Origin of the sequence: Halovivax limisalsi (genome assembly GCF_023093535.1) — an archaeon.
In the GTDB taxonomy this organism is placed as follows: domain Archaea; phylum Halobacteriota; class Halobacteria; order Halobacteriales; family Natrialbaceae; genus Halovivax; species Halovivax limisalsi.
Genome location: NZ_CP095757.1, coordinates 1,089,494 through 1,146,114, shown reverse-complemented (window position 1 = coordinate 1,146,114; position 56,621 = coordinate 1,089,494). Strand labels below are relative to the sequence as shown.

The 56,621-nt window shown below is 68.5% G+C and carries 52 protein-coding genes and 2 pseudogenes (2 of these 54 running past the window's edge); 18 read left to right on the top strand and 36 right to left on the bottom strand.

Going from position 1 to position 56,621, the window contains the following annotated elements:
* A protein-coding gene (locus MXA07_RS05040) for a DUF7978 family protein (protein ID WP_247730959.1) crosses the window boundary here: on the top strand, positions 1-236 show its 3' portion. It extends 457 nt beyond the left edge of the window; only the last 236 of its 693 coding nucleotides appear in the window; its start codon lies beyond the left edge, outside the window; it ends in the stop codon at positions 234-236.
* 187 nt (positions 237-423) lie between these two features.
* On the top strand, positions 424-1,128 hold the full coding sequence (locus tag MXA07_RS05035) for a DUF7978 family protein (RefSeq protein ID WP_247730958.1): 705 nt from the start codon (positions 424-426) through the stop codon (positions 1,126-1,128).
* A 68-nt stretch (positions 1,129-1,196) separates the two neighbouring features.
* Here MXA07_RS05035 and MXA07_RS05030 read toward each other — a convergent pair whose 3' ends face one another.
* The gene (locus MXA07_RS05030) at positions 1,197-1,622 is read right to left on the bottom strand and encodes a hypothetical protein (protein WP_247730957.1); all 426 of its coding nucleotides are present in this window, start codon (positions 1,620-1,622) and stop codon (positions 1,197-1,199) included.
* Between the two features lie 484 nt (positions 1,623-2,106).
* Entirely contained in the window at positions 2,107-2,754 is a 648-nt protein-coding gene (serB, locus tag MXA07_RS05025; protein ID WP_247730956.1) for a phosphoserine phosphatase SerB, read from the bottom strand.
* Between the two features lie 192 nt (positions 2,755-2,946).
* On the opposite strand from serB, the gene MXA07_RS05020 reads away from it, so the two are divergent.
* Together MXA07_RS05020 and serA are read left to right on the top strand one after the other, a co-directional pair.
* Positions 2,947-3,840, top strand: a complete 894-nt coding sequence (locus MXA07_RS05020) for a DMT family transporter (protein ID WP_247730955.1) — start codon at positions 2,947-2,949, stop codon at positions 3,838-3,840.
* A 166-nt stretch (positions 3,841-4,006) separates the two neighbouring features.
* Positions 4,007-5,587, top strand: coding sequence for a phosphoglycerate dehydrogenase (gene serA / locus MXA07_RS05015; RefSeq protein WP_247730954.1), 1,581 nt, complete (start codon positions 4,007-4,009; stop codon positions 5,585-5,587).
* 12 nt (positions 5,588-5,599) lie between these two features.
* On the opposite strand, the gene MXA07_RS05010 is transcribed toward serA, so the two are convergent.
* From MXA07_RS05010 to MXA07_RS04945, 14 genes are all read right to left on the bottom strand, one after another.
* Positions 5,600-5,923: a hypothetical protein gene (locus MXA07_RS05010; RefSeq protein ID WP_247730953.1), complete on the bottom strand. Its 324-nt coding sequence runs from the start codon at positions 5,921-5,923 to the stop codon at positions 5,600-5,602.
* Positions 5,924-6,046: 123 nt separating this feature from the next.
* Positions 6,047-6,892 carry a hypothetical protein gene (locus tag MXA07_RS05005; RefSeq protein WP_247730952.1) on the bottom strand — a complete coding sequence of 282 codons (846 nt, stop codon included), beginning with the start codon at positions 6,890-6,892 and terminating at the stop codon, positions 6,047-6,049.
* A gap of 435 nt (positions 6,893-7,327) precedes the next feature.
* On the bottom strand, positions 7,328-8,434 hold the full coding sequence (locus MXA07_RS05000) for a mandelate racemase/muconate lactonizing enzyme family protein (RefSeq protein ID WP_247730951.1): 1,107 nt from the start codon (positions 8,432-8,434) through the stop codon (positions 7,328-7,330).
* Between the two features lie 133 nt (positions 8,435-8,567).
* The gene (gene thrC, locus MXA07_RS04995) at positions 8,568-9,833 is read right to left on the bottom strand and encodes a threonine synthase (protein ID WP_247730950.1); all 1,266 of its coding nucleotides are present in this window, start codon (positions 9,831-9,833) and stop codon (positions 8,568-8,570) included.
* A gap of 519 nt (positions 9,834-10,352) precedes the next feature.
* Positions 10,353-11,327 carry an ornithine carbamoyltransferase gene (argF, locus tag MXA07_RS04990; protein ID WP_247730949.1) on the bottom strand — a complete coding sequence of 325 codons (975 nt, stop codon included), beginning with the start codon at positions 11,325-11,327 and terminating at the stop codon, positions 10,353-10,355.
* The gene (locus MXA07_RS04985; RefSeq protein WP_247730948.1) at positions 11,324-12,688 is read right to left on the bottom strand and encodes a [LysW]-lysine hydrolase; all 1,365 of its coding nucleotides are present in this window, start codon (positions 12,686-12,688) and stop codon (positions 11,324-11,326) included. The genes argF and MXA07_RS04985 overlap by 4 nt, the downstream gene beginning before the upstream one ends.
* Before the next feature lie 25 nt (positions 12,689-12,713).
* Positions 12,714-13,871: an aspartate aminotransferase family protein gene (locus MXA07_RS04980; protein ID WP_247730947.1), complete on the bottom strand. Its 1,158-nt coding sequence runs from the start codon at positions 13,869-13,871 to the stop codon at positions 12,714-12,716.
* Entirely contained in the window at positions 13,868-14,887 is a 1,020-nt protein-coding gene (locus MXA07_RS04975; RefSeq protein WP_247730946.1) for an acetylglutamate/acetylaminoadipate kinase, read from the bottom strand. Before MXA07_RS04975 ends, MXA07_RS04980 begins: the two co-directional genes overlap by 4 nt.
* A complete protein-coding gene (argC, locus tag MXA07_RS04970; RefSeq protein WP_247730945.1) occupies positions 14,884-16,053 on the bottom strand; it encodes an N-acetyl-gamma-glutamyl-phosphate reductase in 1,170 nt (389 codons plus the stop codon). The genes MXA07_RS04975 and argC overlap by 4 nt, the downstream gene beginning before the upstream one ends.
* Positions 16,053-16,964 carry a lysine biosynthesis protein LysX gene (gene lysX, locus MXA07_RS04965; RefSeq protein ID WP_247730944.1) on the bottom strand — a complete coding sequence of 304 codons (912 nt, stop codon included), beginning with the start codon at positions 16,962-16,964 and terminating at the stop codon, positions 16,053-16,055. The genes argC and lysX overlap by 1 nt, the downstream gene beginning before the upstream one ends.
* Positions 16,961-17,125 carry a lysine biosynthesis protein LysW gene (lysW, locus tag MXA07_RS04960; protein ID WP_247730943.1) on the bottom strand — a complete coding sequence of 55 codons (165 nt, stop codon included), beginning with the start codon at positions 17,123-17,125 and terminating at the stop codon, positions 16,961-16,963. Before lysW ends, lysX begins: the two co-directional genes overlap by 4 nt.
* Positions 17,126-17,346: 221 nt before the next feature.
* Positions 17,347-18,837 (bottom strand): argininosuccinate lyase, encoded by a 1,491-nt coding sequence (gene argH, locus MXA07_RS04955; RefSeq protein ID WP_247730942.1) that lies wholly within the window; start codon positions 18,835-18,837, stop codon positions 17,347-17,349.
* A gap of 2 nt (positions 18,838-18,839) precedes the next feature.
* Positions 18,840-20,144: an argininosuccinate synthase gene (locus tag MXA07_RS04950; protein ID WP_247730941.1), complete on the bottom strand. Its 1,305-nt coding sequence runs from the start codon at positions 20,142-20,144 to the stop codon at positions 18,840-18,842.
* Between the two features lie 362 nt (positions 20,145-20,506).
* Complete coding sequence (locus MXA07_RS04945; RefSeq protein WP_247730940.1) at positions 20,507-21,715, bottom strand: helix-turn-helix transcriptional regulator; 1,209 nt, start codon at positions 21,713-21,715, stop codon at positions 20,507-20,509.
* 246 nt (positions 21,716-21,961) lie between these two features.
* Here MXA07_RS04945 and MXA07_RS04940 point away from each other — a divergent pair, with 246 nt between their 5' ends.
* Together MXA07_RS04940 and MXA07_RS04935 are read left to right on the top strand one after the other, a co-directional pair.
* On the top strand, positions 21,962-22,147 hold the full coding sequence (locus MXA07_RS04940) for a DUF7554 family protein (protein WP_247730939.1): 186 nt from the start codon (positions 21,962-21,964) through the stop codon (positions 22,145-22,147).
* A gap of 76 nt (positions 22,148-22,223) precedes the next feature.
* Positions 22,224-22,724, top strand: a complete 501-nt coding sequence (locus MXA07_RS04935; RefSeq protein ID WP_247730938.1) for a 2'-5' RNA ligase family protein — start codon at positions 22,224-22,226, stop codon at positions 22,722-22,724.
* Positions 22,725-22,789: 65 nt separating this feature from the next.
* Here MXA07_RS04935 and MXA07_RS04930 read toward each other — a convergent pair whose 3' ends face one another.
* Positions 22,790-24,967 carry an ATP-dependent DNA helicase gene (locus MXA07_RS04930; RefSeq protein ID WP_247730937.1) on the bottom strand — a complete coding sequence of 726 codons (2,178 nt, stop codon included), beginning with the start codon at positions 24,965-24,967 and terminating at the stop codon, positions 22,790-22,792.
* A 75-nt stretch (positions 24,968-25,042) separates the two neighbouring features.
* Positions 25,043-25,990 (bottom strand): cation diffusion facilitator family transporter, encoded by a 948-nt coding sequence (locus tag MXA07_RS04925; RefSeq protein ID WP_247730936.1) that lies wholly within the window; start codon positions 25,988-25,990, stop codon positions 25,043-25,045.
* Positions 25,991-26,153: 163 nt separating this feature from the next.
* Between MXA07_RS04925 and MXA07_RS04920 the strand changes: the two genes are divergently transcribed.
* On the top strand, positions 26,154-26,663 hold the full coding sequence (locus MXA07_RS04920) for a metallophosphoesterase (protein ID WP_247730935.1): 510 nt from the start codon (positions 26,154-26,156) through the stop codon (positions 26,661-26,663).
* 614 nt (positions 26,664-27,277) lie between these two features.
* Positions 27,278-27,406 (top strand): DUF7859 family protein, encoded by a 129-nt coding sequence (locus MXA07_RS18145; protein WP_282102537.1) that lies wholly within the window; start codon positions 27,278-27,280, stop codon positions 27,404-27,406.
* A 144-nt stretch (positions 27,407-27,550) separates the two neighbouring features.
* On the opposite strand, the gene MXA07_RS04915 is transcribed toward MXA07_RS18145, so the two are convergent.
* The 3 genes from MXA07_RS04915 to MXA07_RS04905 form a co-directional block, all read right to left on the bottom strand.
* Complete coding sequence (locus MXA07_RS04915; protein ID WP_247730934.1) at positions 27,551-28,570, bottom strand: threonine aldolase family protein; 1,020 nt, start codon at positions 28,568-28,570, stop codon at positions 27,551-27,553.
* 108 nt (positions 28,571-28,678) lie between these two features.
* Positions 28,679-30,901: a sensor histidine kinase gene (locus MXA07_RS04910; protein WP_247730933.1), complete on the bottom strand. Its 2,223-nt coding sequence runs from the start codon at positions 30,899-30,901 to the stop codon at positions 28,679-28,681.
* Positions 30,902-30,992: 91 nt separating this feature from the next.
* The gene (locus tag MXA07_RS04905) at positions 30,993-33,113 is read right to left on the bottom strand and encodes a hypothetical protein (RefSeq protein WP_247730932.1); all 2,121 of its coding nucleotides are present in this window, start codon (positions 33,111-33,113) and stop codon (positions 30,993-30,995) included.
* 147 nt (positions 33,114-33,260) lie between these two features.
* Here MXA07_RS04905 and MXA07_RS04900 point away from each other — a divergent pair, with 147 nt between their 5' ends.
* Entirely contained in the window at positions 33,261-34,352 is a 1,092-nt protein-coding gene (locus MXA07_RS04900; RefSeq protein WP_247730931.1) for an aminopeptidase, read from the top strand.
* Positions 34,353-34,710: 358 nt separating this feature from the next.
* On the opposite strand, the gene MXA07_RS04895 is transcribed toward MXA07_RS04900, so the two are convergent.
* From MXA07_RS04895 to MXA07_RS18270, 7 genes and pseudogenes are all read right to left on the bottom strand, one after another.
* The gene (locus MXA07_RS04895) at positions 34,711-34,887 is read right to left on the bottom strand and encodes a hypothetical protein (protein ID WP_247730930.1); all 177 of its coding nucleotides are present in this window, start codon (positions 34,885-34,887) and stop codon (positions 34,711-34,713) included.
* A gap of 122 nt (positions 34,888-35,009) precedes the next feature.
* A complete protein-coding gene (locus tag MXA07_RS04890; RefSeq protein WP_247730929.1) occupies positions 35,010-35,267 on the bottom strand; it encodes a hypothetical protein in 258 nt (85 codons plus the stop codon).
* Positions 35,268-35,354: 87 nt separating this feature from the next.
* Positions 35,355-37,544 (bottom strand): CapA family protein, encoded by a 2,190-nt coding sequence (locus MXA07_RS04885; RefSeq protein ID WP_247730928.1) that lies wholly within the window; start codon positions 37,542-37,544, stop codon positions 35,355-35,357.
* Between the two features lie 394 nt (positions 37,545-37,938).
* Positions 37,939-38,505 carry a hypothetical protein gene (locus tag MXA07_RS04880; RefSeq protein WP_247730927.1) on the bottom strand — a complete coding sequence of 189 codons (567 nt, stop codon included), beginning with the start codon at positions 38,503-38,505 and terminating at the stop codon, positions 37,939-37,941.
* A gap of 125 nt (positions 38,506-38,630) precedes the next feature.
* Positions 38,631-38,969 carry a hypothetical protein gene (locus tag MXA07_RS04875; protein ID WP_247731708.1) on the bottom strand — a complete coding sequence of 113 codons (339 nt, stop codon included), beginning with the start codon at positions 38,967-38,969 and terminating at the stop codon, positions 38,631-38,633.
* A 246-nt stretch (positions 38,970-39,215) separates the two neighbouring features.
* Positions 39,216-39,392 (bottom strand): hypothetical protein, encoded by a 177-nt coding sequence (locus MXA07_RS04870; protein ID WP_247730926.1) that lies wholly within the window; start codon positions 39,390-39,392, stop codon positions 39,216-39,218.
* A 194-nt stretch (positions 39,393-39,586) separates the two neighbouring features.
* A pseudogene (locus tag MXA07_RS18270) lies at positions 39,587-40,300 on the bottom strand (phosphotransferase family protein); the annotation flags it as partial.
* 602 nt (positions 40,301-40,902) lie between these two features.
* On the opposite strand from MXA07_RS18270, the gene MXA07_RS04860 reads away from it, so the two are divergent.
* The 5 genes from MXA07_RS04860 to MXA07_RS04840 all read left to right on the top strand — a co-directional run bounded on the left by MXA07_RS04860 (position 40,903) and on the right by MXA07_RS04840 (position 46,599).
* Positions 40,903-41,841 carry a DUF1102 domain-containing protein gene (locus MXA07_RS04860; protein WP_247730924.1) on the top strand — a complete coding sequence of 313 codons (939 nt, stop codon included), beginning with the start codon at positions 40,903-40,905 and terminating at the stop codon, positions 41,839-41,841.
* 138 nt (positions 41,842-41,979) lie between these two features.
* On the top strand, positions 41,980-42,408 hold the full coding sequence (locus MXA07_RS04855; protein WP_247730923.1) for a universal stress protein: 429 nt from the start codon (positions 41,980-41,982) through the stop codon (positions 42,406-42,408).
* Positions 42,409-42,686: 278 nt separating this feature from the next.
* Entirely contained in the window at positions 42,687-43,475 is a 789-nt protein-coding gene (locus MXA07_RS04850) for a CHRD domain-containing protein (protein WP_247730922.1), read from the top strand.
* An 85-nt stretch (positions 43,476-43,560) separates the two neighbouring features.
* Positions 43,561-45,699, top strand: coding sequence for a S9 family peptidase (locus tag MXA07_RS04845; protein ID WP_247730921.1), 2,139 nt, complete (start codon positions 43,561-43,563; stop codon positions 45,697-45,699).
* 126 nt (positions 45,700-45,825) lie between these two features.
* Positions 45,826-46,599, top strand: coding sequence for a class I SAM-dependent methyltransferase (locus MXA07_RS04840; RefSeq protein WP_247730920.1), 774 nt, complete (start codon positions 45,826-45,828; stop codon positions 46,597-46,599).
* Positions 46,600-46,672: 73 nt separating this feature from the next.
* Here MXA07_RS04840 and MXA07_RS04835 read toward each other — a convergent pair whose 3' ends face one another.
* The 4 genes from MXA07_RS04835 to MXA07_RS04820 form a co-directional block, all read right to left on the bottom strand.
* Positions 46,673-46,843 carry a hypothetical protein gene (locus tag MXA07_RS04835; protein ID WP_247730919.1) on the bottom strand — a complete coding sequence of 57 codons (171 nt, stop codon included), beginning with the start codon at positions 46,841-46,843 and terminating at the stop codon, positions 46,673-46,675.
* Between the two features lie 113 nt (positions 46,844-46,956).
* Positions 46,957-48,108 (bottom strand): NAD(P)/FAD-dependent oxidoreductase, encoded by a 1,152-nt coding sequence (locus MXA07_RS04830; RefSeq protein ID WP_247730918.1) that lies wholly within the window; start codon positions 48,106-48,108, stop codon positions 46,957-46,959.
* A gap of 188 nt (positions 48,109-48,296) precedes the next feature.
* Positions 48,297-48,650 (bottom strand): DUF7344 domain-containing protein, encoded by a 354-nt coding sequence (locus MXA07_RS04825; protein WP_247730917.1) that lies wholly within the window; start codon positions 48,648-48,650, stop codon positions 48,297-48,299.
* A 263-nt stretch (positions 48,651-48,913) separates the two neighbouring features.
* Positions 48,914-49,204: a hypothetical protein gene (locus MXA07_RS04820; RefSeq protein WP_247730916.1), complete on the bottom strand. Its 291-nt coding sequence runs from the start codon at positions 49,202-49,204 to the stop codon at positions 48,914-48,916.
* Positions 49,205-49,342: 138 nt separating this feature from the next.
* Here MXA07_RS04820 and MXA07_RS04815 point away from each other — a divergent pair, with 138 nt between their 5' ends.
* Complete coding sequence (locus MXA07_RS04815) at positions 49,343-49,660, top strand: hypothetical protein (protein WP_247730915.1); 318 nt, start codon at positions 49,343-49,345, stop codon at positions 49,658-49,660.
* 76 nt (positions 49,661-49,736) lie between these two features.
* On the opposite strand, the pseudogene MXA07_RS18265 reads toward MXA07_RS04815, so the two are convergent.
* Positions 49,737-50,373, bottom strand: a pseudogene (locus MXA07_RS18265) (MFS transporter); the annotation flags it as partial.
* A 487-nt stretch (positions 50,374-50,860) separates the two neighbouring features.
* Here MXA07_RS18265 and MXA07_RS04810 point away from each other — a divergent pair.
* Positions 50,861-52,210 carry a ribonuclease J gene (locus MXA07_RS04810; RefSeq protein ID WP_247730914.1) on the top strand — a complete coding sequence of 450 codons (1,350 nt, stop codon included), beginning with the start codon at positions 50,861-50,863 and terminating at the stop codon, positions 52,208-52,210.
* Between the two features lie 189 nt (positions 52,211-52,399).
* On the opposite strand, the gene MXA07_RS04805 is transcribed toward MXA07_RS04810, so the two are convergent.
* From MXA07_RS04805 to MXA07_RS04795, 3 genes are all read right to left on the bottom strand, one after another.
* The gene (locus tag MXA07_RS04805; RefSeq protein WP_247730913.1) at positions 52,400-52,585 is read right to left on the bottom strand and encodes a DUF5786 family protein; all 186 of its coding nucleotides are present in this window, start codon (positions 52,583-52,585) and stop codon (positions 52,400-52,402) included.
* 167 nt (positions 52,586-52,752) lie between these two features.
* Entirely contained in the window at positions 52,753-53,394 is a 642-nt protein-coding gene (locus MXA07_RS04800; RefSeq protein WP_247730912.1) for a DUF7504 family protein, read from the bottom strand.
* Positions 53,395-54,453: 1,059 nt separating this feature from the next.
* Positions 54,454-55,488, bottom strand: a complete 1,035-nt coding sequence (locus tag MXA07_RS04795) for an NAD(P)/FAD-dependent oxidoreductase (protein WP_247730911.1) — start codon at positions 55,486-55,488, stop codon at positions 54,454-54,456.
* 119 nt (positions 55,489-55,607) lie between these two features.
* On the opposite strand from MXA07_RS04795, the gene MXA07_RS04790 reads away from it, so the two are divergent.
* Positions 55,608-56,117, top strand: coding sequence for a cupin domain-containing protein (locus tag MXA07_RS04790; protein ID WP_247730910.1), 510 nt, complete (start codon positions 55,608-55,610; stop codon positions 56,115-56,117).
* 434 nt (positions 56,118-56,551) lie between these two features.
* On the top strand, positions 56,552-56,621 hold the beginning of the coding sequence (locus MXA07_RS04785) for a hypothetical protein (protein WP_247730909.1). It continues 194 nt past the right edge of the window; only the first 70 of its 264 coding nucleotides appear in the window; it begins with the start codon at positions 56,552-56,554; its stop codon lies off the right edge, out of view.

Below are 56,621 nucleotides of genomic sequence, written 5' to 3'. Positions count from 1 at the left end.
TCGTCCCGGCCTACGCCGTGGGCGCTCCCGCCCTCTCGGTCTTCGCGACGTGGGAACCGCCAATGGACGGCGAAGAGAGGGTACCGGAGTTGCAGGAGATTACCATGAGCGCCGTCGACGCCGCCATGTTCGCCGGAATCCTGGTACCGACGGTATTGGCGCTGCTCGGCGGCTGTCTCTCCGTGGCGCGTCGAGCCTGGCTCCAACATCGCCAATCAGTGGCACCTCGCGAATAACCAGTTGTTCATCGGCAACGAATCGAGGTACGTACGTCGATTGCGACTCCGAAATGGCCTCGAGCGCCATCCAGTATCGGGTCACAGCAGTCGCTTCGGCGAGTACGTCGGACCCGATTCTCGCCGTGACCCCCTACACGACAGCCCGCCAGCAGATTTATTAGTGTCACATCAGTCGGAGATTGTAATGTCTCCAACGCCGAAATATCGTCACGGCGGAGCCATCTCTGCGGAGGAAGCCACCGAAACGTCGGCGAGCGATTCACTGTCGGATCGGGTTCCCGTCGTCGGTGGGCTGCTTGCAGGCGTCGTCTCGTTGCTGGCGTCGCTGCTCATCGCCGGCCTCACCATGGGAACGCTGCGACGGGTAGCCAGCGGGTGGGGGACCGTCGAACCGATGCCGGCAGTATGGACCGAAGCAGTGTGGCTGGTGCTGGTTAACTTGGGGGCCGAGCCGCACGTCGGCGGGGTGCCGGTTACTGAGTATAGTTCCGGGTCCGGTACGGTGCAATTTCAGGCTATCAGCCTGTCGGCCGAGCCCGTGTACACGGTCGTCGTGTTCGGCATCGTTGTCGGCGCTGGGTACGCCGTCGCCGAGTGCGTCCGAACCGACTCGCGAGTCGTCCGTGCGGCGGGGTCGCTGTTGATCGTCCCCGCCTACCTCGTGCTCGCACCGGTCCTGTCCCTGGTTTCGACCTGGCGCCTGCCGACCGGTGGTGAACAAACCCTGCCCGAAAGCGGGCAAACGGTCTCCATCAGCCTCGTCGATGCCACCGTCTACGCCGGGTTGCTGGTGCCAGCCACGCTCGCGCTCTTCGGAGGGTGTCTCTCGGTCGGATGCAGGGTCTTGCGAGAGCATCGACAGCCGGTACGATCGCCACCTCATGACTAGTCGACCGGCGATGCACTGCCATCGAACGGCGGAAATCCGGACGCACGAAGAGCGCGGGCAAGGGACGCTCAGTCGGCCGGCTGGACGGATTCGTCGTCGGGGGCGTGGTGGTCGACGGCGTGTCCAGCGTCCGTCGAGACGAGCACGGCGACGTACGGGCCGACGACCGGCAGCGTTTCGAGCCGCGTCGTCAATCGAGTCGCCAGGTCCCCGCCGACGATACGAAGGTGCTCCCGACGCGTCGGTTCGGGAGTCTCAGGGACGGGCGAGCGAGCGACCGCCACGAGCGACCACATCACGCCGGTGACGAACGCGCCGAGGGACGAGAACGTCATCCCGAGCGTGGCGAACGTGATCCCGTAGACGATCCCGATCGTCATCGAGGGGACGCTCGTCCCGAGGGGCACGCGAGCGCTCGCGTCCCTGAGTGTCGGAGCGAGAAATCCGATCGAAAGACTGCTACCGATCATGAAGACGAAGTCTTGCCACATCATCGAGTAAACCGAATCGACGGTGAGTAAATAAGGGCTTCCCTATCAAAAACCGTCGTTAGGGAGGATCTTCCCCGAGTGCAATCAGTAGTAATTCGTGACTCTGCGAGATTGTCTCAGACTCTCACGGTCGGGGGCACTGACCGCCGGTATCTCGGTCCGTCATGCTCGTCTCCCCCGATTCTCATTCGATCGGAATCGGCAACCGACTGAGAGAGTAGCGAAAATGCGCGTAACGGTCACTTACTCGAGACGATTGGTGCCCGCTACCGGCTCCCGATAGCGGATCGTCTTGCGAGACCGTCTCACGGTCAGTTAGCCCGCTATTACTCGTGCGTCGGGCCCGGACGCAATTCTGTTCGCTCCAGCCAAAGAGGGAACAAGCCCGATCTGTAACCCCAGGCGCTTTCTATAGGTGAAACCGCCGTTACAGTCGCCGAAGCAGCCGCGCACGCCCCGCTCGTTCAGTCACCCGCAGATCGGGCACTCAGTCGGCGTCGGGCAGGATTCCCCGCGCGACCAAGCGGTCCCGAAGTTCGGCCATCGTCGTGACCGAGCGGTCGCAGGCGGGCGCGACGGCGGGTTTCGGGTCGAATCCGATCGCCAGGCCGGCGACCTCGAGCATCGGCAGGTCGTTCGCTCCGTCGCCGACGGCGACCGTCTCGGCGAGCGGGAGCGAAATCGTCTCCGCGAGGGAGGCGAGGGCGTCGTCCTTCGTCCCCTCGATCAGCGGGCCCTCGACGTCGCCGGTCAGTTCGCCGTTCGCGCGAGGGAGGCGGTTCGCGACGACGTGATCGACCGCGACGGCTTCGCGCGCGAGCGCTTTCTCGACGCCGCGCTCGAAGCCGCCGGTGAGAATCGCCGTCGTGACGCCGGCGTCGGTGAGCGCCTCGATCACGCCGGCCGCCCCCGGGCGGAGTTCGACGCGATCGAACGCGGCGTCGGCCTCGGCAGTATCGAGGCCGGAGAGCAGGTCGGCCCGCTCGCGGAGGCTGGTCGCGTAGTCGATCTCGTCGTTCATCGCGCGCTCGGTGATGGCGGCCATCTCGTCGGCGACGCCGCGGCGCTCGCCGAGCAGGACCGTCATTTCCGAGTCCGAGAGGGTGCCGTCGAAGTCGAAGGCGACGAGTGTCATGCGGGCGAGTTCGGACGGCCGGGGTTTACCAGTTGGCCTTCGGGCGAATGCGGCGCCGAACCGACGGTCCGCGACGCGCCTCCAGACGGCGTTTCGACCGGCCGCGGTCGTCGATTCCGCCGCTACCCCAACGCCTTACCCACCCGAGTGCCCTGGACCCAGTATGTCGGAGTCGTCGCCGGCGGTGTCGTCGTGACCATCGGCCCGGAGGTGATCGCGCTGGCCGTGTTGCCGGCGCTGCTGTGGGGGTTCATCCCGATCCTCGACAAGCGAGGGATGGCCGGCGGCGGGGGTTCCCTGCAGGCGTCACTGATGGTCGTCATCGTCGACTCGACCATCTACTGGCTCGCCCTCCTGGCGCTGTCCGGTGGCTCCGCGTTCGACGGCCTCACGCCCGAGATTCTCGCCGTGTTCGTCGCCGCCGGCGTCGTGGGGTCCGGGTTCGGCCGGCTCACCATCTACGTCGGCGTCGACCGCGTCGGGGCGAGTCTCAACAGCGCCATCATCAGCTCGCGGCCGCTGTTCGCGACGCTCATCGCGCTCGTCTGGCTGGACGAACCGCTCGGCCCGGCGACCGCCGTCGGGGTCGTGATCCTGGTGGCCGGGCTCGCCGTGCTGGCTCGCTCGAAGGGCGGCGACCTGAGCGGCTGGCGCCCGATCGACCTCTGGTGGCCGATCGCCTCGGCCGCGCTCTTCGCGTTCGCCAACGTCGCGCGCCGGTTCGGGATGCTCGAGTCGCCGCTGTCGGTCCTGGAGGCGGTCACCCTCAACGAGACCGCGGGGCTGGTCGCGCTGGGTGGCTACGCGCTCGCGACGCGCGAGCGTTCGCTCCTCGAGAAACCCCGCGAGACGTACGTCTACTTCGCCGGCAGCGGGCTGGTGACGACGGTCGCGATGCTGTCGCTGATGGCCGCCCTCGGCCTGGCCGAGGGGCGCATCGCCGTCGTCGACTCGCTCGTCGCGACCGCACCCCTCTTTACGGTCGTCTTCGCGGCCGTCTTCCTGCGCCGAGTCGAGCGCGTGACGAAAGGCGTCGTCCTCGGCGCCGGACTGATCGTCGCCGGCGCGGTCATGATCACGACGTGAGCGGGTCGACCGGCCCGGAGGGGTGGCGTGACCGCCGACGCAGACGCGTGGACCGGTCAACTGCCTCGAATTCCGGATTCGTTCGGTCGCGAAATTGTCTCCCCGTCGGCACCGTCAATACTGCACACTTCGCAACTGTTTACCCGGCCGGCCGGCGAGGGAGGGTATGCAGGTTCTGGTCACCGACCCCATCGCAGACGCGGGACTCGACGTCCTCCGCGACGCCGGCTTCGAAGTCGAGACGGGTTACGAACTCGAAGGCGAGGCGCTGCTGGAGGCCGTCTCCGACGCCTCGGCCCTGATCGTCCGCTCGGGGACGGAGGTGACCCGCGAGGTGCTCGAGGCGGGCGAGGACCTCGTCATCGTCGGGCGAGCGGGCATCGGCGTGGACAACATCGACATCGACGCCGCCACCGACCAGGGCGTCATCGTCGCCAACGCGCCCGAGGGCAACGTCCGCGCGGCCGCCGAGCACACCGTCGCGATGACGTTCGCGACCGCGCGGTCGATCCCGCAGGCCCACGCCCGGCTCGCGGCCGGCGAGTGGGCCAAGAGCGAGTTCCTCGGGACGGAGCTCAACGGCCGCACGCTCGGGATCGTCGGCCTCGGCCGGGTCGGCCAGGAGGTCGCGAAGAAGCTCGACGCGCTCGGAATGGATATCGTCGCGTTCGACCCGTACATCTCGTCGGAGCGGGCCGAGCGTCTGGGCGCCGAACTCGTCGATCTCGACGAGTGCCTCGCTGCCGCCGACGTGCTGACGATCCACACCCCGCTCACCCCCGAGACGGAGGGGCTGATCGGCGCCGACGAGCTCGCGGCGCTCGACGGCGGCTACCTCGTCAACGTCGGCCGGGGCGGCATCGTCGACGAGGACGCCCTGGCCGCGGCGGTCGACGACGGAACGATCGCCGGCGCCGCGCTCGACGTCTTCGCGGAGGAACCCCTCTCCGCGGACTCGCCGCTGCTCGACGTCGAGGACGTCGTCCTCACCCCGCACCTGGGCGCATCGACCGCGGCCGCCCAGGAGAACGTCGCCACCTCGACGGCCGAGCAGGTCGTCGCCGCCCTCTCGGGCGAACCCGTCGCGAACGCGCTCAACGCGCCGTCGATCGACGAGACCGCGTTCGGCCGGCTGGAACCCTACGTCGACCTCGCGGAGACGGCGGGCAACATCGCGACGCAGTTACTCGACGGGCGGATCGAGCGCGTCGAGGTGACCTACGAGGGCGAGCTGGCCGAGGAGGACGTCGAGTTCCTCACCGCCAGCGCGCTCGAAGGCGTCTTCTCGCCGCTGGAGTGGCAGGTCAACGCCGTCAACGCCCCGCAGATCGCCGAGGACCGCGGCGTCGACGTCGTCGAGTCCAAGACCCGCCAGACCGCGGACTTCCAGAGCCTCCTCTCGGTGACCGTCTCGAACGGCGACGAGGAGCTCACCGTCGACGGCACGCTCTTTGCCGGCGACGATCAGCGCATCGTCCGCATCGACGACTACCGCGTCGACGCGATTCCCCACGGCAAGATGGTGGTCACGCGAAACACGGACGAACCGGGCGTCATCGGCCTCATCGGGAGCGTGATGGGCGACCACGGCGTCAACATCGCCGGCATGTTCAACGCGCGCGAGGCCATCGGCGGCGAGGCGCTCACCGTCTACAACGTCGACACCGAGGTTCCCGAAAAAGCGCGCGAGCAACTCGAAGCCGACGAGCGCATCATCGACGTGCGCTACCTGACGCTCTCGGCGTAGGATCGATCCCCCTTATCGATCGGTTCCGAAGAGTCGCTCGAGGAGCGACGCCGAACCCGGCCGTCGCCGGTCGCCGTCGGCCGTCGTCGATCGATCCTCGAGGATCAGTTCGTACTGGCGGACGATCGCCTCGTGGCGACGCTCGCGGGCCGCGAGCTCGCGCTCCAGGGCGCTAATCTGCGCCCGCAATCGGGCGCGCTCGATCTGGCCGGGAAGCGGCGACGGCGACTCGTCGACGCGCTCGACCGTCTCGACCGGGACGGTGCCTCCCTCGGCGCCGGCGGCCGCCGGGTCGTCATCCGCGGGTCGGGTGGTGGAGTGTTGCTGGACGGGCATCGGGAACGGTGGCTACGGGAAGATGGAACAAAAGGTTCAGTCAGCCCTCCGTCAGACATGCTTTCGTCGGCCGATTCGTCGATCAAAAGTCCACGCGGGCGGGCGGTTGGGCCGGCGTTCGGGCTAGTCGTCGGATCCGCTCCCGGCGGCCGTGTTCCCGGATGCGCCGCCGTCCTCCGCGGCGTCCGAATCCGACGACCAGGCCATCGACGCGTTCGCGAACGACACTCCGCCCGGCGAGACGACCGAGACGGAGATCGGCGACTCGAATTCCGTCGCGTCCTCGGATGGTTGCTCGTCGCTGCTCACCGGTTCACCGTCTCGAACCGAGAGGTACCGCACGTCCCCCGACGGAAGCGGGGAGTCGAGGGACCACTGATAGTCGACGGCGTCGTCGGTAACCGTCACGGTCGAACCCGCAGGGACGGAATCGTCACCGACGTTCTCGACTGCGACGGCGCGGTTTTCGGCCACAACGTCGACGTCGATCTCCACGCTGGCGAACGCGATCTCCGGCACGTCGTCGGTCCAGGCGGGTTCGGCCGGCTCCTCGAGACCGACCTCGACGACGGCGTACGAGACTGCCCCCTCCTCAGCAGGGTGTGCGATCGACGCCTCGCGGATGACGCCCGTATCGTCGACGACGAGCGTCGCCGAGTCGGGATCCGCGGCGTCCGTCGAGTCCTCACCCCACGGAGCGGGATCGAGGTCTGTCGCGACGAGCGTCGTGAGCGTCGCACCGTCGCGAACGACCGTCTCTTCGACGCGAAACGATCCGTCGGCAATGGCCTCGGAGAGCGGGTCGGGTACGAGGTATCTCCGCATCGAGAGCCCGCGGCGATCGATAACGTGGTATCTGACCTCGTCGCCCCGATCGACGCGAGTAATACCGTGCGATTCCGTCACCCACTGATCCAGTTGTTCGACACCGTCGCGCGTGTCGATCGTCCCGGACAGGGCGGACGACATTCCATGTTCACCGCGTTCGGCCGTCACGTCGACAGCAGGTGTCGGTTCATCCGACGAATCCGATCCGTCACGCATCGCGAGATCGATCACGAACCCGTTATCGCGGAGGCGTTCGCGATGGGCCGAACGGAGTTGTCCGTGGTTGACGATTCCGTCCTCGGCAACGCCGGGCGGCAGTTGCGGCGACGGGTTCGCCTCGGACGGATCCGACGCATTCCCGTCGGAACCCGGAGGTCCCAGTTCTCCGAGACAACCGGCGAGTGACGACGCGACGAGGGCGGCACCCGACGCGGCGATCAGACTACGGCGCGAGTGGGGAGGGCACATGCGTTCGACGGTAGTTTCAGGGGAATTATAATACTTTCCGATACGTCCCGGAGGAAGCCGGGCGACCGACACCGGTTCGACCGGACGCCACACCGTCGATCGCTCTCGTCACGAGACGTCGATGGCGTACTCCTGCAGAGCGTCTTCGTCGATCTCGACGCCGAATCCCGGTCCATCGGGTACGTCGACGGCGCCGTCGACGACCTCCAGCGGGGTTTCGAGGATGGATCCGTCCACCTGGACGAGTTCCGTGAACTCGCTCGCCAGCGGGTGGTCGCGCATGGACGCGGCGAAGTGGACCTTGGCGACGGACGAGATGCCCGGCTCGAGTTCGGTACCCGCGATGCTGCCGAGCCCCAACGCTTCGGCCGCGGTCTCGATCTTCTTGCCGCGATGGAGCCCGCAGGTCTTGGCGATCTTGAGGTTGACGAGATCGGCGGCGTCGTAATCGTACAACGTCACCGCGTCACCCGAGGTCCAGATGCTTTCGTCGGCCATCACGGGGACGCTACTGTTGGCGCGAACGTGAGCGAGGCCGGAGAGGTCGTCCGTGGGAACCGGTTGTTCGACGACCTGGAGATGACAGTCCTCCACCGCCCGCAGGACGCGGATCGTCTCCGTCGCGTTCCAGGCCGCGTTGGGGTCGAGGCGCAGGGGAACGTCGTCTCCGAGTTCGTCCCGGATCGCCCGGATGCGTCGAACGTCCAGGTCGGGATCGCTCGATCCCTTGATCTTGACGACCTCGATCCCGTCTCCCAGGATGTCGAGCGCCTCGTCGACCATCGCCTCCGGCGTGTCCAGTCCGACCTCGGCGGCCACCCGAACGCTGTCGCGGAACTTCCCCCCGAGTAACGTGTAGGCCGGCACCTCGAGGATCTTTCCGACCAGGTCGTGCAACGCCAGGTCGATCCCCTCCTTCACGCAGGTGATGCGCGCGAGTCGCTCGTCGACCAGCCGTAACACGCGGCCGATATCGGTGGGATCCTCGCCGACGATCGCGGGCGCGGCGTAGTTCCGTATCGTCGTGTCGATCGATTCGAGCGTCTCGCCGTAGAATTCCGGCTCCCAGGCGCAGGCTTCACCGATACCGACGTGACCGGTGTCGGCGTGTATCCTCACGAGCACGGCGTTCGAGCGCTCGAATTCGGTGTACGAGTCCGCAAAGCCTTCGACGGGGATGCCGTACGGGACCGTTTCGACGCGAGTTATCTCCATGAGCGGTGTCGTACCGCACGTCACATCGAGAGCGGATAAAAGATGAGGCACAACTTCGGGCGGCGTTCGGCCAGGCGCATCGCGGCTGGGACGAAGGGGCCGCGGGCGGAATCGCCGCGCGGCACCGCCCACGTTACGGCTGTTCGGCCAGATGGTCGAGCACGCCCTCGAGGTCGCTCGGTACGGGTTCGGGGTCGGTCCCGGCCGCGGCGGCCGCGTCGGGATCCTTCAGGAGGTGGCCGGTGGTCAGACAGACGATCTGCTCGTCCTCGCCGACCACACCGTCATCACGGAGTTTTCGCAGCCCGGCGAAGGACGCCGCCGAGGCGGGTTCGACGCCGATCCCCGCCTCCGCGAGGTCGCGCTGAGCGTCGGTGATCTCGACGTCGGAGACGGCCACCGCGGTGCCGCCCGTCTCGCGGATGCCGGGCAGGGCCTTCGGCGCGTTGACGGGGTTGCCGATCCGGATCGCGGTGGCCCGGGTCTCGACGTCGTCCCAGCGGCGGATCTCGTCGGCGCCGTTCTCGATCGCCTCGACCATCGGCGCGGCGCCCTCGGCCTGGACGCCCGTGAGTTTCGGGACCTCGTCGACGGCGAGATCGCCCGCCGCGACGAGTTCGCGAAACGCCTTGTAGAGCGCGGCCGTGTTGCCCGCGTTGCCGACCGGGAGGACGATCCGGTTGGGAAACGTGCCGTGGTCGGCGCGGAACCGTTCGAGAATCTCGAGGCCGATCGTCTTCTGGCCCTCGAGGCGGAACGGGTTGAGCGAGTTGAGCAGGTAGGCCTCGCCGCGGTCGGCCAGGGCCTGGACGAGGTCGAGGCAGGCGTCGAAGTTGCCGTCGACCTCGAGGATGCGCGCACCGTGGAGGCTCGCCTGGGCGACCTTCCCCGCCGCGACCTTGCCGGCGGGGAGCAGGACGAGCGTCTCCATGCCCGCCCGCGAGCCGTAGGCTGCGAGGGCGGCGCTGGTGTTGCCCGTCGAGGCGCAGGCGAGGCGGTCGACCCCGAGTTCCCGCGCGACGGCGACGCCGACGGTCATCCCGCGATCCTTGAACGAGCCGGTCGGGTTCATCCCCTCGTGTTTGATCCGCAGCGTCTCGACGCCGACGTCGTCGGCCAGGTCGGGCACGCGGTACAGCGGCGTCGCGCCCTCCTGGATCGAGACGCCACCGTCGAGCGGGAGCGCGTCGGCGTAGCGCCAGACGCCGGATCCCTCGAAGTCGGACAGCGACGCCGGCGACGCGTAGCGCACCTCCAGTAGTCCGCCACAGTCATCGCAGGTGTAGCGGACGGCGTCGAACGGTGCGAACGAGGCTTCGCAGTCGATACAGGAGAGCCAGACGCCATCCTCGGCGGCGGACGGCGGCGTCGGCGCCTCGGCGGTCGGCGAGAGGGTCATCGGCTGTGTCGACGGCCCGCCGGCCTAAAAGTCGGGCGATGGTGGCAGACGTGACACACTGTAGTGGCAGACGTGACACACTGTAGTGGCAGACGTGACACACTGTAGTGGCAGACGTGATACACTGTAGTGGCAGGTGTGACATACTGTAGTGGTAGGCGTATACCGTCCATCGGCGGAGCCGCCGGTATCGGTGTGTTCGTTCGAAAGCGGTTCGACTGATTCGGTCGCGTTCGATTCCACCCTGGCTGGGCCGGCCGTCGCCCCGATGGTGGTGTCGCGGAGCGACGCCCGATTGCGGTGCGATGCGTCCCCGTGACGCTCAGGCGAAGATGAGCGCCAGTAGCAACACCGGCACCGAAATCAGCAGGAGCGTTCCGATGAGCAAGCGGATCCTCATATACGTTTTGGCCGAACGGCCGATAGATATATAAATAGCCCGGATTCTTTCGTTCAATTCACAATCCACGCGGCCGAAATATCTCGTTTCCTCGCAACAACGGCACCGTAACGACGGCCTCACCCCAGCAGCCAGCCGAGCAGTCCCTTCTGGGCGTGCAGGCGGTTCTCGGCCTGTTGCCAGACGATCGAGCGCTCACCTTCGAGGACGGCGTCGGTGATCTCCTCGCCGCGGTGGGCCGGGAGACAGTGCATGACGGACGCGTCGGCCGGCGCCGACGCGAGGAGCTCGTCGTTCACCTGGTAGGGGTCGAACGCCTCGAGTCGCTCCTCGCGCTGGGCTTCCTGGCCCATGCTCACCCAGACGTCGGTGTAGACGACGTCGGCGTCGTCGACGGCGGCGGCCGGATCCGACGCGATCGTCGGCGCGGTCCCGAGTTCGGCGGCGCGATCGAGGACCGCCTCGTCGACGCCGAAGCCCTCCGGCGTCGCGACGGTGAGGTCGATCCCCGTCATCGCACACCCGAGGACGAACGACTGAGCGACGTTGTTGCCGTCGCCGACCCAGGTCGCGCTGGCCGACTCGAACGAGCCGACCGTCTCGCGGATGGTCAGCAGGTCCGCGAGCGTCTGGCAGGGATGGGCGTCGTCGGTCAGACCGTTGATCACCGGCACGTCCGCGTAGCGAGCGAGTTCTTCGAGATCCGCGTGGTCGAACAGGCGGGCCATGATCACGTCGACGTAGCGCGAGAGGGCCCGCGACGTGTCGCGAATCGGTTCGCCGTTTCCAAGCTGGATGTCGTCCTCGCCGAGGAAGACGGCGTGGCCGCCGAGCTGGGTCATCCCCGTCTCGAAGGAGACGCGGGTGCGCGTACTCGGTTTCTCGAACAGCATTCCGAGCGTCAGCCCGGAGAGATCGGCGTGGGTCCAGCCTCGCCCCTGTGCCGTCTTGTACTCCGCGGCGAGGTCGAGGACGGCCGCGAGGTCGGCTCGCGAGAGGTCGTCGACGTCGGTGACGTGGATGGGGTCGCTGGCGGTCGGGCCGGTCGGGTTCTCGGTTGCGTCGGTCATGTCTGCGTTCGGCTGGTAGCTCATTGGGGATCGGTATCTGGTGTCCGTGGGTCAGTTTCTGGGGTGGAGGGATCCGCGTCGGTAGTGGGGTGCTGCGCGGTCGATTCGGTTCGCTCGCCGTCCGCCTCGGTCGGCGAGTCGGCGTCGTCGGAGTCGGTCGCGCGCTCGCGGAGCCGGTTGCCGACGCCGTCGAGGACGGCGATCGAGCGGTCGTAGTTCGATAGCGAGAGTCGCTCGTCGGGGGCGTGGTCGAGCGCGGAGTTGCCGGGGCCGTAGGTCGCCATCGGGCAGTCCCACGCCGCGGCGTAGACGTTCATGTCGCTCGTCCCCGTCTTGCGGAGGAGCCGCGGGTCGGCGCCCGTCTCGCGGATCGCGGTCCGAAGCGCCCGGGCGACCGGCGTGCGTGGGCTCGCCATCACCGGCGGGATCGCGTCGGTCCACTCGACCGTGCCGTCGAACGTCTCGGAGACGGACGCGACGGTCGACCTGACCGCATCGACCGTCGTTTCGGGCGGCACGCGGACCTGAAAGTCGACGCGCGCCTCGACGGCGAGGCCGTCGGCGGTCGGACCGCCCTCGATGGCGATCGGTTTCGTCGTCAGCGACTCGAAGACAGGGCCGGAATCGTCGCCGCCCGGTCCGTCGCTTTCAGCGCGCTCGCCGTCCGTGTCGTCGCCGGTCGAGACGCCATCGTCGCAGGCCGCCTCGACGGCCGCCCACCAGCTCGTCGCGTCCTCGACCGCGTTCGGCTCCGGGCGGGAGCTGTGGCCGGACGCCGTCGAGACGGTGTACGTGCCAGCCACCAGCCCGCGGTAGCCAAGCGTGATGCCGTTCGCGCCGGAGGGTTCGCCGTTGAGCAACGCGTCAGGGGCGTCGCGCTCGGCGACGAGGTGGTGGGCGCCGCGCGAGTCGGTCTCCTCGCCGACGACGCCGACGAACGAACAACCCGTCCTGACGGCCGCGACGGCCATCGCGCACAACGGACCCGTCGCGTCGACGCTCCCGCGCCCCCAGAGGACCGCCTCTTCGACGGTCGACGCGTCGTCGAGGTCGAGTCCCTCGTCGACATCGGCCTCCGCGTCGTTCCCGGCCACCGCCTCGTCCTCGGCCGCGGTGAGGCGAACGGGAACGTCGCCCGGAACGGTGTCGACGTGGGACGTAAAGAGCGCGGCGTCGTCGGCCGGCGCGCGAACGTTGCCGACCTCGTCGCGCCAGACTTCGCGGTCGTGGGCCTCGAAGAATGCCACAAGGCGCTCGGCGGCCGCGTCCTCCGCGCCCGAGACCGAGGGCGTCGCGACCATGTCGACCAGCAACTCGCGGGCCGTCTCGAGCGAGACGTCGGTCGCGACCGCCGGCGTATCGAGCGCGTTCGTTGGCACGGTCATGCGTCGGTACCTCCGATCATCGTCGTCATGATTCGGCGGGGTCCTCCAGGGTGCCTTCGAGCGCGTCGACGACGGCGTGCGCGTGCGATTCGTCGATCGTTAGCGGCGGCAACAGGCGGACGACCGTGCGCCCGGCGGGCAGCGCGAGGATCTCGTGCTCCAGCGCGAGGTCGCGCAGGACGCGGTTCGCCCCGCGACCGACCTCGAGGCCGACCATGAGGCCCGCCGCGCGGACGCCGTCGATCGGCAGGTCGGCCGTCTCGAGTTCGTCGACGAGCGTCTCCCCGACGGCCGCCGCGTTGGCCGCGAGATCCTCGTCGACGATGACGTCGAGGGTCGCCGTCGCCGCCGCGGCGACCAGGGGGTTCCCGGAGAACGTCGACCCGTGCGAGGCGGCGCCCTCGGCGATCCAGTCCGCACAGAGCGTCGCGCCGAGCGGGAGTCCGCTCGCGAGGCCCTTCGCCGTCGTCAGTACGTCGGGGACGACCGGCGCGTCGACGAGCGCGTCGTTCTCGCAGGCCCAGAACGAGCCCGTGCGACCGAGGCCGGTCTGGATCTCGTCGAAGATCAGCGCCGAGCCGGTCTCGCTGGTCACCTCGCGGGCGGCCCGCAGGTAGCCCGCGGGCGCCGGATTGACGCCGCCCTCACCCTGGATCGGCTCGAGGATGACCGCGGCCGTCTCGTCGTCGACGGCCGCCTCGAGCGCCGCCTCGTCGCCGTAGGGGACGAACTCGACGTGGTCCTCGAGCAGGGGTTCGTACGGCGCCTTGTACTTCGGCTTCCAGGTCGCCGAGAGGGCGCCGGCGGTACGGCCGTGGAAGGCGCCGCGCGCGGCGACGATCTTCGTGCCGTCGGTCGCGCTGCGGGCGAACTTCAGGGCCGCCTCGTTGGCCTCGGTGCCCGAGTTGCAGAGCCAGACGTTCTCGATCTCTCCCGGCGCGAGCGCGGCGAGCTGGGCCCTGAGGGTCGAGCGCGTCTCGACCGGGTACGACCCCTGCACGTAGAGCAGCTCGCTCGCCTGTTCCCGGATCGCGCCGACCACGTCGGGGTGGCAGTGACCGGCGGGCGTGCACGCGTAGCTCGCGCCGACGTCGAGGTACTCGGTGCCGTCGTCGGCCGTCAGCGTGACGCCGTCGCCCGACTCGATCGTGACCGGTTTTTGCGAGAAGACGAAGCCGCTCACGACTCGCTCACCTCGACTTCGTCGTCGACTGCGTCGTCGGTGGCGCCGGCCTCGAGCCCGTCGGCATCGTCGGTGACGCCGTCCCCGGGTCCGTCGGTAGCGGTCCCGGGCCCGCCAGTCGCGGCCTCGAAGCCGTCGGCGGCAGTCGTCAGTCCGACCGCCCCGGGCGTGATCGTCGTCCCCGCCCCGTCGAGCGCGGTGAGGACCGGGTCGTTCGCGTTCGCGTCGGCGACGACGACCGACGACGCGCCACCCTCGAGGGCCTCCCGGGCCGCCATCACCTTCTTCGTCATGAAGCCCGCCGCGGCGTCTTCGAGCGCTTGGAATTCGGCTTCGGTCGTCGCCGACTCGATCAGCGTCGACTCGTCCTCGGGATCCGCGTAGACCCCGGCGACGTCGGTCAGCACGACGAGGTCGGCTCCGAGCGCGCCCGCGACCGCCGCGGCCGCGCGGTCGGCGTCCGCGTTGACGGCCGTGTAGCCGCCGTCGGACTCGGCGCCGAGGACCGGGCCGCCGACGACGGGGACGTACCCCCCAGCCTGGAGCGTCTCCAGCAGGTCGGCGTTGACCGACTCGACCGTCCCGGAGTGGTCGCCGCGTTTGATCTTCTTCGTGCCGTCCTCGAGCACTCTGACGGCCGACTTTCGGGTGCCGGCGAGCAGCTTGCCGTCGAGGCCGGTCAGGCCGATCGCGTCGACGCCCTCGTTCTGCAGCGCCTCGACGAGGTCGGTGTTTACCGTCCCTGCCATCGCCATCGTGAACGCCTCCATCGCCGTCTCGTCGGTGAAGCGGCCGACGACGCCGCCGGGCGTCTCGACGTAGGTCGGCTCCTCGCCGAGGGCCTCGAGCGTCTCGTCGACGGCGGTCGAACCGCCGTGGACGACCGCGACGGGGCGGCCGTTGGCCGACAGGTGGGCGACGTCGGCGAGCGCGCCCGCGGGATCGACCGCGCTGGCACCGCCGATCTTGATCACGACCGGCGTCTCGTTCGTCGTCAGCGTCTCCGCGGCGGTCATGGCGATCCCACCGGGTGCAAGCCCGCGAACTCGAGGCCGGCCGTCTCCGCGTAGCCGAGCGCGACGTTGGCCGCGTGGACGGCCTGGCCGGCCGAGCCCTTCATCACGTTGTCGATCGCGGCGAAGACGACGACGCGCTCGTTCGACGGGTCGAGTTCGAAGCCGACCTCCGCGACGTTCGTCCCCGCGACGGCTTTGGGCTCGGGGTAGCGGTAGACGCCCGAGCCGCCCGCGGCGAGGCGGACGAACGGTTCGTCCTCGTAGCACGCGCGGTAGGCCGACCACAGGTCGCCCTTCGAGACGGGGCCGTCCGGGAAGACGTGGCTCGTCGCGCTCGCGCCGCGAACCATGTCCACCGCGTGGCAGGTGAACGAGACCGAGGTTCCGAGCCACTGTTCGATCTCGGCCTCGTGGCGGTGGCCCGTCGGCGCGTAGGGGCGGACGACGCCCGAGCGCTCGGCGTGACTCGATGCCGCGCCGCCGCCGGCGCCGCCCTCCGAGGAGCCGACCTTGACGTCGACGACGATCCGCTCGTCGCCGTCGGCGTCATCGTCGCCGAGAATCCCGTGCTCGAACAGCGGATAGAGCCCGAGGATCGTCGCGGTCGCGTTACAGCCGCCGCTCGCGATCAGGTCGGCGCCCGGCAGGTTCTCGCGGTTGAGTTCGGGCAGGGCGTACTCGGCCGCTTCGAGGTACTCGGGCGCGTCGTGGCCGTCGTACCACTCGTCGTACTGTGGCTCGGAATCGAGGCGGAAGTCCGCCGAGAGGTCGACCACCGTGTCGGCGACCTCGAAGAACTCGTCGATGCGGCCCATCGAGACGCCGTGGGGCGTCGCGGCGAAGAGCACGTCCACCGACTCCAGCTCCGTCGGATCGGTGTAGCGTAGCTCGGTCCCGCGAAGCGGCGGGTGGGTCGAACCGACGCTCTTGCCGGCGTTTCCGCGACTCGTCGCCTGCTGGATGTCGAAGTTGGGATGGCCGGCGAGCAGACGCAGGAGTTCGCCGCCGGCGAAGCCGCTGGCGCCGACGACGCTCGCGGTGACCGTCTCGGCGGCCGCGTCGTCAGTACCCGCGGCCCCGGCGGCGTCGGCATCGGCGGTCACGTCGTCGGCGTCGGTAGTATCGTCTGCGTCGTCGGCAGTAGCGGCTGACGTCCCGCGGGCCATCAGTGGGTCACCTCCAGTTCGGTGCCGTCAGTCGTCTCGTCGGCGTCGCCGGCCGCTTCCGCCGCGGCCTCGGCTTCGAGCCAGTCGACGACCGCCGCGGGGACGTCGACGTCGACGGAGCCGTTCAGCGCCTTGAACTCGACGGTGTGGTTGACCTCGTGGACGGTGTACCCGTCGGCAGTTTCCATGAGGTCCACGCCCAGGAGCCCGCCGCCGACGGCGTCGCTCGCCGCGGCGACCAGCTCCGCGATCTCGTCGTCGATCTCCAGCGGCGCCGTCTCGGCACCCGCCGCGGCGTTGGTGATCCAGTGGTCAGCCGAGCGGACCATCCCCGCGATCGGCTCGCCGTCGACGGCGACGACACGCAGGTCGCGGCCGGGCTTCTCGACGAACTCCTGGACGTAGAACACCTTGTGCTCGTAGTGGCCGAGCGTCGACTTGTGCTCCAGGATGGCCTCGGCGGCGCTGCGCGAGTCGATCTTCGCCATCAGGCGCCCCCAGGAGCCGACGACCGGCTTGAGCACGCACGGGTAGCCGAACGATTCGATGGCCTCGAGCGCGCTGTCGGTGGTGAACGCGACGTTCGTCGCGGGCGTCGGGACGCCCGCGCCGTCGAGCGCGAGGCTCGTGCGGACCTTGTCGGCGCAAACGGTCGCCGTCTCGGGAGAGTTCACGACCGGGACGCCGTAGGCCGCGCAGAACTGCGTGACGTAGACGCTGCGACTCGTCGCCAGACAGCGATCGACGACGATGTCGAGGTCCGCGAGGATCTCGGGCGCCTCGTCGACGGCGAGTTCGAGGTCGCGGACGTCGACCTTGACAACGTCGTGGCCGCGCTCGCGCAGTTCCGACAGCAGGAGCTTCTCGTCCGCGCGGATGCGCGAGTAGCATACCCCGATCTTCACGGTCACTCACCCCAGTCCTCTTCGAGCTCGGGGGCTCGATCGAGGACTGGTGGCGCGGTGTCGATCACTTCGAGTTCGACGCCGCAGGTGGTACAGTCGACGATCTCTCCGGCTTCCGGGTCGTCGTGCAGGGACAGGTCGGCCCCGCACTCGGGACACGTCGTCATGGTACTCCCACGTCGGGGCTACGGGTACATAAATTCGTCGAACTTCTCTGATTAATTATATATCTGTACCGCAGGCTAACAGTGGTTTCGAACGGTTTCCGCCGCGATTACGCGTCGAATATCAATTCGATTTTATAGTGTCCCCCGGCGGGGACCGCGGCCGACCCCGCCGCGGTCGTAGTCCGGATTGACGTCGCGCCATCGGCCCGGCGATGTCGCGCTCAGACATAGGTCGAGACCACCTCCAGCCGACGTTCGGCCGCCGATTCGACGACGCAAACGCGGTCAGCGTGCGTCTCGCGATCGGCCTCGATCGACGAGCCGACGGCCGCCAGCTGGTCGCGGACCGCGTCCGGGGCCGGGCCGCCCGCCGAGTCGCGACTCGCGACGTTCGAAGCGGGATCGAGCGCGGCGTCGAGTGCCTCGGCGTCGACGAATTCCTCGAGCGACTCCTCGAGGTGCGCCTCGGCGGCGTCCGCGAGCGCCTCGCGGATCGAACCGTCGTCCACCTCGGCCGCGGTCGCCGCCTCCGCGACGATCTCGTGGGCGGTGCGGAAGGGGACGCCGGCCATCGCGAGCAGGTCGGCGACGCCCGTCGCCGTCGAGAAGCCCTCCCCGGCCGCCCCGGCAAGCGAGTCCTCGTTCCAGTCGGCGGTCGCAACCGCGCCGGCGGCCACCTCGGTCGCCTGGGTGACGGCGTCGACGGTCGCCCAGACGTGGGGCGTCGCGCGCTGCAGATCGCGGTTGTACGCGCGCGGGAGGCCCTTGAGCGTCGTCGTGAGGCCCTGGACGCTCGCCGCCGCGTCGCCCGCGACCGCGCGGACGAGTTCGAGCGTGTCCGGGTTCTTCTTCTGGGGCATGATGGAGGACGTCGAGGCGTAGTCGTCGTCGAGGTCGACGAAGCCGCGGTTCGCGAAGACGATCAGGTCCTCGGCGAATCCGGAGAGCGTCGTCGCGAGCGTCGAGAGCGCCCCCGTCGTCTCGAGGAGCACGTCGCGGCTCGCGACCGCGTCCGTCGCGTTCGACAGGACCGACGAGAAGCCGAGCAACTCGGCGGTGCGCTCGCGGTCGATCTCGAACGGCGTGCCGGCGAATGCGGCCGCGCCGAGCGGCGAGGCGTCGAGGCGCCCGAGGGCGTCGAAAAGGCGAGCCGTGTCGCGCGCGACCGTCGACTCGTAGGACAGGGCCCACTGGGCGACGGTCGTCGGCTGGGCGGGCTGGAGGTGCGTGTAGCCCGGCATGATCGTCTCCGCGTGGGCCTCGGCGATTTCTGCGAGCACCTCGCGCAGGGCGAGCGTCGCCTCGATCGCGTCGAAGACGTCCTCGCGCAGGCGGTAGCGGATGCAGGTCGCGACCTCGTCGTTGCGCGAGCGCGCGGTGTGCATCCGCCCGCCGTCGGGTCCGACGCGGTCGACGACCGCCGTCTCGATCGCCTCGTGGACGTCCTCGCCGTCGGGCAGCGCGTCGTGGCCAGCCGTCTCGATCTCCTCGAGGGCGGCGAGGATGGCTCCGGCGGTCGCGTCGTCGACGACGTCGCACTCGGCCAGCATGACGACGTGGGCGCGATCGACCGCGATGTCGGCCGCGAAGATGCGAGCGTCGGCCGCCAGCGAGGAAAGAAAGTCGCGCGCGGGGCCGCCGCTGAAGCGATCGCGGCGAACGACGCTCTCGTCGGCGTCGAGTTCCCCGTTCGTCGCCTCGTCCCCGGTCATGCTCACTCCTCTGTCGTCTCGTCGTCCGCCGTGGCGGCGTCTTCGACCGTAGTGGCGTCGTCGGCTGCCGCCCCCCCGTCCGTCGCGAGCGTCGGCGATTCGGTCCCGTTCGCCCCCTCGGCCGCCTCGACGGCGGCGATCGACTCGTTCGCGAGGCGACGCTGGAAGCCGTGGTACTTCGCGACGCCGGTGGCGTCGGCCTGCTCGATCTTCCCGACCGATTCGGTGTCGAAGGACGCGTGTTCGGCCGAGTAGGCCGCGTACGCGCTGTCGCGGCCGACGGCGCGCGCCTGGCCGCCCTCGAAGCGGATGGTGACCGTGCCCGTCACGCGCTGCTGGGTCTCGGCGACGAAAGCGTCCAGCGCGCCGACGAGCGGCGCGTCGATCAGGCCCTCGTAGGCCTTCTCGGCCCACTTCGCGTCGATCGTGTCCTTGAACTGGCGCTCCTCCTGGGTGAGGACGAGGGCTTCGAGCGACTCGTGGGCGGCCAGCAGCGTCGTCGCGGCCGGGTGCTCGTAGTTTTCGCGCACCTTCAGGCCGAGCATGCGATCCTCCATCGTGTCCGTGCGCCCGACCCCGTACGCGCCGGCGACCTCGTTCAAGTGCTCGACGAGGGCGACGGGGTCGTAGGCCTCGCCATCGACGGCGACGGGGTAGCCCTCCTCGAATTCGATCTCGATCTCGGCCGTCTCGCCCGACGGCGCGTCGGTCCACTCGTAGATCTCCTCGCCGGGGACGTAGCTCGGGTCCTCGAGTTCCTTGCCCTCGACGGAGCGACTCCAGAGATTGGTGTCGATCGACCAGTCGCCCTCGTTGCCGCCCTCGACGGGCAGGCCTTTCTCGGCCGCGTACTCCTGTTCCCACTCGCGCGTGAGCCCGAGTTCGCGGACGGGCGCGATGACTTCCATGTCCGAGTCGCGCCAGACGGCCTCGAATCGAAGCTGATCGTTGCCCTTCCCGGTGCAGCCGTGGGCCAGGCCGGTACAGCCGTGCTCCTCGGCGACCTCGAGGATGGCCTCGGCGATCACCGGGCGCGCGAGCGCCGTCCCGAGCGGGTAGCCCTGGTAGGTCGCGTTCGCGCGGACCGCTTCGAGACAGAGCTCGGCGAACGCTTCGGTCGCGTCGACCACGACGTGGTCCAGGCCGAGCGCCTCGGCGGTCTCCGCGGCCTCTTCGAACTCCGATTCGGGTTGCCCGACGTCGACCGTGACGCCGAGCACCTCGTCGTATCCGTACTCCTCCTCGAGCAGCGGCACGCAGACCGTCGTGTCCAGCCCGCCCGAGAACGCGAGTGCAACGCGTGTCATGTCGTACCCGAACGAATCGGCCGCGGACGTATAAATACACCGCTTTAACTTTAGAAAATAAAGTTTGTACGGCAAGCTAACCGAGGTTTTGAAATTTTTGTGCGAGCGATGCTAGGTGAAATAGCATCAGCCGGGAGACAGTGGTGAGAGTGAGTGTGGCCCTAAAGGGGCCGCCGCGGGAGCCGTCGCGGTCGCGGGGACGCGCCGCTCGCAGGGGGCGAGCGGAAACGACGCGACCCGAGACTCATTACACCCGGCAACGTGCCGGTGGGGCTTAAAGCCTGTGCGGGCGGCAAACGTTGCAACGTCCGGATCGAACGACGCATCACCATCGATCGACGGGTCTCGATCGTCCGAAGGCGCTAGATTCGTTCCTCACTCGATTCCTCGCGGTCGGGGAGCGCGAGGACGTTCTCGCGCCCGAGTCGGAACACCTCGACGTCGCCCCGGTCGCGCAAGTCGCCGACGACCTGGCTCGTCTTCGCCTCGGTCCAGTCCAGCGCCGAGACGACGTCCTGTTGTTTCATCCGGCCGCCGTTGGACGCGAGGAGTTCGAGGACGCGTTCTTCGTTGCTCAGCAGTTCCGGCGGCGGGCCGTCCGCCGCCGCGGGCGGGGTACGAACCGGCTCGTCGGGTCGCCGGTCGACCGCGCCGTCGCGGCGCCACCACAGGGCGGTGGCGACCGTTCCGAGCACCAGCAGCGCCACGAAGAATAGTGCGAGCGGACTCCGCCCGCCCTCGGCCGGGGCCGGCTCCGATCCGGTGTCGTTCGTCGCCGGGAAGATGGCGACGCGCGGTTCGTCGTCGATGAACTCGGTGCGAGCGCCGTCCCAGCCGACCCCGGTCTCGCGGACGTGGTCCGGACCGGGGGAGATCTCGCGGTAATTGTAGGACTCGGGCCACCTGATCCAGAGGGTCGTTCCTTCCGCGAGCGTGTACTGCGAGAGCGTCCCCTGTACCTCGACCATCACCGTCTCCACCCGGGCGAACCCCGTCCAGGTGAACGAGAACGTCACCGTTCCGGCGCTTCGCGGGGTCGTGACCTCGTCCGTCCGGACCGAGACGGCCGAGATCGACATCTCCCGGTCCGTCACGTTGCGCGCCGTCCGGAGCGTGGCGTTCCAGCGCTCGCGTTCGGCCTCCGCGTACCTCGCCGGGCTGTCGGAGATGTTCGACCGGAGCGCCTCCCACGCCGCGACCGACTCGTTGTCGCCGAGTTCGTACCGGTAGACGACGTCGACGTGGGCCGTGCCGTTCTCGACGGCGAGGTCGAACGTCGTCTCCACGGCGTCGAAGCCGTCGAGGAGCGACGACTCGTTGTCGACGAGCGGGCGTGGCGCCTCGCGATCGACGATCCGCGTTCCGCCGTCGACCGTCACGGCGTCGGCCCGGGACGCGCTCCGGTCGGAGCCGCCAATAGCGTCGGTATCCGGGCCAGCAACTAGCGATCCGCCGTCGGTCGATTCGGCGTCCAGTCCCGCGGAGCCGGCGCTAACGGCGCCCATCGCGAGCGTGCTGACGAGCATCCCACAGCACACCAGACGCACCAGTCGGGCCGACAACGCGGCCATCGTCCTCAGGTGACTGTCCCTGCCCATTAGTCTCTTGCGCAACGTGCCAATACCTGTCACACCACCGTCGAGTCGCCGGACTCCGGCGATCCGACGCCGAACGATCGGTTCGAGGACGCGCCACCAACCGGCTCAGGATCCAATCGGCAGCGCACGTTTCGCCCGGCCGTGAACGGCGAGACGCTCACGGATACTGTCGGCTAGCTGAACGGAGGGTTTTTGTGGCGGATGGACCTATCGAAGGCTATGACACTCGAACGAGGCGAACTCGACGTCGAGGACCTGCTCAAGATCGTCCTCGGGCTGATAGCCGTCTACCTCGCCCTCAAGATCCTCGATCCGCTGATCGGGTTCGTCGCCGAGATCGTTAGCACGGTCATCGTCCTCGTGATCGCCCTCATGATCGTCCTCTGGCTCCTCGATCGCCTCTAAGGCGAACGCGGATCGGTCGACCGCACTCGTACCCGCGAACCGTCACGTTCTTTGAGCGAGCGCCCCCAGCAACGGTGTGTACAGCGTCAACGTTCCCGTTCCCGGGCGGGTTCGCGAACTCGCGTCGTCGCTCTACCCCGACCTCCACGGCTTCGACCGCGTCCGGGAGACGCACTCGCTGCTGGTGAAACGACTGGGTGATAGCCCAGACCCGCACTCCCTGCAGCGGCGAACGCACCGGGCGCTCGACGGGACGCCGGCGGTCGAGGCCGCGATCACTGGGATCGACTACTTCGCCGACCCGCCAGTCGGCACCGCCCCGGTCGTCTACCTGGCCGTCGAGAGCCCCGGCCTCGAACGAATTCACGCCGAGCTCGCCGACGTCTTCGACCCCGTGGCCGATCTCGAAGGCGAAAACTACGTCCCACACGTGACGCTGGCCCGAGGGGGCGACGAGGCGGCCGCGAAGCGCCTCGCCGAGCGCGAGATCGACCCGATCACCTTCACCGTCACCGAACTGGAGTTCTTCGACGGCGCGCACCGGTTGCCGGTGAGCCGCGTCACGTTACCGGCGTAAGGACCGGATCAGCCGACACCGGGACATCGACAAGAGCGTTCTCGTACCGCATTCCGGCCCCCTGGTCACGGCGCCGGGGGATCGCCGTCGTAGGCGCCGTGGTCCGCGTAGAAGTTGCCCATTGCGTAGGTGAGCTTCTGGGGTTCGATATCGAGGAGTTCCTCGCGCTCGTGCATGGGGAAGCTGCCGTTGACGCTGTAGGTGCCCAGGTCTCCCTTGGCCCGACCGGAGTAGCGGCGGTCGAGGAGCGCCCGGACGCCCACGTCGGTCGGCGAGCGGAGCACGCGGCCGAGCGCCTGACGGGTCTTGCGGACCGTCGGGATCTCGACGGCGTAGCGCCAGCCGGTGTCGGTGCCGTCGAAGGCGGCGTCGTACGCATCCTGGACCGCCTCGGCGCGCTCGTCCAGGTGCGGGTAGGGGACGCCGACGACGAGGACGGTCAGCGCGTCGTCGCCGTCGAAGCTGACGCCCTCCGCGAGGGTGCCCCACAGCGAGGTACACAGGAGGCCGTTCTCGTCGGCGACGAACGCCGAGCGGAGGTCCTCGACGCTCACGCCGGGTTCGTCGCGGTAGACCGTCGCCTCGACCAGCGGGTCGACGCGCCCGGCGTAGCGCTCGGCCTCGCCGTAGTTCGGGAAGAAGGCGAGGGTGTTGCCGGGCGTCATCCGCACCGCGTTGCTGATCGTCGTCGCGACGGTGTCCTGGACGTCCGGATCGTCGCGCTCGCTCGCGAAGAGCGCCGGCGTCTCGACGGCGTAGGTCCGGCGGTTCTCGGCGGGGAAGTCGAGCCCGTAGGCCATCGTGACCGGATCGTCCAGCCCGAGGACGGCCTCGGTCACGTCGAAGGGTTGCAGCGTCGCGCTCATGAGGATCGTCGCCGAGAGGGCGTCGAAGAGGTCGCCGGTCACGTGCGTGGGAAGGCAGCTGTAGAGCTCCGCGCGGCCGTAGAGCTCGTCGGTCCCATCGTCGCGTCGCACCGCGAGGACGGGGTAGACGCCCGCTGACGCCCCGTCGTCCATCCAGGCGCGGACGAACTGGCCGGCCCGCAGGGTCTGACACTCCGTCCGCGTCTCGCGCTCGCCGTTGCGGTAGGCCTCATCGTACTCCTCGTCGAGGTCGCGCCCGAGCGAGACGGCGGCCTCGAGGTCGTCGTCGATGCCCGGCCCCGAGTACGACTGGAGGAAGGAGAGCGTGAGGTCGTCACGCCGGTCGTCGTTCGCGACGGCGACGTCGCGCCAGTTCTCGCCGACGCGCTCCCGATCGCCGAACTGGAAGGATTCATCATACGTCTCCCGGAGCGCCTCGTAGAAGGTCTCGAGGACGTTTCGCGCGGGGCCGGCGCGCGGGTCGTCCGCGTCGTCGAGTTCGTCGAGCGCCGACGCGAACGTCCGCTCGGAACACTCGCGGCTGGCGTGATCGCGCGCGGCGTCCTCTAAGTTGTGCGCCTCGTCGAAGACGGCGATGACGTCCTCGGGCTCGCGACCGAGCCACCGGAAGAAGGCCTCGCGGATGCCCGGATCGAGCAGGTGGTGGTAGTTACAGACGACCAGATCGACGCCCTCGACGGCGTCTTTCAGGAGTTCGTACCCGCAGCGCCGGCGGTTCTCGGCGTACTCGTAGATCTCCTCGGGCGAGCGGACGTCCTCGAAGAGCCAGGCGTGAAAGTCCTCCTCGGCTCCGGGCTCGGTGAGGTTGTTGTGGTAGTAGTCACAGACGTTGCGATCCTCCAGGTCCTCGAGCTCCGCTTCGAGCGAGTCGAGTTCGTCCATCACGGCCGCCCGCGCCTCCGCGGCGGCGCCGTCGCCGTCCTGGCTCTCTTCGAGCAGTTGCTCCTGGCGACGTTCGAGGTCCGCGTGTTCGCGTTCGGTCTCGACGAGATCGTGCGTCGCATCGCGCAGCGTCTGGCACTCCTCGTAGCCGACGTCGATGTGACACATCGAGCCCTTGCCCTTGAAGACGACCGCGCGGATGTCCTCGGTCTCGACGATGGCGCGGGCCTCCTCGACGAACTGGCGCATCTGCTGGTGGACGTTCGTCGTGATGACGACCGTCTTGTCCTCCTCGCGCGCGACCGACAGGGCAGGGACGAGCGCGGAGAGCGTCTTGCCCGTCCCGCAGGCGCCCTCGAAGAGCACGTCCTGGCCCCGGACCAGCGCGTTGTGGATCCGGTCCATCGCCTCGCGCTGGTTCGCGTAGGGCTCGTCGTACGGGAAGAAGCGCAGGTAGTCGGCCGAGTCTGGCACACGTGGTGATAGGTTTCTATATCGATAAAAGCGTTCGTCCCGGTCGGCGCCGACTTCGGGGGAGATCCTCCCGCCTCACGCGCCGGTATCGGGTTCGAGGTAGACGCGCCGCACCTGGTCGTCGTGAGCCTTCAGAGCATCCTCGATCTCCGCGATGCGCTCGTCGAGGGCCTCGACGTCGGGCTCGAAGACGACGTCGGCTGTCACGAGCAGTTCCTCGGCCCCGAAGAAGACGGTCCGGAAGTCGACGACCTCGCGGACGACGTCCGAGCCGGCGACGATATCGTGAAGTTCCTGCTCGGCCTGTGGTGAGAGGCTCTCGCCGAGCAAGAGACGCTTGTTCTCCCAGGCGAGTGCGATCGCAAAGCCCATCAGGAGGAGTCCGATGAGCAGCGCGGCGCCGGCGTCGTAGACCTCGTTGCCCGTCACCCGGGTGAGGTAGACGCCGAAGAGGGCGATGCCCGCGCCGGCCAGCGCGATCGCGTCCTCGGTGAGCGCGGTGAGCGTCGTCACGTCGCTGGTCTTCCGGAACGCCTCGCGGATCGTCTCCCAGCCGTGTTCGTCCATCTGGGCGGAGATCCCCTCGTAGGCCTTCTTCAGCGCCCACGCCTCGAAGACGATCGCCCCGAGGAGCACGGCGTAGTTGACGTAGACGCCGTCGACGGCGCCGACGACGGGCAGCGGCGGCGTCTGTCCCATCGTGGCGTGCGAGCCGTGACGCAGCGCGTCGATTCCGTGGCGGGCGCTCTCCCAGCCCGCGATGCCGAAGAGGATCACGCTGACGAGCATGGCGTAGAAGAACTGCGCCTTGCCGTAGCCGAACGGGTGCTGTCGGTCGGCCTCCTGGGCGCCGTAGCGCAGGCCGATCAGGAGGAACACCTGGTTGCCCGTATCGGAGATGGAGTGGTAGGTCTCCGAGAGCATCGCCGGGCTCATCGTGAGGAGGTAGCCGACGAACTTCATCACGGCGATCGCGCCGTTGGCGATCAGTGCGGCGATCACGACCGACCTGCTGCTTGCCATCGGGAGTTCGTTCGGATCGGCGCAATAAAAATGGCGGCGACTCGAATCGGCGGGGCAGACGGTACAGACCCGTCAGCGGTGGGCCGCGCGGCGGGATGAAACCACGAAGCGGTCGCTTCGATCGACCGAAAGAATCCTCCGCGGGGCCGGCGAACGGTTCGGTATGATCGCCGTCTTCTCCGATACGCACGGCACCGAGGGCCACTGCCTGGAAGGCGAGGCGCTGACCGCCGCCCGCGAGGCCGACGCCATCGTCCACGCGGGCGACTTCAAGACCGAGGCGGTGCTCGACGCGTTCCAGTCGTTCTCGGCTCCGCTGTACGCCGTGGCCGGGAACGTCGACGAACCCGGCGTCGCGGATCGCCTGCCGACCGAGCGCACGATCGAGACCGACGGGGTCACGATCGCGGTGCGCCACCAGCCGGCGGGCGGCGAAACCGCGCTGGCCATGTTCGGTCGCGAGCGCGACGCGGACCTGGTCGTCTTCGGCCACAGCCACCAGCCGACGCTGGTCGAAACGGACGACGTCGTGCTGTGCAATCCCGGGAGTCACGCCCAGCCGCGCGGCTATCGACCCGGATTCGCGACGGTCGAGCGGACGGACGACGGACTCGCGATCGAACAGCGCGAGCCCGACGGGTCGACCATCGCCTCGACCATCGTCGACCGCTGACGTCGGGTCCAAAGAGCCGACCGGCCGATCGCCGGGACGGCCGTGCGCGTGGCGGAGTCAACCCGATCGCGTGGCGATGTCGGGAGCGGGGAGGGCCAGGAGTCGAACGGGTTCGGAATCGGAAAGGGAGTGGAATCGGGAGGTCGGTTGTCGGGCGGTCGTCTCGGACAGGGCGGGTTCGCAAGGCGGGACGGTACGGTCGCCGCGGAGGGCCCGAGATGGTGATCGGATGCCGGTGTGGCGGGCGACAGCGGGCACCTGACCGAGCGGGTCACATGACCAGCGCGGTGCGGACGGGAGCCAGCGCACCCGGCTGCGCCCGCAGGTGATGTCAGACAGGCGGCCACCGGGTCGTGGCCAACCCCGGTCGAACCCACCGGCGTGGTTCGCCGGGGCGCATCCGAGACGATGGGTGGAGAGGAGTTATAGCCACCTCTAGCTAAAATTCGCCTTTCACCGTCAGACGCTCGTCGAGCGCCCGACACGTCCGGACTTGGCCGAACCGGGTCAGGGCCGGATCGGGCCCGCCGTGACGACGCCGGCGCGCGGGAAGCGCACGAGCGACGAGTACGCGCGTCGAAACGTCTTTGACCTCGCCGCCTGTAGCCGACGGTATGCTCGGATTCCTGCCGGACGATCCGGTGATCCTCGCCATCGTCGCCATCCTGCTGGTCCTGATATTCTTCACGTACCTCCTCCTTCGACGGACCGTCCTCGAGTTCCAGGACGGAATGAAGAAGTGAGTGACTGGCGCGCCGGATGCTGGTGACTTCGGCGGCGGTCGCGCGCGCGTCGGCCGACCGGCACCGCAGCCGACCCTGCGGAGCGGTGCCCCGCATCTCCGACGACATCGTCACCGAGCCGTCGTGGCGACGGAATCCGCGCGTTCACGAAAGCGTCGAACTGGTGCGCTCGACGACCGCCTCCACGTCGTCGCGATCGAGATCGCGGTGGGTCGTCACGCGCACCGTCTCGGGGCCGAATTCGGAGACGAGGACGCCGTTTTCCCGCAGGCGCTCGGTGACAGCCGCGGCGTCGAGGCCCGTCCCGGCGACGTCGACGAGCACGATGTTGGTCTCCGGCTCGGCGACCGACAGGCCGTCGATCTCGTCGAGCCCCGCCGCGAGCGCTCGCGCGAGGTCGTGATCGGCCGCGAGGTCGTCGACGTTCTCGAGGGCTCGTAACCCGGGTCCGGCGACGATCCCGACCTGGCGCATGCCGCCGCCGAAGCTCTTGCGTGCGCGTCTCGCCTCCTCGACGAAGTCCGCGTCGCCGGCGAGGATCGACCCCATCGGCGCGCCGAGGCCCTTCGAGAGGCAGAACATGACCGAATCAGCGGGGCCGATGAGGTCGGTCACGGGAACGTCGAGGGCGGTCGCCGCGTTGAACGCGCGCGCTCCGTCGAGGTGGACGGGTACGCCCCGTTCGTGAGCGGCCTCCGCCGCCGCGGCGATCGCGGCGGGTTCGATCGCGAGGCCGCCCCGGGCGTTGTGCGTGTTCTCGAGGCAGAGCAGGCCGGTTCCGGGTCGGTGCAGATCCTCCTCGACGTAGCCCGCCGCGACCTGCTCGGGCGTCGGAACGCCGCGCGGATCGGCGTCGAGCATGCGCACCTGCAGGCCCGCGTGCCGGGCGAGGCCGCCGAGTTCGTACTTGACGACGTGGCTCCTGCGGTCGGCGAGCACCTCCTGGCCGGGTTCGGTGTGGACGAACGCCGCCACCTGGTTGCCCATCGTCCCCGTCGGGACGAACAGGGCCGCCTCCGTCCCGACGCGCTCGGCCGCCCGCCGTTCGAGTTCGTTGACGGTGGGGTCGTCGCCGTAGACGTCGTCCCCCACCTCGGCCGAAAACGCGGCCTCGCGCATCTCCCCGTCCGGTTTCGTCACCGTGTCTGACCGACAGTCGATCATAGTTTCGATGGGGACGGACCGGTGCTAAACCTGTCGGAGATCGACGCAACCTCTCGAGCCATCGTCGGTCCGGGTCACCGCTGGCACGGTTCCACGACGGTGCGGCACTCACTCGTCGAGATCGAGGTGGGCGAGCTCGTCGGTACCCGTGATGCGAACCTCGGCCCCGCCGTCCGGGCTGTCCGCGGATTCGACGTCCCAGCCGTGTCCCTCGGCCACTTCCGCGACGATCGAGAGGCCGAAGCCGGTGCCGTCGGGCGAGGTGGTCACGCCGTACTCGAAGAGGTCCGCGACGTCGTCGGGAAAGCCGACGCCGTCGTCCGCGACGGCGAAGCCGCCCTCGATCTCCCGGACGGTCACCGTCAGGGGATCGGCCGACTCGTCCGGGCGACCGTGTTCGATCGCGTTGCGAAAGGTGTTCTCGAAGAGCTGGCGGAGCCGCCCCTGGTCGGCGTAAACGGAGCGGTCGACGGGTAATTCGAGGGTGGCGTCGCCCGTGTCGACGTCTCCCCAAGCAGTTTGGGCGACGGTCGCGAGGTCGACGTCCTCCGGGTCGGAGACGGTATTGCCGCCGCGTGCGAGCGTCAGGACGTCCTCGATGATGGCGAACGCGCGGTCGTGCCCGCGCTCGACTTCGTCGAGGTACGAGACGTCCCCGGTGGCTTTGGCCTGTTCGAGGTAGCCGGAGGCGACCGACAGCGGGTTCCTGAGGTCGTGACTGACGACGCTCGCGAACCGATCGAGGCGCTCGTTCTGCTGGCGAAGTTCCCGTTCGCGGGCTTTCAGCTCGCCCAGGTCGGTGTAGATCAGGTAGCCCCGCCCGCCGTCGGCCGAGGCGACGGGGACGCTCCGGAGCAGGAACGGGCGAATCCCGTCGTCGGTCCGGCGGGCCACCTCGGCGTCGACGGGGTCGCCGTCGGCGATCCGGTCGTAGTGACCGAGCGCCGATTCCCGTTCGCCATCGGGAACCAGGCGATCGAGCACCGACTCGCCGACCGCCTCGTCCGGTTCCAGGCCGAACTGGCTGACGAACGCCGAGTTGACGGACTCGATCCGGGGAACGCCGTCCACGAGCGAGTACTCGACGGCCGGGTCCGGGATATTCTGGAACAGCGCGGCGAAGTGGTCGCGCTCGACGGTGAGGGCGTCCTGGTAGCGAACGCGCTCGAGGGCGTTTCCAACGTGGGCGACGAGTAACTCCGCGAGCGTGCGGTCGGTTTCGTCGTAGTAGCCGGGTTCGGTCGAGATGGCCTGGAACACGCCGTCCTCACCCATCGGCACCGAGAGGCCGGATCGATAGGCAGCGTCGGTCGGCCTGGCTTCGGCATCGGCCGCGACATCCTCGACGAGGTAGCTTTCGCCCGTTCGGATGGTCTTTCCGGCGATGCTCTCGTCCGTGCTCGCGAGCGAGACGTCGACGTCGATCTCCGGCGCGGTCGCCGCGCGGGGGACGATCATGCCGTCTTCGACCTCCGCGACGTTGCAGGCGTCGAACTCGAGGATGCGCTCGGCGGACTCGACAGCCAGTTCGAAGATCTCGCTCTCGGTTTCGGCCGCCTCGAACCGGGAAGAGACCTCGTGGAGGCGGTGCAGTTTCGACTGGACGTCCTCGCGTCCGGGGAAGGCTGTTCGGACCGGCACGGTCGAGGTGATCCGACACAGGCCCCAGGGCGTCCCCGGGATCGGGATCGTCTCGAACCAGTAGGACGAGCGCCCGTACGCGAGTTCGCGTCGTCGAGCCGTCCCGTCGACGGCGGCGGCGTAGTTCGCCTCCAGGTGCGCAGACAGCGCGGGTTCGGCGCCGAAGACGTCGGTGACGTGGCCGCTCGAAAGCGTCTCCGGGTCGAGCCCGTCCGAGAGCGCCGCTCCCGTCGCGGCGAGGTGACGACCCGACGCGTCGAAGACGGCGACGAGTTCGTCCGCGACGAACGGGTCGAGGAGGTCGAGGATCCGTTCCGGGTCGCCGCACGAACCGGTCCGGCCGGCCGTACCCGCCTGCACGCGCGAGTCGATCCGGGCCGCGAGCGCGTCCGGGGCGGCCTCGACGGTCGATCGGGAGAGGAAATCGTCGGCCCCCGCGGCGAGCGCGTTCGCGCCCGCGTCCGCGGTGTCGACGACTGCCACCACGGGCGTCGGAGACGGCACCGAGACAACGATGTCGTCGAGCGAATCCGCAGCGGACGGGAGCACGATCACTCCCGCGATCGAGGCTGACTCGATCGCGGGACCGACAGCTTCGGGCGCGGCGACGATCCGCGTGGGCAAGGGATCGATCGCCCGCTCGAACGCCGCCTCCTCGACGGCACCGACGACGAGGATCGTCACGCCCATACCTCGTGCTCGGGAGTGACCGGCTTGTACATTGTGGGTCTATTTCGTTCGAGGGGACGGGCGACGTGGGAGGTGAGACGAACCGGGGCCGTCATACGAGCGGGTAAAACGGTCCGATCTCGTCGGGCCGGTAGATCGCTCCCTCGTGGAAGATCAGGTACTGCCCGGTCGCTAACAGTTGGTTGAGTTGAGCCCAATCGAGGCGCACGGAAAACGTGCTGCCGGCGAACTGCCAGCGGTCGAGCGGCGGCCCACCGAAGGTGATGCCGGGTTCGACGAGGCGAACTGGCAGGGCCACCGAGACCGTGCCGTCACGAACGGAGCGGATTTCGAGGGGCAACACGTCGCCCTGTCCGACGTCCGAAAGCGGGAGCGTGCCGTCACCGTAAACCAGCGGCGACGGCCACGACTCGGCGGCCAGGTTCGCGTACCGGCGGGCCAGTTCGGTCCTGAACCCGCCGGTGAGGCACTTCAGCAGCGACGACCGGACCGCCGTCGCCGGCGGCGACGCGAGCGCGGCCGCGCGGTCGGAGGGGGACGCGTTCGCCGGGAGGTCGTCGCCGGCCGAGTTCGGCCAGGTGAGACAGACGACGCTGCCGGCCTCGAGACACTCGGCCGCGAGGGTCGCCGCGCCGGTGTCGTCCAGAAACACCGTTTTGGCGGCGAAGTCCTCGACCGCGGCCGGTCGGATCGGCCCGTCCGCGCTCGGAATGCCGTCACGACAGGGACCGAGCACGTGCAGGAGGTCCGTCCCCCGGTCGAAGACGGCCTCGAGCGCGTCGCGATCGGGATCGCGGTGGACGGCGACGTCCACCGAGACGTTCGGGTCGGACGTGTAGTACTCGGTGGCGTCCTCGCAGACCGCCTCCAAACCGTTCGCCGGCGCGACGACGTCGACGGCGACCGGATCCGCCCGCCCGACGTACCGCTCCCGGTTCTCGATCGCGATCGGGGAGAGTCGGTAGGCGTCGGCCATCGGATCGGGCCCCATCCAGCCGACGAACGGGGCGGCCGGCTCGGACCGGGGGTCGGGGGGATCGATCGTCGCGAACGAATCGCCGGCAGGGTGTGACGCGTCGATCGCCCGCTCCCGCCGGCTACCGGCCGCAGCGTCTCGATCCGGGCGTCCGCTGTGAAGGTACGGCTGGGTGAGGACGCTGACGAGAGTGGGGAGCGTCCGTGCGTGGTCGGCCGTCGGTTCCACGTAGATGGACGTCGGCCACTCGGGAAAGACGGCGGAAACGCGCTCGAAGTCGACCGAGAGGTACGTCGCCAGGCGGCCGGCGAGCGAATCCGCCATGCAGCGGTCGGCGTCGAGATCCAGCACCGAGAGGGCGTCGCGCTCCATGGCGTCCCAGTCGTACTCGACATCGACCCGGACCAACATGTCGAGGTAGAACACCCGTCGGAGGAGTTCCGCCGCCTCGTGCTGGAACCGGGGCATCGGCGAGAACGTCCGGTCGAGATCGGCGGACGGCGCGACGAGTCGGGGTCGGTCCCGGTCGCTCACGGTAACCCTGGCACCGAGATAGGTGGCGAGCGACGCGGCCGGAACGAGGGACGCGAACGAGTCGGGAAGCCGGAGTTCGATCCCGGTCGTCGTGGTCGGCCGCTCGACGGCCGGCGGGATCTCGATCGCGTCGCCGTACCTGATACGCGGCGGGTGTTTCCGGGAGAGGCTGGCCGTCCGTATCGGCCCGGTCGCCGCGTACTGATAGGGAAAGTGCGAAATCGCCGCGGCGAGGCCCTCGGGCGTCGGCGGGACCGTCACCGAATCGCGGGGCAGGTGGAGGTGGCTCCGAAATCCGACGGTCACCGGCGTCGGCTGGGCGAACGTGAGCGTTCCGCGCCTGGCGTGATCGATCGAGAGCGTGGCCGGACCGGCAAAGGCGATGAACGCGTGTATCGGTTTGAAGAGTTCGAGGATGAAGTCCCCCTCGCCGATGTCGTGATCCTCGCGAGCCGCCACCGCGTCGTGGTCATCGAACGTCCCGTCTACGACCCGCCCGACGGAGGTCCCCCAGGACGAAAACGAGAGTCGGTTGACGCGGCCGGACGTCGTGGCGTCGAGGGCGTAGGGAATCGGCCGCTCCGTCGCGATCGGGTCCCACCCCGTGACCTCGATCCGGGAGACGTTGTTCGCGCGGTCGACCGCGCGAATCGTGGTGTCGAGGTGCTCGATGTCGAGAACCGGTGCTTCGTCGTCGGGCACGACCAGACACGTCACGCGGTACGGGTATAGAGATACTGGTGGACTCGCTCGCTGACCGACGCGAGGCCGGCGCGACGATTGCGCGGCGAGTCGCGGCAAATCGTCGAAACGAAAGGAGTATGCGAGCGGTGACACAAGCGGGCGCACATGGATCCGCGCATTCGCGAACACGCCGCCGTCATCGCCAACCACTCGGTCGGTCTGCAGGAGGACGATACCGTCGTCATCGACGCCCACCCCGTCGCCGAGGACCTGGTCGTCGCGCTCTGCGAGGAGATCGGCGACGCGGGCGGGAAACCGCTCTGGACGGTCAATCGCGCCGGCAAGCGCGCCAACCGCGCCTACCTGCGCGCCGCGGGCGGCGAGTTCGAGACGCCGGAGCACGAACTCGCGCTCATCGAGGAGACCGACGTCTACATCGCCGTCCGCGCCGGGCCGAACGCGACGGAGACCAGCGACGTCGACCCGGCGGTGAACACCGCCTACCGCACGGCCTACCGACCGGTCATGGAGGAACGGCTGGACAAGCGCTGGTGTCTCACCCAGTTCCCCGCCCCCGGTAACGCCCAGCTCGCCGAGATGAGCACCGAAGCCTACGAGAACTTCGTCTGGGACGCCGTCAACAAGGACTGGGCCGACCAGCGCGCACACCAGGAACAGCTCGTCGAGATCCTCGACCCCGCCGACGAGGTCCGCATCGTGAGCGGCGAGGAGACCGACGTCACGATGTCGATCGCGGGCAACCACGCCATCAACGACCACGGGAAGTTCAACCTGCCCGGCGGCGAGGTCTTCACCGCGCCCGTCCCTGACTCCGTCGAGGGCACCGTCCGGTTCGACATGCCGCTGTACCACGAGGGACGCGAGGTGACCGACGCCTACCTGAAGTTCGAGGACGGCGAAGTCGTCGCCCACGAGGCCGGCAAGAACGAGGCCGTCCTCACCGAGGTACTGGAGACCGACGACGGCGCCCGCCGCCTGGGCGAACTCGGCATCGGCATGAACCGCGACATCGACGAGTTCACGTACAACATGCTCTTCGACGAGAAGATGGGCGACACCGTCCACATGGCGGTCGGCCGCGCCTACGACGAGACCGTGGGCGAGGACAACGAGGCCAACGACTCCTCGACGCACGTCGACATGATCGTCGACATGAGCGAGGACTCGTTCATCGAAGTGGACGGCGAGCGGGTTCAGGAGGATGGGACGTTCGTGTTTGAGGAAAGCGAGGATTGAGCGAGCGAAGTGAGCGAAAATCCTCGGGATCGCGAGCGGCGAAACCGCGAGTAGCGCGGTTTGAGGCCGTCAGGCCGAAAACCGCGGAGATGCGAACGGGGAACGAAGTGACCCGTGAGCGGCGAGGTCTGAGCGAACGGAGTGAGCGAAGCCCTCGAAACTGCGAGCGGCGAGATTCGGAGCGCCGAAGGCGCGAGAATCTCGGAGAGGTGAGCGGCGAAGCCGTGAGCGAGCGCCAGCGAGCGAAATCCTCGGATAGACGAACGGAGAGCGAATCCGGAAGCCGAACCGAGCGCACCGGTCGCCGACTTGAACCGCGAGAGGAGTACGATGATCGAGTCCGTTCGATCCGCGCTCGTCACTGCAGAGCCGATTGCGATCTCGCGAGCTTCCACACTCCGAACAGCAGTACCACCGGGAAGGCCAGCACGACGAGGTGGTAGACGACCCCCGCGGGGAGCAGCGGTCCGACGTGGAACCAGAGCAGAACGGCCTGTATGACGAGCACGAGCGTCAGCTTCGTGTCGACGTCCATCGTACGCGTACCGGAGTCCCGAATAAAAATAACAATTTCCATCGGAAGCGGACGAACTCGAGTCGGCGAGAAAAACCGCGGAGCTACGCGAACGCCGGTCCGACGGTCGCGTGGGAGCGCGGTCAGTGCGGGGCGGTCGCGTAGGCCGCCCGGAGGATCGCGACCATCCAGGTGGCGCCGACCGCGGCCGCGCCCAGACCGATGAGTGCGCTCTTCTGTTGCTCGCTGAGCGAGGACGGCTTGAGGTGCGGGCCGAGTGCGACGGCCGCGAAGAAGCCGACCGCGGCGAGCAGGAAGATCGACGCGACGATCGTCACGAGATACGTCGTGCTCATGCCGCCGATGGTCGCCATTCCGTACGCGAGTACTGTGCTCGACATCCTAGATAGAACGTGATCGTCGTCGTATTTGTAGCCCTCGGTTTCGGCGAGGGACGCGGTCCCCGCGCGTCGCGCTCGAACGCCGCGTCACAGTCGTTCGCTGGGGGATGCCCGGCGTTCGGCCCAGAGTTCAACCCAGCCGAGCGCGTCCTCGCGATGGGCGTGACCGGCGAACTCGACCAGCGCTTCGCCGTCGACGCGGAGGTGGTCGGCGTCGAACGCGGGTGCGGGCTCGTCCCGCCACTCGACGAGTCGCAGTTCGTCGAACCGAACCTCGCGTTCGTGAACCTCGGGCGGGCTGAGGATCCAAAAGCAATCGACGTACTGGGCGTCGTCCGGGCGGACGAGGTCGAGCGTGAGGCGAGCCCACTCGCCGTCGGTCCCGTCGATGGCCCAGCGATCCTGGGTGAACGACGAGCCGCCGGTGTCGTCGTACCAAGAGACGGCGAGTTCGAGTCCCTCGTCGTCCGTCGTCCGGTAGACGGTCGAGAGGGTGAGGCGCTCGTTCGAGACGGGGAGCCTGAGCCAGGGGCTGAGGAGGGCGTTATCCACGTTGCCGCTGTGGCGAGCGAGCCGGAGCCCGCTCGCGTACTCGCGACCCAGTCCGGGCCCCGACGAGTCGCCGTGGCGCCCGAACCGCCAGAGCGGTCCCTCGAAGCGATCCTCGTCGACGATCGGATCGCCGAATTGCCCCGTCGGGAACCGCTCGCGACCGAGGGCGACGCTCCCGTCCTCGACCGAGAGCGACTCGATCCAGCTGGTCGACCCGGCGAAGATCGTCGCGTCGCCCGAGAGCGAGACCTCCCGTCGGGAGAGTTCCGGCGTGACCGCCGTCGTATCGACGAGTCCGGTCGGCGATGGGAGGAGCGACGCCTCCGACGTGTCGCCACTCGACCGGGTAACCGACGTGGCGGCGGTCGAGCGAGCGACCGACGTCGCGAGCCGCCCGGTGACGCCCTTCGGCACGTAGCCCTCGAGGAGGATCGGGGTGATCGACGCCCGGAGCACGCCCTCGCGAGTGACGTGGGCCGTGAGGGTGTACGACTGTAGCGTCGCCCAGATGTTCTGGTCGAATATCAGATTCCCCAGCGTCCAGGCGACGAGCGCGCCGTTGCGGCGCTCGATGCCGCCTGCCACGTGAGGATGGTGGTTGACGACCAGGTCGGCGCCGGCCGAGGCCGCCGCGTCCGTGAGGCGTTCGAGTCGTGGCGTCGGCTCGCGAGCGTACTCGTCGCCGCCGTGGATCTGCACGACGACGACGTCCGCGCGCTCGGTGGCGCGCTCGACCGCGCCTGCGAGGCGGTCGTCGGTCGGTTCGGCGACCCCGGCGCCGCCCGAGACGGTGATGGAGTCGCCGGCGCGTTCGACCGTGTGCGACCGATCGGGCTCACGGTCGGCCGACCAGTCGAGGTCGTACTGCTCGCCGGTGATCGTCGTACACGAGAGGAAGGCGACGTCGATACCGTCGCGCGTGACGATCGCGGGTTCCCAGGCGGCGTCGCGATCGAAGCCGGCACCGGAGTGGTGGATGCCGGCGTCGTCGAGCGCCCCGATCGTGTCTTCGAGCCCCGGCGTGAGCGCGTCGAAGACGTGGTTATTTCCGAGCGCGGCGTATGAGAGGCCGGCATCTGCCAGCGCCTCGGCCGCGACGGGGTGGCTGACGAACGAGTACAGTTTCTCCGGGTGGCGCCACTCGGACGTCGTCAGCGGCGTCTCGAGGTTGACCGACGAGACGTCGGCGGTCTCGAAGATGGGCGCCACGGGATCGAGGATCCGCCGGTGATCAGCCGATCGCGACGACGGGTCGATCCGGAACCGGTACGACAGCGCGTCGTCGTTCGAGCGGTAGAACCGCCGCCCGAACATCACGTCGCCGCCGAACGAGAGCGAGATCGTTCCCGCTGACGGGGTCAGCGCGAGGCGGTACGATCGACGCGGCCGGGCCGCTTCGAGCTGTGGAAGGTAGCCGTCCGCCTCGGCACGGATCCAGACCGGCCCGTCGATCGTCAGCTCGAATCGGCCGGACTCGTCGGTGACGATGGTATCCAGGGTCTCGTCGGTCCGAAACGCACTGACGGCGACGTCGGCGAGCCCCGATCCGTCGAGATCCGTCACGACGCCGGAAACCGTCGCCTCGTCGTAGTAGTCGCCGGCGGGCGCCGGATCGACCGGCGCCGGTTCGGGATCGAACCACGACGAGGTACAGCCCGCGAGCGCGCCGACGGAGGCGGCGGAGAGTCCTTGGAGGACGCGCCTCCGGTGGTAATTTTCTCCCATTCGTTCGTTGGTTCCGATCTGTGCTCAGGTTATTATAGATGTGACGATACGAGGCCGTTCGGTCGCGGCGTCCGAACCGCCGAACGGGTACCAGCGATCGAAACGGAGGCACCGTGATCGGCGGGCAGTGAAACGAGGCGCGAGAATGCGCTGCACGAATCGATCGGAAGCGGGCGACAAACGGCAGCTGAAGCGGGTCGGAGCGGTGTCGGTTCGCCGCGACGGAGCCGTGACTGTCGGGGGGTCGGCCCGGTCGAGGAACGTGTCGGCAGTGGGCCGACGCAATGGTCGGACCGATCCCCAGCTGTGATGCCGTGCAGGGCTGCCGACGCGGGACCGTACTCGCCGGAGACCAATCAGCGTACCGATGGCGAAACACACTCGCCAGTCCCGCTCAGCGGCGATCCTCGGGAGACGCCTCCTCGAACGGCGCCGTCGCCTCCGCAGCGGGGCGGCCGACCCCGACGAACAGCGAGAACAGCGCCCCGAGCAAGAGGCCGTAGAGCATGTGCCCGAGGAGTGCCCAGAATCCGACCGCCGGCAGGTTCGCTCCCACTCCGCCCGCGTCGGTCCAGAGCCGGAAACCGATCACGGGCAGGACGGCCCAGATCGCCAGCCCGTAGACGACGCCGGCCAGCGCAAATCGGGTGTGCAGGCCGGTCGCCGCCAGAAACCCGGTATCGACGTCCGCGGAGAGGGCGCCGATGACCGGCGCCCGGGTGACGAGAAAGCCGAAGACGATGCCGAGAACGATCCCGTGCGCCAGGTGAAAGACCCAGACGAGCGGCCCGGCCTCGATGCCGTAGAGTGCGGGGACGATGTTGGTGACGAACGTCGGTTCGAACAGCCACAGCACCACGCCGAAGAGGGCGGACCCGAGTAATCCGCCGAGTGCGCCGCCCAGCAGCCAGTCGAACGACCCGCCGAGACCGGCGTCGTGGGACCTGCGCCGAGTGCCCATACCGTCGGTTCGACGCGGATCGCGAAAAACGTCGGGCGCGCGAGTGCGTGATCGGGTGGCCGGCGACGTCCGATACTCCGTTCCGTGTCGGCCGGTCAGTCCTCGCGTCCGTCGATACCGGCCGATCAGACCTCTCGGCCGTCGGCGTCGACCGCAACCGCCGGCGCGGAGACCGACGCCCGCGTCCACAGCGCGCGCCCGAGCATCGCGACGACGGCGGTCGCGAGCAGGAGCGAACAGAAGTACCAGGGCTTGGCCTGGACGACCGCCAGCCCGCGCGCCGAGGCGGGAACGATCCCCAGCGCCAGGAAGTAGCACGCGGCGAGCACACCGAGCGATTCGCGCCGGTAGCCGTGCCAGTAGCACAGTCCCACCAGGAGGCCGGCGAGGAGGCCCAGTTGGCCCGAGTGGAGTTCTGGAATCGTGCTGAAGATCGACGAGAGGACGGTTTCGACCCTGGCCATGCGCGTCGTTCGTGCGAGCGACACCGTCGTCTTGGTTGGCATGAACCTGGACAGCCTCTAAGAGTAACCGGGGCGCGAACGCGACAAACCGCTGAGGGCGAGAGTGGTGAGGTGCGGGCCGCCCACCGTGTGAGAGGGTGTAACGTAGTCAGCCACGAAGCGCGACCCCGTGCAGCCGACCTCTCTAAACACGTACTCCCCGTCGTACGGGACTGAGTTCGGCTAGACGGCGCCAGCGGACGGGGACTATAGCCCGAGTTCGCCGTCGACGATCTGCATCGCGACCACGGAGAGGTACTCGATGTACGGGCCGCGACGCGTCGGTTCGCCGGCGTCGACCTGCAGCCGGTACAGATCGCCCAGACGGTCGCGAGGATGAACGCCGCGAACGCCCGATAGAACCGTTCGTTCTCGAACGCGCATCCGGCGGCCGCCTCGTAGCGTCGAACCAGTTCTCGCCGACTGGGGCTGCCGGGATCGCTCGCGTACGGTGCGAGGCCCCGCTGGTTCATCGATTCGAGGTCGGCGCGGACCCCCGCGTCCAGGGGGTCGGTCCGAACGAGTTCGATCGGGACGGTCGGATCGCCGTCGTCCCGCCACCGGAGCAGAAGGTAACCGAGTTCGACCAGCGGATCGCCCACGAACGCCGTCTCCCAGTCGAGGACGCCGGCGATTTCGGGGTCCTCGCCCGTCACGAGCAGATTTCCAGGGCGGAAGTCCCCGTGGACGAGCGCCGACTCGGCCTCGGCCGGCGCGTTGGCGCGAAGCCACTCGGCCACGCGTCGCAGGCGCGGCCAGTCCTTGCCGGTCGCACGCGAGGCGTCCTCGAACTGCTCGACGATGCGGTCGATCTGGTCCCGGAGCGGGCGCCGATCGCAGACCTCGACGAATGGCTCGACGTCGACCGCGTGGAGCGCCGCGAGCGTCTCGACGAGACCCACGGCGAAGCGCTCGCGGGCCGCCGGCCGACGGTAGCGTTCCGGAAGGTCGGTTCCGAGCGGAATCGGCTCGCCGTCGAGGTGCGTCATCACCAGAACCGGATCGCCGAGGAGCGACTCGTCCGGGCAGATCGCGACGGGGGCCGGCGCACGAATCGATGTCGTCTCGAGCGCCTGCAGGACGGCGTACTCCCGTTCGATCGAGTTGAACGTCTCGCGATCGCGAACCGAACCGGTGATGCGCACCACGTAAGCCCGTTCGGTCTCGGCCGTCGAGACGGCGACGGATCGATTGAGCCCGTCGTGTAACAGGGTCGCCCCGGTCACCGCGACGCCGGCCTCGCGGGCGAGAACCGAGGCGATCGCGGACCGTTCGGCAGCTGAGACCGTCATAGTCGCTCGTTCGTCCGATTCGTGTTAACGGCTCCGTCTCGCTGGCGACGTCTCCAGCGGTAGTGACGGGTTCGACCGGCGCGGGGTATCGTCGGCGTGGAGTGTGCCCGTGCGACCGACTTACCGAGCGTTCCTGTTCGGCGATTCGTCCAGTAGCGTCCGTTCGGGGCTACGCACGCCGAGGTGACGATCGCGCGCGTAGCGATAGCTCGAAGGATTGTGGAATGTTACACGTTCCAATATCACGGTCGTATCGTGCCCGACACCAGATCGTTATCAGTAATCGCGACCGATTAGCAGTTGTCCGTCCGTTTCCTGGCTCGAAAACCGAAGTTTCTGAGCGTACGGCGGAACGATACCGGCGCCATCGTGGAGTTACGGTCGTGAGGGACGGCCGATCTAACGCGTCGTTTACCGTCCAAAGACAACCAGCAACGACCGATAGGTACGCCGGGTTCGATCGGTTGACGCACCCAGAACGGTCGTACGGGGTGGTTGTTGCGTACCAACTCCTGACGTTATATTCAGTCCTGTATCTCAATAAATCATCTGGCACGGCACCGAGCAGTCGATTCGGTAATCGGCCGTGTCGGAGTGTATCCATGAAACGACGAAATTTCCTGATCGGCGCCGGCTCTGCTTCCCTCGGCGGAAGCGCCATCGTCGGATCGGGCGCGTTCAGTCGCGTCGAATCGGACCGAGCCGTCTCCATCGCCGTCGCGGAGGACCCGGACGCCTACCTCGGATTGGACAAGTGTGACTCGCCAAACGGCAGTTACGCCCACCTCGACGACAACGGCCACCTCAAGATCTACATGGACGAGGACAACCCCACGCGGGACTCGACCCCGCTGGGTGCCGGAATCAACTCGAATTCCACGAGTTGGTTCCACAACGTCTTCCAGATCTGTAACCAGGGCAAGGAATCGGCCTGCATCTGGATCCAGGACGACGATAACTGGCCCACGTACGAGGGCGACCGCCGCGTCGAATTCTACCTCGGCGCCGACGACGAGGCCTCGATCGTCGGCGAGGGTAACGCCGTCGCGCTCGACGTCGGCGAGTGCATCTGCGTCGGCATCCGCACCAAGAGCTACGGCCTCGAGGAGGGCGATATGCTCCTCGACGCGCTCGACAACGACGTCACCATCGTCGCCGACGTCGACGGCGACTGTAGCGACGACGGCGATGGCGGTGACGACGGAGATGACGGCGACGACGGAGATGATGGTGACGACGGCGAAACGTGTCCGGACGGCCTCGAGATCAAGTACGATATCGGAGACGGGTCGTGGGATCCGTCGGAAACCCACGGCGTCGAGTTCGTCGCCGGCGACGAGACGGGTGCGGCGTTCTCCGCCCCGTTCGCGGTCGACGTCTACGTCTTCGGCGGTAACGTGCAGGAACAACAGCACAGTTCGGTATCCGGCGAGTTCGACGTGACGAAAGTCGACCGCTCCGAGTCGGGCCAACCGGACGCCGACATCAGTCACGTCTGGGTCGTTTGCCCGGGCGCCGAGGAACCCTCAGTCGGAAACTAACGCTATCCGGAACCACGCTGGGAGCTGGCGGTTCGGGGCGAACCAGAGCGGAAGACGAACGGAGTAACGCGATACAACGGACCCGTGGCCTCGACGGCGGTCCCAGCACTACTATATCGTCGACCCCCAATAGCCCCTATGGTCGACCGCCTTCTCGTTCCGTACGACGGGAGCGCCGCCGCGGCCGAGGCGCTTCGCTACGCATTCGAGACGTTTCCCGACGCCACCGTCGAGGTCCTGTACGTCGTCGAACCGTTCGCCGCGCACACGGACGCCGGCAGCGACGACGCGCGACGCGAGTGGCGCGACCGCGCGGCGGCCATCGCGGGCGAACGGTTCGACGAGGCGCGGGCGATCGCCGCCGAGTACGACGCCGCGATCGAGACCGAGTGGCGCTACGGGCGGCCGGGACACGAGATCGTCGACCGCGTCGCGGCGGACGACGTCGATCAGGTGGTCATGGGCTGTCACGGCCGTAGCGGCATCGAACGGCTCATGCTCGGGAGCGTCGCGGAGACGACGATCCGTCGGTCGGAGGTGCCCGTGACCGTGATTCCGGAGGCGTGATCGGCCGCGGCAGGTCGACGCGGGATAATCCGGCCTTATCCGTGCCAATCGATCGCTTGCTCCCGACAATGGCGGAATTACCGCGTCGTTCGCCGGCGGCGACGGTCAGCCGCGGCGGCTCGGCGCGGCATCGCTGGACCGTCAGTGGCCCGGACGGTCTCTGGGGTTCGTCCTCGTGGTCCCAGTCGGACATTTACCGCGAAACGATCGACGGCCACCGTGGAACGGTCGGGCGTCGTTTTACTCGTCTGCACACCACAGATCGTCGGGGAGAGAACATGACAGCACACACCGCAGCAGACGAACGCCCAACGGACGGGTCGAGAACGAACGACTTCGGCGTCGACCGACGCAGCGTACTGGCGCTGGCCGGTGCGAGCGCGCTGGGGCTCGGGTCGGGGGTCGCGAGCGCCGACTCACACGACGGCGACGACGGGAGCGGCGGCCTCTTCCTCGCGGCCGCGACGGGCGGCCAGCAGACCGAGGACGTCGACACCGAGGCGGCCGGCGGGGCCGCGTTCAGCCTGAGCGAGGACGGCAGCGAGATGGAGTACGCCCTGCTCGTCTCCGCGATCGAGGACGTGACGCAGGCCCACATCCACCTCGGCGGAGCGGGCGAAAACGGGCCGGTCGCCGTCTGGCTCTATCCCGATCCGGAGGCGACCGAACCCGAACTCCAGGAGGGGCGCTTCGACGGCGTCCTCGCCACCGGGACGTTCACCGAGGAGCACCTCACCGACGCGGTCGAGGGCGGAACGATGGACGCGCTCCTCGAAGCGATCGAGGGCGGCGGTGCCTACGTGAACGTCCACACGGAGGAATACCCCGCCGGCGAGATCCGCGGTCAGCTCACGTCGGCCGAGGACGTCGCCGCGGCCCTGCAACACGAGCACGACGGTGACGCGGTCGACGAGACCGACGAACGGGACGGCGGAACCGCCGACGGCAACCGGAGCGACGGTGCCGGTGGCAACGAGACGGCCGGCGGATCCGATGGTGGCGGTGGCGACGAGAACGACACCGCGAGCGGGAATACCTCCGACGACGGCACCGACTACGGCGGGTAGTAGACCGTTCGGTCACGCGGTCGCTCGACCGCCGCCGACCCATCGCGCCCGGAATACAGAAGTGCTGCTCGCGTGAGAACGGAGTATGTCTGAAGCGCTCGACCTCGAGGATCTCAACGCCCTCCGGCGGCCGTCGGACGTGGCGCTCTCGCCGGAGGGCGCCCGCGTCGCGTACGTCGTCTCCGAAGCCGATCCCGACGCGGACGAGTACCGCCGGTCGCTGTTCGTCGCCCCGACGGACGGGAGCCGAGACCCGCACCGACTCACCAGCGTGGCGAACGCGGAGTCGCCCGCGTGGGGGCCAGGAGGCGAGCGACTGGCGTTTCTCGCGACCCGTGACCGGGACGTCGAACTCGCGGTCGGATCGAGCGACGGAGACGAGGACGATTCGACCGGAGACGAGGACGAGGGCGAGACGGAGTCACCGGATGCGGACGACGGTGATGGGTCCGAGGCCGACGAGCCGACGCCCCAGGTCTGGGCGTTCGATCTCGCACGCGGCGGTGACGCCCGACAGATCACCGATTTCGACGAGGGCGTCCGCGAGTTCGACTGGAGCCCCGCGGGCGAGCGCCTCGTCGTCTCCGCGCGCGATCCGACCGACGACCAGCGGGACTACCTCGCGGGCGTCCGCGAGGAGAACGAACCGTACGAGGTGACGCGAACGCAGCACAAACGGGACGGAGCCGGGTACCTCGACGGCGTCGAGACCTACCTGTTCGTCCTCGACGCCGAAGGACGCGGCGTCGCGCGCGACGCCGCGAGGCGACTCGACGACGCGGTAGGTCGCGGCGCTCGCGAACCGTATTTCGGTCTCCAGCCGGCGTGGGGTCCGGACGACCGCATCGCCTTCGCCTCCTACGCGGGCGACGACGAGCCGGACGAGACCTACGCCCTCGACGTCCACACCATCTCGCCCGAGGGGGACGATCACCGGACGCTGACCGAGGGTGCGCTCACCGCGGCGGTGCTCCGGTGGTCGCCCGACGGCACCCGCCTCGCGTACGTCGCCGCGCACGCGACGAACACGTACCACCCGGCGGAGGTCCACGTCGCGGACGCGGAGGCGGGCGAGACGCGGTCGGTCTCGGCCTCGCTCGACCGGACGGTCGCGCGGGCCGGCGCCCCGGAGTGGGTCGGCGAGGGCGAACTCGTCGCGCCGGTCGGGGACGAAGGCCGGACCCGGCTCGTCAGACTCGACGCGGAGACCGACGACCCGGAGCGGATCTTCGAGGCGCAGGGCGACGACCGCACGGTGACGGGGTTCGACGCCACGCCGGAGACGACCGCCGTCGTCTGCAGCCACCCGAGCGAGGGGCCGGACGTCTTCGGCCTCCCGACGGCCGACCTCGATTCGGGCGTCGAGCCGACGCGACTGAGCGCGTGCAACGACGCGCTGCTCGAAGGTGCCGCGCTCCCGTCGTTCGAACGTATCACGTACGAGAACGACGACGGCGAGACCGTCGAGGGCCAGGTCTACCTGCCCGGATCGTTCGAGTCCGACGACCACGACGAGGCGGACGCCCTCCCGCTGATCTGCTACGTCCACGGCGGGCCGACCGCCTACGACGCGCCGGCGTTCCGGTTCGACTACGCCTACTGGACCGGCCGGGGCTACGCCGTCCTGAACGTCAACTACCGCGGCTCGACCTCCTACGGCCGATCGTTCTCCGAGTGCATCCGCGGCGAGTGGGGTCCGCGCGAGGCCGACGACATTCTCTCGGGCGTCTCCACCCTCGTCGAGCGCGGCTGGGCCGACCCCGACCGACTGTTCGTCGGCGGCTTCTCCCAGGGCGCCATCAACACGCTCTACGTCGTTACGCGGGACGATCGCTTCGCCGCGGCGGCGCCGGAACACGGCATCTACGACTTTCAGGCCAACTTCGGCCCCGCGGACATGCACCAGTGGTACGTCAACGACCTGGGCGTCCCGTGGGAGAACGCAGAGGGCTACCGCCGAATCTCGAGCGTTCAGGACGTCGACCGGGTGAACACCCCGCTCCTGGTCACGGCGGGCGAGAACGACTGGCGCTGTCCGCCCTCGCAGGCCGAGCAGCTCTACGTCAGCGCGAAACGCGCCGGCGTCGAGGCGAAACTCGTCGTCTACCAGGACGAACACCACGGCATCTCCCGGCCCGGTCGACACGCCCACCGCCTCGAGACGCTGACCGACTGGTTCGAGGCGCACGATCCCGGCGTCGAGCAGGATGAATCCGCCGAGTAAGGAACCCGTGCAGTGAGACGGACGGCCTATCGAGAGCGTCCAGCCCGCTGTCCACGCCGCGATCGCCGTCCGGTGATCGGGTTCGGGAGATTTAACACCCAGTGATATCATATCGGCTACCTATCCATGGACGACCGGACGACGAACCGGCGACTCTGGGACGCCTGGAGCGAGGACTTTCAGGCGCTGTGGAACGCCGACACGGCCGATGGCGAGGCGCCGCCGGCGCCCTGCCCGTTCGCCGAGGACGCTCCGGGTGGCAGCCACCCCGACATCCTGCCGACCGTCGAGGGGATCGATTTCGTCGAGCTCGGCTGCGGCGGCGGCCAGGGCAGCGTCGGGGCGGCGCTCCACGGGGCCGACACCGTCGTCGGCGTCGACTTCTCGGGCGAGCAACTCGCCCACGCGCGTCACCTGCGGGATCACTACGGCGTCGAGGCGGAATTCGTCACCGGCGACGTGACGGCCGTCCCGCTGGCCGAGGGCTCCTTCGACGCAGCCTTCTCGGGCTGGGTCTACCAGATGGTCGAGGACCTCGAGGCCTGTTTGAAAGAGGCCGGGCGCGTCCTCCGGGACGAGGGCGTCCTCGTCCTCGACGTCCCGCACCCGTTCTCCGAACTGTTCGACCCCGAGAACCGGGAACTCGTCCGCAGCTACCACGGGACCGATCGCCGAACGATCGCGATCGACGAGGCCTACGACGTCGACATGGTCGTCTACGACCGAACGATCGCCGACCTCCACAACGCGCTCGTCGACGCCGGCTTCGCGGTGGAACGGCTCCTCGAACCCGGGAGCGACGACCCCGAGGAGCACGACGACGACCCGCTCGAGAGCGACCGGGCTGACCTGCCGGCGTCGGTCCCGCGCAACCTCCGGTTCTGGGCGACCGTCCGGTGACGACCGCCGGGGCGCGTCGGGTGGTCGCCTCCAGTTTCCACGCGCTCGATTGACTACGGGGACTCGTTTCAGCCTACGGATTCCACTCGCAGGCGGCCCCGTAGGTGAGTTCGTTCGCCTCGATGTGGGCGACCAGACAGGCGTAGTTGCAAAACGGGTCAGGCTCGCTACTCGCCCCGTCTCGAACGAAGACGGGCTGGTGCCGGTCGACTTCGCTATCGCAGTACGCGCAGGCCGGGCTCATACCGATCGTTCGATCGTGATCCAGAAAACCGCTTTCCCGGCCGGCCATCGAGGCCGGTGACGGGGTCCGGCGGGCGCTCCCGGCGGCTGCCCCGAACGGCGCCGTTGGACCGCTCAGGCCACGTTGTGCTCGGCGAAGTGTTCCTCGCGCTCGAACCGGGCGGCGTCGAGCATCGAGACGTCGACGAGGGAGGGCTCGCCGTCGAGGACGATCTCCGCGACGATCCGGCCCGTCGCGGGGGCGTGCTGGAACCCGTGGCCCGAGAAGCCGGCCGCGGTGACGAAGCCGGGGCGGGTCTCCTCGATGACCGGGTGGTGGTCCGGGGTGACGCCGTACAATCCCGCCCAGCCGCGTCTGATCCGGGTGTCCGGCCCGAAGTACGTGGTGTAGTCGGCCGCCTGCTCGACGGCGTAGGCGGCCCACTCGAGGTCCATGTCTTCGTCGAATCGATCGGGGTCGACGGCCGGATCGTCGCTCCCGAAGTGCCCGCCGACGAGCGCGATGCCCTCGCGCTCCGGGCGGAAGTACGACCCCGTTTCGAGGTCGATCGTCAGCGGGTCGGTCTCGGGGACCGGCGACGACGGTTCGACGACGGCGACCTGTCGGCGACGCGGCGAGATCGGGATGTCGGCGCCCGCGAGTTCGCCGAAGCGGCCCGCCCACGCGCCCGCGGCGTTGACGACGTAGTCAACCTCGAGGCGCTCGTCCCCCTCGACCTCGACGCCGACGACCCGCCCGTCGTCGACGAGGACGTCGGTGACCGTCGTTCCCGTGCGGATCTCGACACCGCCCTCGCGGGCGCCCGCAGCGTAGCCCTGCACCGCCAGGTTGGGGTCGGCGACCCCGTCGTCGGGGTTGTACGTCGCGCCGACGAAGTGTTCCGGCTCCAGGCCGGGACAGTGTTCGGTCGCCTCCGCCGGCGCGAGAAATTCGCTCTCGGCCCCGAGCTCGCGCTGCATCGCGACGTTCTCGCGGAACCGTTCGGCGGCCGGTTCGGTCCGGGCGAGAAACAGGTAGCCGTTCCGCCGGTACTCGATGTCGACGCCGAAGCGCTCCTCGAACGAGCGCCAGACGGGCTTGCTGGCCAGCGAGAGGGAGACGTTGACCGCGGTGGAAAACTGCGATCGGATGCCGCCGGCCGAGCGGGCCGTGCTCCCCGCACCGAGGGGGCCCTGTTCGACAAGCATCACGGATGTATCACGTTCGGCCAGATGGTACGCCGCCGAGAGCCCGACGATTCCACCACCGACGACGACTACGTCCATAGCACCCCATACGACCGCGTAACCATAAGGATTCAGGGAGGTCAGGGGAAAGTGGCCGACGTCGTCGTGGAGAGGACGAATCACGTCAGCGGCATGCACAACGGGCGCGGCATCGCTGGCCGGCACACCAGACTGGACCCTACCTCCGCGGAGGCGTCGCGGCGGTTCGGGTGAGGGTCGAATACGTCCTACGCGTCGGCGTGGCCGGCGAGTTCCAGGTACGGTTGCACCACGCGCCGCGAGACGGCCAGTTCGACGGTTTCGGCTCCGGCGTCGTACCGGACGATCCCCGCGTCGCTGAGGTGGGGCAGGTGGGTGTGCGCCAGCGCGGTGAGGACGCGGTCGTACCGGTCGTACGTCGGCTCGCCCTCGCAGATCGCAATCCACTCCGCCAGATCGCCGAGCGGGATCGCGGCCGGTTTTCCCGCGAGGTAGGCGACCGCTCGCTGGCGACGCTCGCTCGAGAATACGGCGAACAGTTCCGTGGGGGTGATCTCGCGGCGGTCGTCGGATCGGTGTGGGGTCTTGGAGTTGGGAATCATACGGCCTCTCGGTACTGTACCGACCCGACGCCCCGCCAACGTCTCTCGCCCGCCGACTTCAGCAAAGTACGTCAGTGTGGTTCTGTGCGGAGGAATACGATAAGCGTTTGTATTCGAAAATCTGCAGTCGAATTAAACACTCAGCGAAGACGGTCAGTCCGTCCGGTCGACGCGATCGAAGGCGAATTCGCAGACGGCGACGGCGCTAACGCGGCCGGCTCCGAGCGGCCGGCGTCGACGTCGCGTTTCTCCGTCGACGTCGCTCACGGGGTTCGACCGGCGTCCTCGTTCGACGCCTGTCCCTCCTCGAGCAGGGCCGGCTCGTACCGACGCCGTTCGGGTGGGACTTTCTCGACGGTGACGCGCCAGCCGGGCGCGTCGGCGCAGGGTCCGTCGATTTCGTGCGTCGTCTCGACGGTCGCGCCGCGTGCGTACGCCGAGAGGAGCGCGTCGGCGAGTCGGGTTCGGAAGGCGGCCGTCGGGTCAGCGGGATCGGGGGACGGTGAGTGGTCCATGAGGGCGGGCGAGAGCGGCGATACGGGCCGATCTCTCATATACGGGAGGACTGGCGCCACGATAACGGTGTCGGCGATGCTAGACGGCGATGGCCGGACCGACCGGGATTTCGACGGGCGTCCGCGCCGTCCGAACCGTAATTACTTAGATAATTCACGATGGACCGTTCCCCCACGATGACGAACGACGCAGGTCCCGCGGCGATCCCGTCGCGATTCGTCGCGTGGGTCCGCACCGCCGTGGGTCGCACGACCGTCCTCATTCTGCTGACCGGGGTCCTCGCGGGCGTCAGCCTGGGCATCGTCGGGAACGGGTCGATCGCCCTCCCCGTCCTCGGATCGGTCTCCGGCGCGGTCGTCGGCGGCGTCGGCCTGCTGGTCGCCGTCACCGTCTACCTCCGAGTCGGCTGCTGCGAGGAGTGCGACAGCGTCACCCTCGGAAGCGACTGCGGCTGCGGCGGCGAGTGCGGCGATCGCTGTGCGGTCGATCCGTGAGGGCGGCCGACCGACGGCGGCGTCGGCAGCCGGTTCGACGGTCTCCCCTCGCGATTGACGGGACGGCGATCGGTCGTCACCAGGTCGTGAGGCCTCGAATCCCGCGGAAGCGGACGAGAACACGAAGAGGGTCGCGGCGCCTGTCAGGGCGAACGCACCGCCGACGTAGAAGACCGAGGCCATGCTCACCTCGACCATGAGCCAGCCGCCGAGCAGCGGCGCGATCACGCTGCCCGGCCGCCAGACGAGTTCGCGAATCCCGAAACTCGAGGCGACGCCGCCCTCGCTGGTCCCCTCGTCCGCAAAGAGCTCCATGCTCCCGGAAGCTGTCGGCGACGCCGAGCAGCCCCGAGAGCGTCACGAGCGGGAGGAACGCCGGCGAGACGTCCGGAGGAGAACGAGCTGGTCGGGGACGGCCTCAATCGGAGCCAGCCGGGGAGCGAGCGGCCCGCAACCGCGGCGGGGACCCCAGCGAGAGTGTCGAGGGTAGCGCCGACTGCGGGGGCCAGGGGCACGGCCAGCGCGATCGCGCCGTAGGCCGCGCCACCGGCGAAGACGAACGCCGCCCGCCCGGCTCGGTCCGAGAGCCGACCGGTGGACGGCTGACAGCACATGTTGGTGAACTTCTCGGCGACGACGGTGAGCGCGACCGCGAACCCGCCGTAGGCCAGTCCGCCCTGGGCCGCGGCGACGGCGGCGAATATCGGGGCGAACCCGAACGCCTCGTAGAGGCTCCCGGCGCTGGAGTCGACGAGCGGGAACGCGGCGCGTACCGCCTCAGGTCAAGTGGTTCGAGAGAGCGGAGCTCTCGTCATCACGGAAGACCGTCGATCTTCCGAACGACCCCGAGGCACTCGCCTCGTTTATCTGTAGGGCGCCCAGAACTGCAGCCCGTCGTCGTTCACGACTCGACCTTCGGCGAGGGGACGAAATGCGTTTCGGAACGTAACCCGCCGGTTCGGCGAGTGCTCGCCGTTCGATCAGGGAGACGGTCGCACGCGAACCGCCGACTATTTCCGCCCGGGCCGGCTCGTACTGGATAACCGAAACACGCGCTGGCCGCGCCGTGGTAGCGAACGATCTTGCGACGCGAATTTGAGGGAGCGAAAACTCCGATTCTCGGGTTCGTCGGCCGGGAGGCCTCGTTCCGTGCGCTCGGGCCGATACCAGGCGTTCGGCCGCTATGATCGGAACCTGAATATGGAAATCGAAATCGCGACGATCGGCGGCTACGAGGAGGTCGGGCGACAGATGACTGCGGTGCGGGCGGGCGACGACATCGTCATCTTCGACATGGGTCTGAACCTGTCGAAGGTGCTCATTCACGACAACATTCAGACGGAGGGGATGCACAGTCTCGACCTGATCGACATGGGGGCGATCCCGGACGACCGGGTCATGGCCGACCTGGACGGCGACGTCAGGGCGATCGTGCCGACCCACGGCCACCTGGATCACATCGGCGCGATCTCGAAGCTCGCCCACCGGTACGACGCGCCGGTCGTCGCGACGCCGTTTACCAGCGCCCTCGTCGAGGAGGAGATCCAGGACGAGGACAAGTTCAGCACCGGGAACGAACTCCGCACGATGGATCCGGGCGAGTCGATGACGATCGGCGAGCACGGACTCGAACTCGAGTTCGTCAACGTCACCCACTCCATCGTCGGCGCGATCAACCCCGTTCTCCACACGCCCGAAGGAGCCATCGTCTACGGCCTGGACAAGCGGATGGACCACACGCCGGTCCTCGGCGATCCGATCGACATGAAGCGCTTTCGCGAGATCGGTCGCGAGGACGAGGGCGTGCTCTGTTACATCGAGGACTGTACCAACGCGAACAAGCAGGGGCGAACGCCCTCCGAGCGCGTGGCCCGCGAGCACCTCCGGGACGTGATGTACAGCCTGGAGGACTACGACGGCGGGATCGTCGCGACGACGTTCTCGAGTCACATCGCCCGGGTCACGAGCCTGGTCGAGTTCGCCGAGGACATCGGCCGCCAGCCCATCCTGCTGGGCCGGTCGATGGAGAAGTACTCCGGAACGGCCGATCGACTCGACATCGTCGACTTCCCCGATTCACTCGGGATGTTCGGTTATCGACGCTCGATCGACCAGTCCTTCGAGCGCATCATGGACGACGGGAAGGAGGACTTCCTCCCGATCGTCACCGGCCACCAGGGCGAACCGCGCGCGATGCTCACCCGGATGGCCCGCGGCGAGACGAACTACGACCTGGACGAGGGTGATAAGGTCCTCTTCTCCGCCCGGGTCATCCCGGAGCCGACCAACGAGGGACAGCGATACCAGGCCGAGAAACTGCTCGGCATGCAGGGCGCCCGCGTCTACTCGGACATCCACGTCTCCGGCCACCTCCGCCAGGAGGGCCACTACCAGATGCTCGACGCCCTCCAGCCCCAGCACGTCATCCCCGCCCACCAGGACATGAGCGGCTTCTCGGGGTACGTCGACCTCGCATCCAACCAGGGCTACACGATGGGGCGAGACCTCCACGTCACCGCGAACGGAAACGTGATCCAGCTCGTCGAATAGATTCGGAAGGCGAGCTCACAGAGCGACCGATGGGCTGGCTGGAACGCGGTATCGACCGGCCCTCAGAACGAGACGACCCAGCGCAATTACGGCTCGCCGGTTACGCCGGCGGCAGTGCCAGCGGTTGCCCGCGTTGCAATCGAACATTCGACCGGCCTCGAACCGCGATCCGGCTGGACCCGTCGACGGTTACTCTTCGTCCGTCTGCTCCTTGATCTCCTGCAGCTGACCGAGGAGTTCGTCGGTCGAACTCCCCGTTTCGGTCGTCATTTCGCCGTCGTGATCGTGTTCGTGGACGTTCACCGCCGTCTCTTCCTCGTCATCGCCGACGTCCTGCTGGCGTTGTTCGGACTCGTCGTAGCTTCCAAACCCCATGGTGCGGACCGCGCCGCCCGCACGTAAATCCGCATCGGTCCGTCCCCTCCTGTGGAGCCTCGCTGTGAGTCGATGCCAAGCGCGCGTCGTGGGCAGTGATACTGGGGACCCGGTACTACGATCGGCGCCGCGTCGACCGCGACCGCGTTCGACTGCGGCGGCGCGTTCTACGAGTCGCCGTCGGGGATCGGCCCCACGTAGCTCCGGGCCGGCTGGTAGTCGAACGTCACGTCTCGATCCGCGCCGCGCGTCACCCAGACGATGCCGTCGGCCTGCCGGGCGAGTTCCGCGACCGCGTCCTGGTCGTGCTCAGTGTAGTGGATCCCGACGTAGCAGATTCCGCCGCCGGTGCGAAGGCCCGAGATCCGCCGCAGAACGTTACAGACGCGGTCGACGGACGCGTGTTCGAGAAGAGGCGTGACCGACCGAACGACGAGATGGCGGGCGTCCGTCGGCGGGACGGCCGTCTCGGTGAGCTCCGCGAGCGCGATGACGATGCGCTCGAGGTCGGCCGTCGACGGCGTGTACACCGTCGGCGTCGGCCCGTACAGCGACGAGAGGTACTGGCGTTTGGACTGGGTGTCGACGAGTCCGATCGACGGCCCGCCCTCGGGACAGACCGACTCGTAGCGAGCCGTCGTCTCGTCGGCCGTTTCGGTGCTCGTGACGACGAGTGCGGCGTCGTCGGCGTCGCCGTACCGACACAGCATGCGGAGCCCGATCGCGTCGTTCGACGGGTCGACCGTTCCAGCGACGAGGACGGTCGACCCGGCGCTCACCGCCGCTGGGAACGGCGGGATCGACTGCACACTGGCATCGTCCGACGGGTCTATCGATTTATTCATTGGAGATCGGTTCGCGACGGCGCTGCTCCCCTCTCCGCGGTTGCGAGCGGTGGCCCGCATCGTCGCCGGGCAGCACCGGACCGCACCGTGAGTGCTCGGCGACGGAACCGCGATCGGCGGTCAGCGTCGCACGTGGCCGAGTCTCGACCCGTACTGACCGCTCGGTGCGCATCGATCGACGGCTCGACCGCGGGGGACGGGTTTCGTGCGTCATGTATCGTCGGCGCCCGGTCCCGTATCGACGCACGCCAGGGTGTGAAACGGGCGCGCCGCATCGGAAAGCCCAGATCGCCACAACCGGGCGGCGGATCGAGGCGACGAGAGAAAACCGGACCGGGCCCTTCGTCGGTGAAACGTAACCCAGCGGGTCGGAAATAGGTTTCGCTACTGAGTCCACGATTTCGAACCGAATCGCGCCTCAGCTCCGTATCGAAACGGATTCGTCGGGTGAGGCTGTCCGATTCGGAAGCCCGTGACGCATCCGTTCGACATTCGAACGGGAGTGCGCCGAGGCGTGCCACTCGGTGGCCCACGTCGTCGCGACCGGCGCTGACGGGGACGAGGGCCGGTCGCGAGCGTCGAGCCGTCGACCGGGGCGGGCACCTCGGTGACGGCCCGCCGCCAGGTCTCACCGGTGAGAGCGCGTCGAACGGGTCCTCAGAACTGGGTGCCGCCGATGGAGACCACGTCGGAGCGTCCCGAACGCGCGACAGAGGGACGTACAGACGTGGCAAATGTTGTTCGAACCTGTGCAATCATATCGTTGCGGGCCCCGAACTGAGTTGCCCTGAAGCGTCAGCGGGACCCCCGCATCCACATCTTGTACGCCACAGACGGACGCCGATAGCGTTACGCTCTCCGCTCCGGTTCTCGCGACCGATCGGACTGGATTCGCGAACGGTTCGCTCGTCTCGACCGCGACTGCGAGAAGGGCGCGACGGGCGGCGGCTCCCACGGACATCCCTCCCGACCGCAGGTAATCGGTCGTGGACGGTCACAGATAGTGCATCGCTCGCCGTCGCTTCATCGTTCGCGCCCGTACGTGTGGAAGTCGACGGCCTGTTCGAGGAGTGCGTCGGGGATCCCGGGGACGTCGGTCGACCGAACCGGCCCCAGTTCGTCGATCGCCTCGAGATCTCGCGGGAAGTCGCGCAACCGGAAGTGGACGTCGATCCCGGCTTTCGCGCCCTGTCCGAGCGCGACCGGGACCTGGTTGTGACCGGGCGTGCAGTCGCCCACGGCGTAGACGGCCTCGACCGAGGTCCGCCCGTGATCGTCGACCGCGATCGTGCCGTCGTCGTTGAGCTCACAGCCCAGCTCCCGGGCGAGCCCGTTGTTGTACTCGGCGCCGTACATGGCGAAGCCACCTTCGTACTCCCGCACGGTGCCGTCTTCGAACTCGAGGGCCTCGAGCCAACCGTCCTCGCCGTTTCGAACCCCCGCGATCTCCGTCTCGATCACGTCGATCGGATGCGCCTCGAGCACGGCGGCCGTCTCGTCGCTCCACTCGAGCGCCTCGCCCCGGGTCAACAGATCGACCTCGTCGGTGAAGTTCAGCATGATCCCCGCGACGTGGGCCGCGCTTTCGCCGTGACCCATCACGTAGACCGACTCGTCCACGAACATGTACGCGTCGCAGTGCAAACAGTAGTGGAGGCCGCGGCCGGTCCGCGGCAGCGGCGGTTCAGGTCGAACGTCGGCGAACCCCGTGGCGAGGACGACGACGTCGCCCGCGTACTCGGCCGCGTCCCCGGCCAGCCGGATCGGGCCGTCTCCGTCGCCCTCGCAGGTACACGAGGTGACCAGATCGCGGTGGAGCTCGCAGCCGTAGGCCTCGAGCTGGTCGCGACCGACGCCGAGGTACTCGCCGCCGCTGGTCTCCTCGGGAACGCCGAGGACGTTGTGGACGTTTCGCATCATCGCCGCCCGGCCGCCGCCGCGATCGACGAGCGCCGTTCGATGGCCGAGTCGCGTGGTGTACAGCGCCGCGGTCAGCCCGGCCGGCCCGCCGCCCACCACGACGACCTCGTACTCGTGGCTCTCCATCGGGTCGCTCATGCCACCAACGGACGGGACCGCGCGGTAAATAGCTACGACGGGACCCGAAACCGGCGTCCATCGAGCCCGAACCCGACGCGCCCGCAACGCGTTTCACGAGGTCGACCGATCGGTGACTCGTGAAGCACGTACGCATCGACGACGTCGAAAACGACGTACAGCCGGCGGCGGTCGTGCGCCGGCTGACCGAAGCGCTCGAAACGACCGACGTCGCCATCAACCACTACGAACTCGAGCCGGGCGACAGCTTCGCGTTCGGCTACCACCGCCACGAGATCCAGGAGGAGGTGTTCTTCGTCCGGTCCGGCACGGCGACGTTCGAAACGGAGACCGGCGACGTCACGGTCGGTGCGGGCGAGATCGTCCGCTTCGCGCCCGGCGAGTTCCAGCGAGGCTGGAATCGCGGCGACGAACGCGTCGTCGCGCTCGCGCTGGGCGCGCCGCTGGCGTACGGCGAATCCGAACTCCGCCGGGATTGCCCGACCTGCGGCGGGCAAACGCGCAACGAGCTCGACCGACAGGACGACGAAGACGCACCCGAGGGTGCCGCCGTGGTTGCGTACTGCCTCGAGTGTGACACCGAAACGGGCCGGTGGGTCACCGGCTCGATGCCGGGCGACGTCCCGTGATCGCGTTCGGCCGTGAGAGTTGTCGGGACCGTTCAGTGGTCGGCCTGCAGCGGAAGCACAGTCGCCGGCACGTTCGACTCGGGCAGGACTGTCCGAGGGCGAGTGGTCCCTCGATCGGTGTTCGCGTCACCCCACGATCGGTATTCATCTCACTCATCTCCGATAGTTATGTAACCGATTGTGGCAGTTGTTTGAACGGAAGCCACACGCCACGCTGACGTGGGGACATGCCTGTAGAATGTCCCGGGTGGGTCCAGCACCCGAGACGTGGCTTCCAAATCCAGGAAGGATTTGTCTGCCATGATTGCGAACACACTGCCGAGACAAAAAGGTCTCGCACGCCCGTGGTATCGTCAGCGAATGCTCTGTCCCGATATCGTCTTAGATTCGAAAAATAGCGGTGCGTCTGTCGGCCGCTCGTCGAGGGTGCACTAATGGGACGATACGAGTACGACGGACCATCGCCCGACCGGTCGTGCGAGCGCTGTGGCCAGGAACTCACCC

Excerpts from the sequence above, each read along its gene's own strand:
- MXA07_RS05035 (WP_247730958.1), top strand. The coding sequence starts at position 424 with ATGTCTCCAACGCCGAAATATCGTCACGGCGGAGCCATCTCTGCGGAG.
- MXA07_RS05030 (WP_247730957.1), bottom strand. The coding sequence starts at position 1,622 with ATGATGTGGCAAGACTTCGTCTTCATGATCGGTAGCAGTCTTTCGATC.
- serB (WP_247730956.1), bottom strand. The coding sequence starts at position 2,754 with ATGACACTCGTCGCCTTCGACTTCGACGGCACCCTCTCGGACTCGGAA.
- serA (WP_247730954.1), top strand. The coding sequence starts at position 4,007 with ATGCAGGTTCTGGTCACCGACCCCATCGCAGACGCGGGACTCGACGTC.
- MXA07_RS05010 (WP_247730953.1), bottom strand. The coding sequence starts at position 5,923 with ATGCCCGTCCAGCAACACTCCACCACCCGACCCGCGGATGACGACCCG.
- MXA07_RS05005 (WP_247730952.1), bottom strand. The coding sequence starts at position 6,892 with ATGTCGTCCGCCCTGTCCGGGACGATCGACACGCGCGACGGTGTCGAA.
- MXA07_RS05000 (WP_247730951.1), bottom strand. The coding sequence starts at position 8,434 with ATGGAGATAACTCGCGTCGAAACGGTCCCGTACGGCATCCCCGTCGAA.
- thrC (WP_247730950.1), bottom strand. The coding sequence starts at position 9,833 with ATGACCCTCTCGCCGACCGCCGAGGCGCCGACGCCGCCGTCCGCCGCC.
- argF (WP_247730949.1), bottom strand. The coding sequence starts at position 11,327 with ATGAGCTACCAGCCGAACGCAGACATGACCGACGCAACCGAGAACCCG.
- MXA07_RS04985 (WP_247730948.1), bottom strand. The coding sequence starts at position 12,688 with ATGACCGTGCCAACGAACGCGCTCGATACGCCGGCGGTCGCGACCGAC.
- MXA07_RS04975 (WP_247730946.1), bottom strand. The coding sequence starts at position 14,887 with ATGACCGCCGCGGAGACGCTGACGACGAACGAGACGCCGGTCGTGATC.
- argC (WP_247730945.1), bottom strand. The coding sequence starts at position 16,053 with ATGGCCCGCGGGACGTCAGCCGCTACTGCCGACGACGCAGACGATACT.
- lysW (WP_247730943.1), bottom strand. The coding sequence starts at position 17,125 with ATGACGACGTGTCCCGAGTGCGGGGCCGACCTGTCCCTGCACGACGAC.
- argH (WP_247730942.1), bottom strand. The coding sequence starts at position 18,837 with ATGACCGGGGACGAGGCGACGAACGGGGAACTCGACGCCGACGAGAGC.
- MXA07_RS04950 (WP_247730941.1), bottom strand. The coding sequence starts at position 20,144 with ATGACACGCGTTGCACTCGCGTTCTCGGGCGGGCTGGACACGACGGTC.
- MXA07_RS04945 (WP_247730940.1), bottom strand. The coding sequence starts at position 21,715 with ATGGCCGCGTTGTCGGCCCGACTGGTGCGTCTGGTGTGCTGTGGGATG.
- MXA07_RS04940 (WP_247730939.1), top strand. The coding sequence starts at position 21,962 with ATGACACTCGAACGAGGCGAACTCGACGTCGAGGACCTGCTCAAGATC.
- MXA07_RS04925 (WP_247730936.1), bottom strand. The coding sequence starts at position 25,990 with ATGGCAAGCAGCAGGTCGGTCGTGATCGCCGCACTGATCGCCAACGGC.
- MXA07_RS04920 (WP_247730935.1), top strand. The coding sequence starts at position 26,154 with ATGATCGCCGTCTTCTCCGATACGCACGGCACCGAGGGCCACTGCCTG.
- MXA07_RS18145 (WP_282102537.1), top strand. The coding sequence starts at position 27,278 with ATGCTCGGATTCCTGCCGGACGATCCGGTGATCCTCGCCATCGTCGCC.
- MXA07_RS04915 (WP_247730934.1), bottom strand. The coding sequence starts at position 28,570 with ATGATCGACTGTCGGTCAGACACGGTGACGAAACCGGACGGGGAGATG.
- MXA07_RS04910 (WP_247730933.1), bottom strand. The coding sequence starts at position 30,901 with ATGGGCGTGACGATCCTCGTCGTCGGTGCCGTCGAGGAGGCGGCGTTC.
- MXA07_RS04900 (WP_247730931.1), top strand. The coding sequence starts at position 33,261 with ATGGATCCGCGCATTCGCGAACACGCCGCCGTCATCGCCAACCACTCG.
- MXA07_RS04895 (WP_247730930.1), bottom strand. The coding sequence starts at position 34,887 with ATGGACGTCGACACGAAGCTGACGCTCGTGCTCGTCATACAGGCCGTT.
- MXA07_RS04890 (WP_247730929.1), bottom strand. The coding sequence starts at position 35,267 with ATGTCGAGCACAGTACTCGCGTACGGAATGGCGACCATCGGCGGCATG.
- MXA07_RS04885 (WP_247730928.1), bottom strand. The coding sequence starts at position 37,544 with ATGGGAGAAAATTACCACCGGAGGCGCGTCCTCCAAGGACTCTCCGCC.
- MXA07_RS04880 (WP_247730927.1), bottom strand. The coding sequence starts at position 38,505 with ATGGGCACTCGGCGCAGGTCCCACGACGCCGGTCTCGGCGGGTCGTTC.
- MXA07_RS04875 (WP_247731708.1), bottom strand. The coding sequence starts at position 38,969 with ATGGCCAGGGTCGAAACCGTCCTCTCGTCGATCTTCAGCACGATTCCA.
- MXA07_RS04870 (WP_247730926.1), bottom strand. The coding sequence starts at position 39,392 with ATGCGCGTTCGAGAACGAACGGTTCTATCGGGCGTTCGCGGCGTTCAT.
- MXA07_RS04860 (WP_247730924.1), top strand. The coding sequence starts at position 40,903 with ATGAAACGACGAAATTTCCTGATCGGCGCCGGCTCTGCTTCCCTCGGC.
- MXA07_RS04855 (WP_247730923.1), top strand. The coding sequence starts at position 41,980 with ATGGTCGACCGCCTTCTCGTTCCGTACGACGGGAGCGCCGCCGCGGCC.
- MXA07_RS04850 (WP_247730922.1), top strand. The coding sequence starts at position 42,687 with ATGACAGCACACACCGCAGCAGACGAACGCCCAACGGACGGGTCGAGA.
- MXA07_RS04845 (WP_247730921.1), top strand. The coding sequence starts at position 43,561 with ATGTCTGAAGCGCTCGACCTCGAGGATCTCAACGCCCTCCGGCGGCCG.
- MXA07_RS04840 (WP_247730920.1), top strand. The coding sequence starts at position 45,826 with ATGGACGACCGGACGACGAACCGGCGACTCTGGGACGCCTGGAGCGAG.
- MXA07_RS04835 (WP_247730919.1), bottom strand. The coding sequence starts at position 46,843 with ATGAGCCCGGCCTGCGCGTACTGCGATAGCGAAGTCGACCGGCACCAG.
- MXA07_RS04830 (WP_247730918.1), bottom strand. The coding sequence starts at position 48,108 with ATGGACGTAGTCGTCGTCGGTGGTGGAATCGTCGGGCTCTCGGCGGCG.
- MXA07_RS04825 (WP_247730917.1), bottom strand. The coding sequence starts at position 48,650 with ATGATTCCCAACTCCAAGACCCCACACCGATCCGACGACCGCCGCGAG.
- MXA07_RS04820 (WP_247730916.1), bottom strand. The coding sequence starts at position 49,204 with ATGAGAGATCGGCCCGTATCGCCGCTCTCGCCCGCCCTCATGGACCAC.
- MXA07_RS04815 (WP_247730915.1), top strand. The coding sequence starts at position 49,343 with ATGACGAACGACGCAGGTCCCGCGGCGATCCCGTCGCGATTCGTCGCG.
- MXA07_RS04810 (WP_247730914.1), top strand. The coding sequence starts at position 50,861 with ATGGAAATCGAAATCGCGACGATCGGCGGCTACGAGGAGGTCGGGCGA.
- MXA07_RS04805 (WP_247730913.1), bottom strand. The coding sequence starts at position 52,585 with ATGGGGTTTGGAAGCTACGACGAGTCCGAACAACGCCAGCAGGACGTC.
- MXA07_RS04795 (WP_247730911.1), bottom strand. The coding sequence starts at position 55,488 with ATGAGCGACCCGATGGAGAGCCACGAGTACGAGGTCGTCGTGGTGGGC.